This is a genomic window from Labrys sp. WJW, assembly GCF_001676615.1.
Classification (GTDB): domain Bacteria; phylum Pseudomonadota; class Alphaproteobacteria; order Rhizobiales; family Labraceae; genus Labrys; species Labrys sedimenti.
On sequence record NZ_LYXZ01000033.1, the window covers coordinates 57,672 to 114,999 of the forward strand.

54 protein-coding genes (2 of these 54 only partly in view) are annotated in these 57,328 nt (G+C 65.4%); 36 read left to right on the forward strand and 18 right to left on the reverse strand.

Translation table 11 applies throughout. From position 1 onward, the window contains the following. Positions 1-347, forward strand: the final stretch of a protein-coding gene (locus tag BA190_RS19655) for an SDR family oxidoreductase (protein ID WP_068291097.1). Its footprint begins 622 nt before the window's first position; 347 of the gene's 969 nt are visible here — the last part of the coding sequence; its start codon lies beyond the left edge, outside the window; the stop codon is at positions 345-347. Continuing rightward, positions 317-937 carry a class I SAM-dependent methyltransferase gene (locus BA190_RS19660; RefSeq protein WP_156771600.1) on the forward strand — a complete coding sequence of 207 codons (621 nt, stop codon included), beginning with the start codon at positions 317-319 and terminating at the stop codon, positions 935-937. Before BA190_RS19655 ends, BA190_RS19660 begins: the two co-directional genes overlap by 31 nt. 13 nt (positions 938-950) lie before the next feature. Here BA190_RS19660 and BA190_RS19665 read toward each other — a convergent pair whose 3' ends face one another. The 5 genes from BA190_RS19665 to BA190_RS19685 all read right to left on the reverse strand — a co-directional run bounded on the left by BA190_RS19665 (position 951) and on the right by BA190_RS19685 (position 7,525). After that, positions 951-2,975, reverse strand: a complete 2,025-nt coding sequence (locus tag BA190_RS19665; RefSeq protein WP_068291103.1) for a mechanosensitive ion channel domain-containing protein — start codon at positions 2,973-2,975, stop codon at positions 951-953. Beyond that, a complete protein-coding gene (locus BA190_RS19670) occupies positions 2,972-4,138 on the reverse strand; it encodes a 2Fe-2S iron-sulfur cluster-binding protein (protein ID WP_068291105.1) in 1,167 nt (388 codons plus the stop codon). The genes BA190_RS19665 and BA190_RS19670 overlap by 4 nt, the downstream gene beginning before the upstream one ends. 168 nt (positions 4,139-4,306) lie before the next feature. Then, positions 4,307-4,789 (reverse strand): class I SAM-dependent methyltransferase, encoded by a 483-nt coding sequence (locus BA190_RS19675; protein ID WP_068291106.1) that lies wholly within the window; start codon positions 4,787-4,789, stop codon positions 4,307-4,309. Beyond that, positions 4,786-6,084: a glycosyltransferase family 4 protein gene (locus BA190_RS19680; protein ID WP_068291109.1), complete on the reverse strand. Its 1,299-nt coding sequence runs from the start codon at positions 6,082-6,084 to the stop codon at positions 4,786-4,788. Before BA190_RS19680 ends, BA190_RS19675 begins: the two co-directional genes overlap by 4 nt. A gap of 166 nt (positions 6,085-6,250) precedes the next feature. After that, on the reverse strand, positions 6,251-7,525 hold the full coding sequence (locus BA190_RS19685) for a glycosyltransferase family protein (protein WP_156771601.1): 1,275 nt from the start codon (positions 7,523-7,525) through the stop codon (positions 6,251-6,253). Between the two features lie 358 nt (positions 7,526-7,883). Between BA190_RS19685 and BA190_RS19690 the strand changes: the two genes are divergently transcribed. The 17 genes from BA190_RS19690 (at position 7,884) to BA190_RS19775 (ending at position 27,177) form a co-directional block, all read left to right on the forward strand. After that, positions 7,884-10,568, forward strand: a complete 2,685-nt coding sequence (locus tag BA190_RS19690; RefSeq protein ID WP_068291111.1) for an ABC transporter ATP-binding protein — start codon at positions 7,884-7,886, stop codon at positions 10,566-10,568. A gap of 177 nt (positions 10,569-10,745) precedes the next feature. Further along, positions 10,746-11,192 carry a cyclic nucleotide-binding domain-containing protein gene (locus BA190_RS19695; RefSeq protein ID WP_068291113.1) on the forward strand — a complete coding sequence of 149 codons (447 nt, stop codon included), beginning with the start codon at positions 10,746-10,748 and terminating at the stop codon, positions 11,190-11,192. Between the two features lie 241 nt (positions 11,193-11,433). Further along, positions 11,434-12,609: an aminotransferase class V-fold PLP-dependent enzyme gene (locus tag BA190_RS19700; protein ID WP_068291117.1), complete on the forward strand. Its 1,176-nt coding sequence runs from the start codon at positions 11,434-11,436 to the stop codon at positions 12,607-12,609. Between the two features lie 185 nt (positions 12,610-12,794). Then, positions 12,795-14,462, forward strand: coding sequence for an adenylate/guanylate cyclase domain-containing protein (locus BA190_RS19705; protein WP_068291119.1), 1,668 nt, complete (start codon positions 12,795-12,797; stop codon positions 14,460-14,462). A gap of 225 nt (positions 14,463-14,687) precedes the next feature. Then, positions 14,688-15,791, forward strand: coding sequence for a radical SAM protein (locus BA190_RS19710; RefSeq protein ID WP_202908493.1), 1,104 nt, complete (start codon positions 14,688-14,690; stop codon positions 15,789-15,791). Further along, positions 15,788-16,516, forward strand: coding sequence for an FkbM family methyltransferase (locus BA190_RS19715; RefSeq protein ID WP_068291123.1), 729 nt, complete (start codon positions 15,788-15,790; stop codon positions 16,514-16,516). Before BA190_RS19710 ends, BA190_RS19715 begins: the two co-directional genes overlap by 4 nt. A 243-nt stretch (positions 16,517-16,759) precedes the next feature. After that, positions 16,760-18,946: a mechanosensitive ion channel family protein gene (locus tag BA190_RS19720; RefSeq protein ID WP_156771602.1), complete on the forward strand. Its 2,187-nt coding sequence runs from the start codon at positions 16,760-16,762 to the stop codon at positions 18,944-18,946. 88 nt (positions 18,947-19,034) lie between these two features. After that, the gene (locus BA190_RS19725) at positions 19,035-19,676 is read left to right on the forward strand and encodes a LysE family translocator (RefSeq protein WP_068291125.1); all 642 of its coding nucleotides are present in this window, start codon (positions 19,035-19,037) and stop codon (positions 19,674-19,676) included. Positions 19,677-19,801: 125 nt separating this feature from the next. Beyond that, complete coding sequence (locus BA190_RS19730) at positions 19,802-20,554, forward strand: phosphodiester glycosidase family protein (protein ID WP_371260349.1); 753 nt, start codon at positions 19,802-19,804, stop codon at positions 20,552-20,554. Between the two features lie 117 nt (positions 20,555-20,671). Further along, positions 20,672-22,093 (forward strand): 3-isopropylmalate dehydratase large subunit, encoded by a 1,422-nt coding sequence (gene leuC / locus BA190_RS19735; RefSeq protein WP_068291127.1) that lies wholly within the window; start codon positions 20,672-20,674, stop codon positions 22,091-22,093. Between the two features lie 67 nt (positions 22,094-22,160). After that, a complete protein-coding gene (locus BA190_RS19740; RefSeq protein WP_256390539.1) occupies positions 22,161-22,811 on the forward strand; it encodes a nicotinate-nucleotide adenylyltransferase in 651 nt (216 codons plus the stop codon). Between the two features lie 167 nt (positions 22,812-22,978). Then, positions 22,979-23,362 carry a ribosome silencing factor gene (gene rsfS, locus BA190_RS19745; protein WP_371260350.1) on the forward strand — a complete coding sequence of 128 codons (384 nt, stop codon included), beginning with the start codon at positions 22,979-22,981 and terminating at the stop codon, positions 23,360-23,362. 5 nt (positions 23,363-23,367) lie between these two features. Continuing rightward, entirely contained in the window at positions 23,368-23,847 is a 480-nt protein-coding gene (gene rlmH / locus BA190_RS19750) for a 23S rRNA (pseudouridine(1915)-N(3))-methyltransferase RlmH (protein ID WP_068291128.1), read from the forward strand. Between the two features lie 239 nt (positions 23,848-24,086). Further along, positions 24,087-24,413, forward strand: a complete 327-nt coding sequence (locus tag BA190_RS19755) for a PadR family transcriptional regulator (protein WP_068291130.1) — start codon at positions 24,087-24,089, stop codon at positions 24,411-24,413. After that, positions 24,410-24,991, forward strand: a complete 582-nt coding sequence (locus BA190_RS19760) for a DUF1700 domain-containing protein (protein WP_068291132.1) — start codon at positions 24,410-24,412, stop codon at positions 24,989-24,991. Before BA190_RS19755 ends, BA190_RS19760 begins: the two co-directional genes overlap by 4 nt. Positions 24,992-25,027: 36 nt before the next feature. Then, complete coding sequence (locus BA190_RS19765; protein ID WP_068291136.1) at positions 25,028-25,756, forward strand: GIN domain-containing protein; 729 nt, start codon at positions 25,028-25,030, stop codon at positions 25,754-25,756. Between the two features lie 251 nt (positions 25,757-26,007). Continuing rightward, on the forward strand, positions 26,008-27,177 hold the full coding sequence (locus BA190_RS19775) for a serine hydrolase (RefSeq protein ID WP_162275156.1): 1,170 nt from the start codon (positions 26,008-26,010) through the stop codon (positions 27,175-27,177). A 68-nt stretch (positions 27,178-27,245) separates the two neighbouring features. Here the strand turns inward: BA190_RS19775 and BA190_RS19780 are convergent, their stop codons facing one another. Next, on the reverse strand, positions 27,246-27,938 hold the full coding sequence (locus tag BA190_RS19780) for a TlpA family protein disulfide reductase (RefSeq protein WP_371260352.1): 693 nt from the start codon (positions 27,936-27,938) through the stop codon (positions 27,246-27,248). Positions 27,939-27,953: 15 nt separating this feature from the next. Between BA190_RS19780 and argH the strand changes: the two genes are divergently transcribed. From argH to BA190_RS19800, 4 genes are all read left to right on the forward strand, one after another. Continuing rightward, positions 27,954-29,336 (forward strand): argininosuccinate lyase, encoded by a 1,383-nt coding sequence (argH, locus tag BA190_RS19785; RefSeq protein ID WP_068291138.1) that lies wholly within the window; start codon positions 27,954-27,956, stop codon positions 29,334-29,336. A 157-nt stretch (positions 29,337-29,493) separates the two neighbouring features. After that, positions 29,494-29,697, forward strand: coding sequence for a lipoprotein (locus BA190_RS19790; RefSeq protein WP_068291140.1), 204 nt, complete (start codon positions 29,494-29,496; stop codon positions 29,695-29,697). Positions 29,698-29,715: 18 nt separating this feature from the next. After that, positions 29,716-30,981 carry a diaminopimelate decarboxylase gene (gene lysA, locus BA190_RS19795; protein ID WP_068291142.1) on the forward strand — a complete coding sequence of 422 codons (1,266 nt, stop codon included), beginning with the start codon at positions 29,716-29,718 and terminating at the stop codon, positions 30,979-30,981. Positions 30,982-31,086: 105 nt separating this feature from the next. Beyond that, positions 31,087-31,548 (forward strand): hypothetical protein, encoded by a 462-nt coding sequence (locus BA190_RS19800; RefSeq protein WP_068291144.1) that lies wholly within the window; start codon positions 31,087-31,089, stop codon positions 31,546-31,548. Between the two features lie 275 nt (positions 31,549-31,823). Here BA190_RS19800 and BA190_RS19805 read toward each other — a convergent pair whose 3' ends face one another. From BA190_RS19805 to BA190_RS19820, 4 genes are all read right to left on the reverse strand, one after another. Next, positions 31,824-32,318 carry a hypothetical protein gene (locus BA190_RS19805; RefSeq protein ID WP_068291146.1) on the reverse strand — a complete coding sequence of 165 codons (495 nt, stop codon included), beginning with the start codon at positions 32,316-32,318 and terminating at the stop codon, positions 31,824-31,826. Between the two features lie 117 nt (positions 32,319-32,435). Further along, the gene (gene bmt, locus BA190_RS19810; RefSeq protein WP_068291149.1) at positions 32,436-33,428 is read right to left on the reverse strand and encodes a betaine--homocysteine S-methyltransferase; all 993 of its coding nucleotides are present in this window, start codon (positions 33,426-33,428) and stop codon (positions 32,436-32,438) included. 147 nt (positions 33,429-33,575) lie between these two features. Beyond that, positions 33,576-34,910, reverse strand: a complete 1,335-nt coding sequence (locus BA190_RS19815; protein ID WP_245314852.1) for a S41 family peptidase — start codon at positions 34,908-34,910, stop codon at positions 33,576-33,578. Beyond that, positions 34,907-36,340, reverse strand: coding sequence for a murein hydrolase activator EnvC (locus BA190_RS19820; RefSeq protein WP_082979890.1), 1,434 nt, complete (start codon positions 36,338-36,340; stop codon positions 34,907-34,909). The genes BA190_RS19815 and BA190_RS19820 overlap by 4 nt, the downstream gene beginning before the upstream one ends. Before the next feature lie 421 nt (positions 36,341-36,761). On the opposite strand from BA190_RS19820, the gene BA190_RS19825 reads away from it, so the two are divergent. Together BA190_RS19825 and BA190_RS19830 are read left to right on the forward strand one after the other, a co-directional pair. After that, positions 36,762-37,370 carry a YqaA family protein gene (locus tag BA190_RS19825; RefSeq protein WP_068291153.1) on the forward strand — a complete coding sequence of 203 codons (609 nt, stop codon included), beginning with the start codon at positions 36,762-36,764 and terminating at the stop codon, positions 37,368-37,370. After that, the gene (locus BA190_RS19830; protein WP_068291155.1) at positions 37,361-37,867 is read left to right on the forward strand and encodes a disulfide bond formation protein B; all 507 of its coding nucleotides are present in this window, start codon (positions 37,361-37,363) and stop codon (positions 37,865-37,867) included. Before BA190_RS19825 ends, BA190_RS19830 begins: the two co-directional genes overlap by 10 nt. A 204-nt stretch (positions 37,868-38,071) precedes the next feature. On the opposite strand, the gene BA190_RS19835 is transcribed toward BA190_RS19830, so the two are convergent. Continuing rightward, positions 38,072-39,247, reverse strand: coding sequence for an FAD-binding oxidoreductase (locus BA190_RS19835; RefSeq protein WP_082979892.1), 1,176 nt, complete (start codon positions 39,245-39,247; stop codon positions 38,072-38,074). 219 nt (positions 39,248-39,466) lie between these two features. On the opposite strand from BA190_RS19835, the gene BA190_RS19840 reads away from it, so the two are divergent. After that, on the forward strand, positions 39,467-39,922 hold the full coding sequence (locus BA190_RS19840; protein ID WP_082979893.1) for a thiol-disulfide oxidoreductase DCC family protein: 456 nt from the start codon (positions 39,467-39,469) through the stop codon (positions 39,920-39,922). After that, a complete protein-coding gene (gene modC, locus BA190_RS19845; RefSeq protein WP_068291159.1) occupies positions 39,919-41,007 on the forward strand; it encodes a molybdenum ABC transporter ATP-binding protein in 1,089 nt (362 codons plus the stop codon). The genes BA190_RS19840 and modC overlap by 4 nt, the downstream gene beginning before the upstream one ends. 3 nt (positions 41,008-41,010) lie before the next feature. Here modC and BA190_RS19850 read toward each other — a convergent pair whose 3' ends face one another. Beyond that, entirely contained in the window at positions 41,011-41,382 is a 372-nt protein-coding gene (locus tag BA190_RS19850) for a YkvA family protein (RefSeq protein ID WP_068291161.1), read from the reverse strand. A gap of 236 nt (positions 41,383-41,618) precedes the next feature. Here BA190_RS19850 and sdhC point away from each other — a divergent pair, with 236 nt between their 5' ends. From sdhC to BA190_RS19875, 5 genes are all read left to right on the forward strand, one after another. After that, on the forward strand, positions 41,619-42,038 hold the full coding sequence (gene sdhC, locus BA190_RS19855; protein WP_068291163.1) for a succinate dehydrogenase, cytochrome b556 subunit: 420 nt from the start codon (positions 41,619-41,621) through the stop codon (positions 42,036-42,038). A gap of 9 nt (positions 42,039-42,047) precedes the next feature. Continuing rightward, entirely contained in the window at positions 42,048-42,434 is a 387-nt protein-coding gene (gene sdhD / locus BA190_RS19860) for a succinate dehydrogenase, hydrophobic membrane anchor protein (RefSeq protein WP_068291165.1), read from the forward strand. A 19-nt stretch (positions 42,435-42,453) separates the two neighbouring features. Next, positions 42,454-44,280, forward strand: a complete 1,827-nt coding sequence (sdhA, locus tag BA190_RS19865; protein WP_068291167.1) for a succinate dehydrogenase flavoprotein subunit — start codon at positions 42,454-42,456, stop codon at positions 44,278-44,280. Between the two features lie 567 nt (positions 44,281-44,847). Next, the gene (locus BA190_RS19870) at positions 44,848-45,627 is read left to right on the forward strand and encodes a succinate dehydrogenase iron-sulfur subunit (RefSeq protein ID WP_068291169.1); all 780 of its coding nucleotides are present in this window, start codon (positions 44,848-44,850) and stop codon (positions 45,625-45,627) included. 2 nt (positions 45,628-45,629) lie between these two features. Further along, entirely contained in the window at positions 45,630-46,445 is an 816-nt protein-coding gene (locus tag BA190_RS19875; RefSeq protein ID WP_082979894.1) for a nucleotidyltransferase domain-containing protein, read from the forward strand. 43 nt (positions 46,446-46,488) lie between these two features. Here the strand turns inward: BA190_RS19875 and BA190_RS19880 are convergent, their stop codons facing one another. Beyond that, positions 46,489-46,707, reverse strand: a complete 219-nt coding sequence (locus BA190_RS19880; RefSeq protein ID WP_068291173.1) for a hypothetical protein — start codon at positions 46,705-46,707, stop codon at positions 46,489-46,491. Positions 46,708-47,118: 411 nt separating this feature from the next. Between BA190_RS19880 and BA190_RS19885 the strand changes: the two genes are divergently transcribed. Then, the gene (locus tag BA190_RS19885; RefSeq protein WP_068291175.1) at positions 47,119-47,550 is read left to right on the forward strand and encodes an AprI/Inh family metalloprotease inhibitor; all 432 of its coding nucleotides are present in this window, start codon (positions 47,119-47,121) and stop codon (positions 47,548-47,550) included. A 112-nt stretch (positions 47,551-47,662) separates the two neighbouring features. Here BA190_RS19885 and BA190_RS19890 read toward each other — a convergent pair whose 3' ends face one another. Then, positions 47,663-48,595: a fatty acid desaturase gene (locus BA190_RS19890; protein WP_068291179.1), complete on the reverse strand. Its 933-nt coding sequence runs from the start codon at positions 48,593-48,595 to the stop codon at positions 47,663-47,665. Between the two features lie 152 nt (positions 48,596-48,747). Between BA190_RS19890 and BA190_RS19895 the strand changes: the two genes are divergently transcribed. The 3 genes from BA190_RS19895 to BA190_RS19905 all read left to right on the forward strand — a co-directional run bounded on the left by BA190_RS19895 (position 48,748) and on the right by BA190_RS19905 (position 51,439). Then, positions 48,748-49,596, forward strand: coding sequence for a helix-turn-helix domain-containing protein (locus BA190_RS19895; RefSeq protein WP_068291183.1), 849 nt, complete (start codon positions 48,748-48,750; stop codon positions 49,594-49,596). Positions 49,597-49,862: 266 nt separating this feature from the next. Continuing rightward, complete coding sequence (locus BA190_RS19900) at positions 49,863-50,348, forward strand: hypothetical protein (protein ID WP_068291185.1); 486 nt, start codon at positions 49,863-49,865, stop codon at positions 50,346-50,348. Between the two features lie 134 nt (positions 50,349-50,482). Then, positions 50,483-51,439, forward strand: coding sequence for an alpha/beta fold hydrolase (locus BA190_RS19905; RefSeq protein ID WP_068291186.1), 957 nt, complete (start codon positions 50,483-50,485; stop codon positions 51,437-51,439). 194 nt (positions 51,440-51,633) lie between these two features. Here the strand turns inward: BA190_RS19905 and hisN are convergent, their stop codons facing one another. From hisN to BA190_RS19925, 4 genes are all read right to left on the reverse strand, one after another. After that, on the reverse strand, positions 51,634-52,422 hold the full coding sequence (gene hisN / locus BA190_RS19910; protein WP_068291189.1) for a histidinol-phosphatase: 789 nt from the start codon (positions 52,420-52,422) through the stop codon (positions 51,634-51,636). Between the two features lie 370 nt (positions 52,423-52,792). Beyond that, positions 52,793-53,104, reverse strand: coding sequence for a hypothetical protein (locus BA190_RS19915; RefSeq protein WP_156771603.1), 312 nt, complete (start codon positions 53,102-53,104; stop codon positions 52,793-52,795). A gap of 118 nt (positions 53,105-53,222) precedes the next feature. Next, positions 53,223-56,687: a YhaN family protein gene (locus BA190_RS19920; protein WP_068291191.1), complete on the reverse strand. Its 3,465-nt coding sequence runs from the start codon at positions 56,685-56,687 to the stop codon at positions 53,223-53,225. Beyond that, positions 56,684-57,328, reverse strand: partial view of a DNA repair exonuclease gene (locus BA190_RS19925; RefSeq protein ID WP_068291193.1) — the 3' portion only. Its footprint extends 612 nt past the window's final position; only the last 645 of its 1,257 coding nucleotides appear in the window; its start codon lies off the right edge, out of view; the stop codon is at positions 56,684-56,686. Before BA190_RS19925 ends, BA190_RS19920 begins: the two co-directional genes overlap by 4 nt.

Here is a 57,328-nt window from a genome sequence, read left to right on the forward strand (position 1 = left end):
GCAATGCCGCCCATCCCGGCTATGCCGTCACGGATCTGCAGACCAGCGGACCGCGCCTTGGCCGCAGCCGCCCCCATCCGATCGCATGGCTGACAAGGCTGATGCAGCCGCTGATGTCCCAATCCGCCGCCGAGGGGGCATTGCCGACGCTGTTCGCAGCGACGGCGCCCGAGGCCATGCCTTCAGGCTATTACGGCCCTCAGAATATGTTCGAGCTCAAAGGGCCGGTCGGGGACGCCAGGGTCGGCGACAAAGCTCGCGACCCCGCCCTCGCAGCCCGCCTCTGGGCCATTTCCGAAGAACTGACAGGTGTGACATGGCCGAACCATCAGCCCAGCTTCGTTTGACCGATCCCGGCACGTCCTGTGCCGATTTCTCCCGCTTCTTCCGGGCCTGGATCGCCAGCCCGCTGCGCGTGGCAGCCGTGGCGCCCTCCAGCGACGCGCTCGCCCGGGTGATGACCCGCGAGATCACGCCGGCGCACGGCCCCGTACTGGAACTCGGCCCCGGCACCGGCGTGTTCACCCGGGCCCTGCTGGCACGCGGCATCGCCGAAGGCGATCTCACCTTGATCGAATTCGGCGCCGACTTTGCCCGCATGCTGGAACGCCGCTTCCCCCGTGCTCGCATCCTGTCGATGGATGCCGCCCATCTTGCCCGGCATGCGCTTTATCAGGGCCGTCCCGTCGGTGCCGTGGTCAGCGGCCTGCCGCTGCTGTCGATGCCGCCCGACAAGGTGGCGGATATCGTGGCGGGCGCCTTCCACTATCTGCGCCCGGATGGCGCCTTCTACCAGTTCACCTATGGTCCGCGCTGCCCGGTTCCCCGCGCTGTCCTCGCCGATCTCGGCCTGCAGGCAAAACGCATCGGCGGCGCTCTCTGGAACCTGCCGCCTGCCGCGGTCTACCGGATCATCCGAATCGACGGGAACGCCTGAAGAGCGGCAAACGTCAGGCGACAGCCGGCTGCCCGCCCGGGGGCATCTGCGATCCCGGGCTCACCTGTGAGCCGGGGATCACCACGGTCTGTAGGCCGTCCGCGAAGCGGATGCCGGCGGCCTGCAGGGCGACCTCGATGCGCTTATAGGCCTCGGCCCGCACGTCGAACTGCTTGCCCGGCGCGGTCTGGAACTTGCAGCGGAAGATCTTGATGCCAGGGTCGATGCGGTAGAGCTTGGCTTTCAGCGGCTCGCGGATCAGCGGGCCGATATCGGGATCGGCCTGCATTCCTTCGCCCACCTTCTTGATGAGCTTGCGCACCAGTTCGGAATCCACGCCCACCGGCAGCGGCAGGTTGAACTTCTCGATCACCCAATCGCGCGAATTGTTGCGCACGGTGCCGAGCGAGCCATAGGGCACGAAATGCAGGGGCCCGTTGTGGTGGCGCAGCGCGACGGTACGCAGAGTGATGCGCTCCACCGTGCCCTTGGTGCTCGAGCCGCTCTCGATATATTCGCCGATGCGGAAGACGTCCTCGACCAGATAGAAGATGCCGGCGATGATGTCGCGCACCAGGGCCTGGGCCCCGAAGCCGACGGCGAGGCCGAGCACGCCGGCGCCGGCCAGCAGCGGGGTGATCTCGATGCCTAGCGTCCACAGGGCGGAGAGCACTAGCAGCACCAGGAGCACGATGGCGCTGGTCATGCGCAGCAAGGGCAGCAGGGTGCGCAGGCGCGCATTGGGGCCGGGCTCGGCATGCGGGTCGAAGGGCCCGATGGCACGCAGGCGCCGGTCGATCAATTCGCGGATGGCGACCCAGCCGACATTGACCACGAGCGCCAGGCCGGCGACGCCGAGCAGGTGCAGCACGAAGCGCATCAGCGGACTGTCGCTGCCCGCCATGTTGCGCATCGGCGCGTCCAGGGCAAGGAGGGCGGCGGCGATGCCGGTGAGCACCACGACATAGCGCGACAGCGACAGCACGATGTTCGGCAGCAGGCCGGCACCGATGGTGTTGCCGTCCGGCGTCACCTCCTCGGGCCAGAAGAAGAACACCCAACGCCTGAGCCGCATCTGCACCGCCGCGACGATGGCCAGGATCGCCAGCAACGTCGCGAGCGTCGAGCCGGCCGCCAGCCAGACGCCGTAGATACCGAGGATCAGCGCGGCGGCGAGAAAGCCATAGGGAAATCGCGGCAGCAGCCGGCCGCTTGCCCTGGCGACGGCCCGGTTTCGCCTCAACCCGGTCAGAACGCCGGCCAGCACGATCACCGTGATCAGAGTGGCGGCGATCACCCGCACCGTTGAAGCCGCATGCGGCGCGCCGGCGACATATTCCAGGAGTTCGGGCAGGAGATGGCTGAGGGCGAGCAGGAAGCCCATGCCGACAAAGGCGGCCACGAAGCGCTGGGCCCGGGCGGGGTCGATGTCGCCGAGCCGCAATTGCGGATGGCCGGGCGCGGCAATGACGTCCGCCATGAGCCAGGCCAGACGCACAAACACGATGAGCAGGATCGAGGCGATCACGAAGCCGTCGAAACCGGACGGCCAGTCGAAATAAGCGGCGGCACCGACAATGGCCACCACGAACAGGACCAGGCCAAAAGCCCGCAGGCCGAGGCGCCGCATGGCGAGGCTGAAAGCCTCGCGGCGGCTCGTGACGGCAGCCGCCTCCAGCGCGATCACCGCCGGCGTGGCATAGGTCCAGTAAAGCCATTCGGCCCCCGCGCCGACGATGAGCAGGATGAGGCCATAGGTCAGCGTGACGATGCCGTTGCCGGTCGGCATCGCGGTGGAGACGTCCGAGGCAAGGCGGGCGAATTCGCCGGGTGCCAGGGTGAGACTGTTGGCAATGCCGGAGAGACGATGCTTGGCAGCCTGCAGCAGGCTGGCCACGAAGGCCGAAAGCTGCCCCTGCTCGACCGTCTGGTCCTGGATCAGCGCGGCGGCGGCGAGCGTTTCCGCCTGAACCCGCTGCAGGACCAGGCTGGCAGCCGAAGCGCCTGCCAGGATAGAAAGGATGCTGCGTATCCTCATGGCGCGGCCTGCGACGCGATGGGTTGCGATATGGCCCCGCCGGCCGAAGCCGCCGTCCAGCCCGCAGGATCGCGCGCCGCGGTGACGTCGGCATAGGCCGGACGCAGGCGGCTGATCGAAACGGACTCACCCAGCAATCGGGCCTGGCAGGCCAGACGCTGGCCGGCACTGGCGTGAATGCGCGCAAGCGTCGCCCGTTCGTCGACACCGATCGGCGACAGATTGGCCTGCCCTTCGTCGACGGCGACCACGCAGGTCCCGCACCGGCCGCGGCCCCCACAGACATGGGCATGGGGAATGCCGCTGGACAGGCTGATCTCGAGCAGGGAGAGGCCGGGCCGTCCCTGGCCGAGAAGATTGCCGTCATAATGCACGCCGACCACTCGCTGCCGGTTCTTCAGCACACGGCTCAGCATCACACCGCAAGCCAACAGCACCAGGCCGGCATAGGCCAGCAGGGTGACGTCGCGGATAGTGGCGATCTCGGCCTGCGCCGCGCCGAAACGCCCCATGCTGGCAGCGATCGCCGCCTGCCATTCGGGCTCGGCGGCAAGCCTGGCCATGGCATCCTTGCCGCCCTGCACGAAGCCGAGCAGGGCGGCCACCGGCAGGATGAAGAACAGCGGCGTCAGGATCAGGCCGAGGCGCCGCCAGACCGGCTTGAGCACCAGCCAGGTATAGAGCCCCACCGCACCATGCACCCAGACCACCACCACGGCGAGCACCTGCAGCAGGGCATTGGCGGGGGCGAAATGCCAGTACGCCGCCAGTACCAGGCCGAAATCGGGCTTGAAGCCGGCATCGATCAGGCTGAACACCTGTGCGAACAGGATGTGGTTGATCAAGAGGGGCGTGGCGAGCAGGCCCAGCACGATCTGCACCCAGTCCGTGCGCGACAAGGCCAGGCTCCGCCGCTTGGCAATCGCCATGAGACCGAGAACGCCATGCACCGCTGCCGCGGCCGACAGCAGCGCCAGGCCCGGCATGGTGCGCCAGGGCAATTGCAGAAACGGCTTGGCCTGCTCCATAGCTTCGATGGAGATCAGGCCGAGGGCCGCGTTGACGAGGTGCATCGTCACGAAGACGAGCAGTACGAGCCCGGCGATCAGCCGCAGCCGTCGCTGCAGCGAGCGCATGTGCTGGGAAAGGGGAAGCGCCGACAAGGGACCCGCCCGCCGCTTGAGTTCAGTGCCGCCATCATCCTACGAAATCCGTAAGATTCAATCTCGACGATGACGCCTTTTCCTGGGAGCGAGGACGTCCTCGTCCGCTCTTGGAAGCTCTTCGCTTGAGGAGAGAAAGTGGCGGACGAGGACGTCCGCGCTCCCGGGTTAGGCCACGCGCCGATAGAGAAAATAGCGCCCGGACGGCACGCCGGCTGGCAGGTCGAGATGCCGGAGCGCCGAATGCTGCAAAGGAAGGCCGCTGGCGACGATACCGCCGGGCTGCAGCAGGCCGGCCGCCAGCGGCGGCAGCCAGAGTACCGTCTCCGCATCGACCTCCGCATAATTGGTCTCGATGTCGGCATGCACCAGCGCGGCGCCGATACCGGCGAAGCGGGCGGCGGTTTCCCGGATTTCGCCGAGCACCAAGTCTTCCTCGGAGGGGATCGAGCTCCTGTGCGCCCCGAGCGCCCGGTCGAAGGCGACGATGCGGCGGCCGGGCAGTCTTTCTCGCAGATGATCGAAGGTCCGGCCATTGCCGAGCCCGAGTTCGAGCACCGGACCGGGCAGGCCGGCGATCAGGCCGCAGACATGGTCGAGCACGTCGCGCTGGGCGCTGACCCGGCGGATGAAGCTGTCGAGGCGGCTCACGGGCGCTGCCCCGCCAGCACCGGCGCCGGCACGGCGGCCGCGCGAGGCCCGGCCAGCACGCCATCGAACTTGCCGGCCAGTACCGCTATGCCCGCTTCGAAGGAAAAAGCCTCGCGCACGCGCCGATAGGCACCCTCGCCCAGGCGCTGGCGCAAGGCCGGATCCGTGGCCAGGGTCCACAGCCCCCCGGCGAGGGCCGCCGGATCGCCCGGTGGCACCAGCAGCCCTTCCTCGCCTTCCCGCACGAATTCCGGCACCCCTGCGAAACGCGTGGAGAGGATGGGCAGGGCCTGCGTCGATGCTTCCATGATCACGTTGGGCAGCCCGTCGCGGTCACCGCTTTCGCCTTCCTTGCAGGGCAGCACGAACAGGTCGGCGGCACGCAGGGCCTCGATCACCTCGCCTTGCGCCAGCGCCCCGCGCCAGATGATGCGATCGGCCAGGCCCAGCCGCTCGGCCTGGGCCTGCAGCGCCTTGCGCAATTCGCCGCCGCCGATATGGGTGAGGCGCCAGGAGAGGCTCGGAGGCAGCTGCGCCAGGGCCGTGAGCAGATCGTCGAAGCCTTTCTTGGCGACGGCGCGCCCCACGGTGACGAATTCGACCGGCGCTTCGGCATTGCTGCCGTCGCGCCACGGCCGTTCGGCCGGCGGCGCGGGAAAGCGGCCGAGATCGAGGCCGTGATAGACGAGGCTGACGCGATCGGGATCATCCGCCGGCGCGAGGCGCCGCAAGGCCTCGACCCCGCCGCGCGTGCAGGTGACGCCCCATTGGCTGTCGGCGATCTTCTCGCGCTTCTCCCAATCCGTGGTGGTCCAGATGTCCTTGGCGTGCGCGGAGAAAGAGAAGGTCCGCCCGGTCAGCAGGGCGGCATAGCGCGCCACCGAGGCCGGCGTGTGCAGGAAATGCACATGGATATGGCGGATGGCCGGATCGAGCTCCCGCGCCATCACCAGGGCCTGGCCGAGGCGGCGGCCGCGGCTGGCGCTGAAATCGCGCCGGAGATCGCGCAGGAACATCCTCATCAGCTTGAACAGCCTGGGTCGAAGCAGGGCGCCAAGCACTCCCGTCAGCACCCGCAGCGGCGCCTGATGCAGATATTCGGGCAGATAGACAGGCTTGGCCTTGATCTGCCGGTTCAGCATGTGCACGGCCCCGTCCGTCGGCTGGCGCAGTGACCAGATCTCGAAGGCAAAGCCCGCCTGCTCCAGTGCCAGGATCTCCTGGGCGATGAAGGTCTCGGACAGGCGGGGATAGCCTTTGACGACGATGGCAATGGGAGAGCGGGTGGAAGACATCAAGATCCGTTGGGGAGAAGCCGGGTCGGGGACAACCCGCGTCGAGGGGATTTTCCGGGGGCACGGGCATCCTGCCCGTTCTTCCTAATCCTGCAAAAGCTGAGCATCCAGGAACGGACATCGCAACATGCAAGCATGTTGCGATGTCCGTGCACCCGGAGAAAGGTCAGGTCCCGGCAACGCGGCCGAGCGGGACGGTGTTCAGCCTGGCTTCGAACCAGGGCGTCGCCAATTGTTCGATACGATCAAGGCCTTCGAGCAGGTGGGGCAGGAAGGCCTTGGACGGCAAGGGCTGGTCGGGCAGGTTGCGGATCGCCTGCGCCATCTCCAGCGGATCGCGGCGGGCACCGGGATTGAGGTTGTTGCCGTCGAGCATCGAGACCAGCCCGAGGCGGGTCGCATGCTCGGCCCGAATCGTCTGTTCGCGCCGGGGCGTTGTGCGCGGCACGATCAGCGCCCGTTTGTCGAGCGACAGGATCTCGCAGAAGGTGTTGTAGCCGCCCATCGAGACGATGCCCTGAGCCTTCACCATCAGATGCTCGATCTTGGCGTCGAAGGTGATGGCATCGACATTGGGCAGGCGGGCGATGCGTTCCATGAACGGACCGCGCCGGTCGCGGGCGACGAACGGCCCGAATACCAGCAGTGCAGGAGTCGGGATGCCGGGATCTCGCTCATAGGCGGAGAGCACCCAGTCGACCAGCTCATGCCCGTCACCGCCACCGCCGGTGGTGACCAGCACGAAGGGTCCCTTGGTCAGTTTGGGATAGCGGATCAATTGCGGCTGGGGCGGCAGTTCGCGGCGCAGGAAGCCGGTATAGACGATGCGCCGGCGGACATGGTCGGGCAGGTCGAGCCCCGCCAGCGGCTCGTAGATCTCGCTCAGGCCGTAGACCCAGATGTCGTCGTAATAGCGCACGAGCGCGTCGACAGCGCCCTTGCGCTCCCATTCGGGCGCCAGCACCGAGGGTTCGTCCATCACGTCGCGCACGCCGAGCACGATGCGGGCGCCGGCCCGGCGCAGTTCCTCCAGCGCCGGCAGCAATTCACCGCGGAAACCTGTCGGCTCCTTGTCGACGATCACCAGGTCCGGTTTCAGCGTGCGCGCCGTCTGCAGGATGATGCCCTCGCGCATCGCCACCGCTTCGTCGAGCGTGAGGTTGAGGCTGAGCGTGGTGTAGTTGCCGTCGGCATGTTTGACCACGCCGGGTACACGCACATAATCGACCCCGTCGCCGAACTCGAAGCTGCCGATCACCGGCGAACCGGAAATGATGACGATCGAGGCGTCTGGATGGCGCTCGACCAGGCGATTGGCAATGGCGCGCGAGCGCCTGAGATGGCCGAGGCCGAACGTATCGTGGCTGTAGATCATCACGCGCGGACCGCCGGAGCCGCGTTGCGCGCGGCGGGACGGTCCCGGCCCGGGCTGCTGCAACATGACGACTAGCCCCCCGAGCTCTTGCTGGATGCTTTACGCATTAAGACCTGATTCTCGCCTGATCGTTTTTTGCCGGTTCTCGACACAAATGAAGCGGGGCGGCATGGCGCCGATACCCGCTGTGGTTTCATCATAAACATACCGCGTCGCAGCGACAACGGGCAGATAGCTGCTTTCCCAGCCTCCCCAAAGGGAGGCAAAGCCCGAGCATCATTGCCGTATCGCCGCGCGGATGCGGACGCAACCCACAATCTAGTCACGGATTCGTAACAGGCTTTTGTCAGTTCCCGGCGGCCATTGCGTTGACGGACGGCTTGCAAGCTCTTAACTCCACGGGACTGGAAACTGGTGTCACCCGTTGGACCCTAGCCTTTTTCGATATGTCTGGCGGCATTCGCGAGGCGAGCAGATCTTCCTGCTGCTGGTGATTCTTGCGTCCTTGCCCTTCTATTGGATCTCGCTGGAAGTCCCCAAGCACATCGTCAACCAGGCGATCCAGGGCGGCGCCTTCGAGGGCGGCAAGCAGACCGCGCGCCTGTTCGAGATGTCGCTCTCCCTGCCCGATTTCCTGGGCGGCGCCACCTGGCGGATCTTCGACGGCGTCGAGCTCACGCGGGTACCGTTCCTGTTCGCCCTCAGCCTGTGGTTCCTGGTGCTGGTGCTGATCAACGGCGCCTTCAAATATGTCATCAACATCCGCAAGGGCATATTGGGCGAGCGCATGCTGCGGCGCCTGCGCTTCGATCTCTTCTCGATCCTGATGCGCTTCCGGCCCGAGGACATCGCTCCGCTCAAGCCGGCCGAGGTGGCCGGCATGATCAAGGACGAGGTCGATCCGATCGGCGGCTTCATCGGCGATGCCTTCATCCAGCCGATCTTCCTGATCACCCAGGCCGGCACCGCCCTGCTCTTCATCATGATGCAGAGCCCGAGCCTGGGCCTGGCCGCCCTCATCGTGGTGCTGGCCCAGGCGATCATCATCCCGATCCTGCGGCGTGAGCAGATCCGCCTCGGCCGCGAGCGCCAGTTGGCGTCACGCCAGCTCGCGGGACGAATCGGCGAGGCGATCGAAACGGCGCCCGCCTTGCACACTTTCGGCGCCACGCGCTATGTCGAGGCCGAAATCGGTGACCGGCTCGGCGGCCTCTACAGGATCCGTGCCGACCTGTTCCGCCGCAAATTCGCGGTCAAGTTCCTCAACAACCTCCTGGCCCAGCTCACGCCCTTCATCTTTTATGCGGCAGGCGGCTATTTCGCCTTGATCGGCACCGTGAGCATCGGCTCCCTGGTTGCCGTGATCAATGCCTACAAGGATCTTCCTGCCCCCATCAACGACCTCATCACCTGGGACCAGCAGCGCCAGGACGTGCAGGTCAAGTATGAGCAGGTCTCGGCACAGTTCTCGCCGGAACGCCTGCTGCCCCCGGCCAACGGCAAGGCCAAGGAAATTCCGCCCGCCGACACGCCGATCCAGCTCACCTCGGTGAGCGTGCAAGATGCCCGCGGCGTCTCGCTGCTCGACCGCCTCTCCCTCACCCTGGAACGACCGGGCCATATCGCCCTGGTCGGGCCGGCCGGGGCCGGCCGCGACATCCTGGCCCGCATCCTCGGGCGCCAGTTCCTGGCCTATCAGGGCAGCGTGACGATCGGCGAGGCCGAGATCTCGTCCTTCTCCGACCTCGAACTCAGCCAGATCCTGTCCTTCGTCGGCCCCGATCCCCTGCTCTCGCCCGGCTCGATCCGCGACAACATCCTGTTCGCCGCCCAGCGCCGCCCGCCCTCCCTCGGCGACATTTCGGTGCTGGTGTCCGACAATGTGCAATACAAAACCTTCCTGGAGGCTCGCCGCTCCGGCAATCCACTGGTCTCCGCCGACGCCGACTGGACGGACTACCAGGCTCTCGGCGTGGCCGGCCCCCAGGAGGTCGATGCGGCGATTCGCAGGGCACTCGACGCTGCCGGCGCCTTCGCGGACATCAACCGCTTCGGCGTACGTGGCCGCTTCGACGACAGCCACAGCGACGCCTTCCTCGAGCCTTTCGTGCGGGCGCGCCAGGTCGTCCGCGAGCGCCTGGCAAGCAAGGGCATGTCCCATCTGGTCGACCCCTTCGACCCGCAGCTCTACAATGCCGGCGCCTCGGTCGGCGAAAACCTGCTCTTCGGTGTGCCCAAGGGCAAGAAGCTGCATATGGACAGCTTGCAGCGCAACCCGTTCATGCGCTCCATCCTCGAGGCCGAGGCCCTGCTGGAGCCCCTGATCGATTTCGGCCTGCGCGTGGCGGAAATGGCCGTGGAGACCTTCGCCGGCCTGCCGCCCGAGCATCCGGTGTTCGAACGCTATTCGGCGATTCGTCCCGAAGACCTGCCGCGCTTCCAGGAAATCGTGGATTCCGTGCATGCGCGCGGTACCACGCGAGCCCTCTCGTCCTCGGCGCGCACGCGGCTTCTCGGTGCGGGCCTGGCCTATATCGAGCCGCGCCATCGCCTGGGCCTGATCACCGAGGCCTTCACGGCTCGGGCGCTGCGGGCGCGCCACAGCTTCCGCAACCATCTGCCATCGCAATATAGCGACGAGATCGAGTTCTACGATCCCGCGCGCTACATGCGCGCCGCGCCGGTGGGCGACAACATCCTGTTCGGGCGCATCAGCTACGGCATCGCCAATGCGCCGGAACGGGTCTATACGCTGGCGCGCGGCGTGGTCGAGGAACTCGGGCTCGACAAGGATATCTTCGCGCTGGGGCTGAATTTCGAGGTCGGCAAGAATGGCTGGCAGCTGCAGCCGGCCCAGCGCGCCCGCATCGCCATCGCCCGGGCCCTGGTCGCAAATCCCCAGATTCTGGTGATGGAGAATGCGCTTCTGGCCTTTTCCAGCTCGGAGGCGGAGGAGCTTCTCCACGGTGTGCGCAACGCCATGCAGGGGCGCACCCTGATTGCAACCGTCGCGAGCAGCGGCCAGGCCGAGGGATTCGACCGGATCATCGAATTCGATGGGCCAAGAATCGTCACTCGCGATATTGTTACTCTTGCGCAGAGTGCCTAAATGATGCTTGGATTGCATCTGGATTTTGCCTCGATTGCTCAACGAGGGGTTGCTAAGCGTTTTGCGATATGAGGGAGTCACCTCGAATCGCAAAGGCGCGTCGGAACAAGGAGCTAGAGCAAATGGGCGTTCACACTTGGACGCGCTTTGCTCCAGGGTTGAGCGGGGAGAGGGACCTTGGATCTCGATCTGGAAGTCAAAACCATCAGGAACGCGCCGATCTTCACGGGCATCGACCCGTGCAAGATGAGGTTGCTCGCCTGCATGAGCGAGCAGTTGACCTTCGAGAAGGGCGATTATCTTTTCAAGGTCGGCGAGATTCCTGATGCCGCCTACGTCATTCTCAAGGGCGACGTCGAACTGCTCGCCCAGAACGGTGAGAATCTCATCGCCATCGGCACCGAAGGTCCGGGCGCCATGATCGGCGAAGTCGCGGTGCTCTGCGACGCACGCCGCTTCACCTCGGCGCGGGCCCATACCGACATTTCGGTCATGCGTATCAACAAGGACTGCCTGCTGCGCATGATGCAGGACAATCCGCAGTTCTCGATGTCGATCGCCAAGGAACTGGCACGCCGCGTCATGCAGATCGCCACGCAGGATGCCCACATCCTGACGCATTGACTTGCCGCACACGGACGGTACGCCCTGCCGCCACGCTACCGTGGCGGCCATTCGTCGTCTGGCGAGTGCATCCGTAATCGCTTGCATCGCAACAGCTGGGTTCGGGAGCCGGCTGCGCCCATGGCGCCATGCTCTCCCTTGGAACCAGGAGCGCTGACGCGCCGTTTGGTTTCGATTGCATTTCGACGCATCTTTGCGATTCGACGCCTCCATCCGATCGAAAGACGCCCGAGGAGCCATCATGACCCTTGCACTCGACCGCCTTCGTGCCGAAACTCCCGGCGTCGCCAACCGCATCCATCTCAACAATGCCGGCGCGGCCCTCATGCCGGCGCCGGTGGTCGATGCGATGACTTCCTATCTGCGACGCGAGGCCGAGATCGGCGGCTACGAGGCTGCCGAGGAATCGGCAGCCCGCCTCGACAGCATCTATGACAGCTTGGCGCGCCTCGTCGGCGGCGCCCGCGACGAGATCGCCTTGACGGAGAACGCCACCGTCGCCTGGCAGATGGCATTCTACGCCCTCCCCTTCCGGCCCGGTGACCGCATCCTCACCACCACGGCCGAGTATGGCGCCAACTACGTCGCCTTCCTGCAGATCGCCAAGCGGACCGGCGTGGCGATCGATGTCATTCCCGACGATGCCGACGGCGTGCTCGATCCCGCTGCGCTCGAGGCCATGATCGACGACAGGGTCCGCCTGATCGCCATCAACTGGATTCCCACCAATGGCGGACTGGTCAACCCGGCCGCCGCCGTGGGCGCCGTGGCCCGGCGCCATGGCATTCCCTATCTGCTCGATGCCTGCCAGGCGGTGGGGCAGATGCCCGTCGACGTCGAGGCCCTCGGCTGTGACATGCTGTCGGCAACGGGCCGCAAATTCCTGCGCGGGCCGCGCGGCACCGGCTTCCTCTATGTGCGCCGCGAGCTCTGCCTCACGCTCGAGCCGCCGATGATCGACCATTTCGGCGCGACCTGGATCGACAGGGACCACTATCGCCTGCGAGACGATGCCAGGCGCTTCGAGAGCTGGGAGAACAACTACGCCGCCCGGCTCGGGCTCGGCGTCGCCACCGATTACGCCCTCGCCGTCGGCATCGAGGCGATTCGCGATCGCTGCCAGGCGCTGGCGCAACGGCTGCGAGCGGGCTTGCGATCGCTCCCGCGCCTGAGCGTCTTCGATCTCGGCCCGCATCCAGCGGCCATCGTCTCCTTCGCGGTCGACGGCCTGGAGGCGGAAGAGGTCCGCAGGCGTGCCACCGAAGCCGGCATCAATCTCAGCATCTCCAGGCCGGGCAGCACCTTGCTCGACGCGCTCGCCCGCCATCTGCCGATCTTGGTGCGGGCATCGCCGCACTACTACAACAGCGAGGACGAGATCGACGCCCTGCTCGCACTGCTGGAGAAGATGCGCTGACGGCAGGTTCCCACCGGTCTGCGGGTCGGAACGGCGGAGGGTGGTCGCGGATCGCAAAGTCGCGTCGAAACAAAGAGCTAGAGTAAAATTGCGTTTTCGCTAAAACGGGCTTTGCTGCCAGGCCCGCATGGGCCCCCTTTGACCGACTGCCGCATCCCGGCACTCATCTTCACGAGTTCGACCGCATGAGCGACACCGAGAGTGCACCCGGGCAAATCGAGTGGCGATTGCCGCGGGAGCGCGAATTGCGGCTATGGGCCGGCGTCGTGCTGTTCGCCTTCGTGACTACCCATCTGCTCAACCATGCCCTCGGCGTGTTCGGCGTGACGACCATGGAGGCCGTGCAGCGCTGGCGCATCTGGGCCTGGCAGTCCTATGGCGGCACCACGCTCCTCTACGGAGCGCTACTGACCCATGCCACGCTCGCCCTCAAGCGCCTCACCACGCGGCGCATTTCGCGCATGCCGCTCGAGGAACTGGTGCAGATCGCCCTCGGCCTGGCCATTCCCTATTTCCTGATCTCCCATGTGCTGGGCACCCGCATCACCTCGCTCTACGGCTACAGCGAAAGCTATGGCGAGGTGTTGACGCGGATCTGGCAGGGCGGGCCGGCCAAGCAGATCCTGCTGCTGCTCTGTGCCTGGACACATGGCTGCATCGGTATCGGCCAGGTGCTGCGCAGCCGGTCCTTCTATGCGCGCTGGCGCGACCTGCTGATTCTGGGCATGGGCATGCTGCCCACTTTGGCCCTGGCCGGCTTCTTCTCGGCCAGCCGAGAACTGGAGGCAGCCGGACGCACGCCTTCGCCGATCGCGGCCGACCACACCATGGCCCTGCTGGTCGCCGGCCAATGGCTGTTGCTCGGCCTGGCCGCCGTGATCGCCTTCGTCGCGCTGGTGATGATTCTAAGGGTGTTGCTGCGGCTGCGGTCCGGCACGGTCTCCATCCGCTATGTCGGCCACGGCACCTTCAAGATCCCGCGCGGCACCACCGTGCTCGAAGCCAGCCGCGCCAATGCCATCCCCCACCCGGCCCAGTGCGGCGGGCGCGGGCGCTGCTCGACCTGCCGGGTCGCCGTCACCTCGGATGCGAGCACCCTCCCGGCCCCGAGCAAGGCCGAGCGCACCATGCTGGAGCGCATCTCGGCACCCGCCAATGTGCGCCTTGCCTGCCAGCTTCGTCCCGACCACGACATCTCCGTGCAGATCCTGCTGCCGATCGTGCCAACTGGCATGCGCGGGCGCAGCGGCGACGATCTCTATCGCTGGGGGGCCGAGCGCGAGATCACTGCCCTCTTCGTCGACATCCGCGCCTTCAATGCGATGACACGGCTGCAGATTCCCTATGACATCGTGCTGTTGATGAACCGCTTCGTACAGGAAATGACTCAGGCGGCCGAGGCCCATGGCGGGCGGGTCGACGCCTTTGCCGCTGACGGGCTGATCGCGGTTTTCGGCTTGGGAGACGAGCCCTCCCGTGGCGCTGCCGATGCCATCAGAGCGGCCCGGGGCATGCTCAAGAGCGTGGAAGGCCTCAACTCCGAATTCGGGGCGGCCCTTTCGATCCCCCTGAGGGTGGGCATCGGCATCCACTCGGGCCCGGCCATCATTGCCCGCGTCGGCGACAGCGAGCGCGGCATGCGCCTGGTCGCGCTCGGCGACACCGTCACCATCGCCGGCCGGCTGGAGGCGGCCACCAAGGACTATCTCACCGACTGCCTGATTTCCGAAGAAACGATGCAGCGGTCGGGCATGTCGCTGCGGCGCCAGAACGGCAAACATCTGCATATCGTCGGCCGCGACAAGCCGATCACGCTCTATACGCTCGACGAAACACCTGTGCCGGCGGAGTGAGGGGCCGAGGCCCTGCGACCTCCCGCTCCGGGCGGCAATTGCAGGCTGGGCCGTGCCGCCCCCCGGCACAGACCGACAGGCCTTCTTCCGGCATTCGGCACGCCGCATCTCGCCTCAACCGCCATCACTCGAATTTGAGCACGGCCTGTCGCACTCCCGCCAAATCTGCGCTACACACGGGCTCAAGCTACCGGCCTTGACCCGGTGTGCCCAATGGAGAAGACCGTGCTTGACCTGACTGCGATTGGAACCAAGTCCGCCGCCCCCAAGCTGCTGCACCGCGTGCGCGACAGGGTGACGGACCAGATCCAGAAGTCGCCCCTGGCCCGCAAGGCGTTCACCTACGCCGCCAGCCATATTCCGCTTCGGTATTTCAAGAAATTGCCGACGATCATCGTCGTCGACGTCACCAATTCGTGCAATCTGCGCTGCCCGGTCTGTCCGGTCACCTTCGCCATGACGCGCCCGCGCGGCCTGATGAAGATGGAGATCTTCCGGCAGATCGTCGACGATTTCGTCGACGAACCGCTCAAGCCGGCGATGTATTTCAATTTCTCAGGCGAGCCGACCATGAACAAGGCCCTGCCCGAGATGATCGCCTATGCCAACGAGCGTGGGCACGACACCTTCGTCTCGACCAACGCCACCAAACTCTCTTCCGAGCTGATCGAGAAGATGCTCCAGGCCGGGCTCGGCCGCATCAATCTGTGCATCGACGGCTTCGATGCCGAGGCGCAGGAATCCTATCGCGTCGGTTCGAAGTTCGAGCAGGTGAAGGCCAATATCGAGAACTTCCTCGCCATCAAGCAGCGCCTCGGCAACACCAAGACGGTGACCGTGCTGCAGACGCTGCTGACCTCCTATTCGGAGAAGCAGATCGACGCGATGGTCGAATGGGCCGACAATATCGGCTTCGACCAGGTGCGCTTCAAGACCTTCAGCCTCGGCTCCTACACCGACGACGACCAGCAGACGAAATACGGTCACCTCGTACCGAAGAACCACGATCTGCAGCGCCACCAGAACGAGAAGATCAGCCTCCTGTGCGACGTGCCGCTCTACCAGACCGTGGTGTTCTGGGAGGGCGACCTCGGCCTGTGCTGCATCGACTATGACCGCATGATCAAGCTGCCCAATGTCGACAAGGTCGGCTTCAAGCAGGCCTATCTGTCGGACGAGGCCGCCAAGGCCAGGCGCCACGGCTATACCAAGCAGTTCGACATCTGCCAGAGCTGCTCCTATTCCAACGCCGATAATATGGGCTTCAAGATCAAGCTCAACAAATTGCGCCGGCAGAGGGCCGCCGCGCTGCAGAGCAAAGCGGCGTGAACACCCGGTTGCGGAACGTCGCCGGCGCAAGCTTCGCCGTCGCCGACGACAAGGACGGCTTCTGGGACAAGGCCGAGAGCGGCGCCTGGGAGCCCGAAACGCTAGCGAGCGTGCATGCGCTGGCCGGTCCCGGCACGCTGTTCATCGATATCGGCGGCTGGATCGGACCGATCACCCTGACGGCCGCTGCACTCGGGGCCGATGTTCTCGCCTTCGAGCCCGATCCACGCGCCTTCGAACTCATCAGCGCCAATATCGCCGCCAATCCGGTGCTGGCATCGCGTATCCGCCTCCACCATGCCGCGGTATCGCCGACACCGGGACGTGTCAGGCTGGGCTCGCCCAAAAAGCCCGGCGACAGCATGGGCAGCATTCTGGCAGCCGACAGCGGCGCCGCGCTGTGGGACGCGCACGCCATCCTGCCCACCGACATCGCGGCCATGGCGGGCGATGCCGAGCGCATCGTGCTCAAGATGGACGTGGAGGGAGCCGAGTATCAGCTCCTGCCGCATCTGGCTTCGCTCCTCGGCCCGCGCACCGTGGCAGCGCTGATCGCCTTCCATCCCCGCCTGCTTGCCAAATCAGGCCGCACGGCCGATCAGATCGAAGCCTTGACGGCGACAGCCCAGTCGGCACTTGCCGCCTACAGGCTGCAAAGCCTCGATTGCGAGGGGGCGCCAATATCCCGGCAGGTCAATTCCACTGTGCTGGCAACGCGAAAGTAGCGATTTGCCGAGACGGGGCCATTGACCGGCTCCTCCGCCTGTGTCGTGAATTGGTTGCAATCCGGTCGGTAGCACGCGCTATGTGCGACTGCCGCTCGGCCGCCTGGGCAAGGCGCGTTCGCGGCTGAACGCTCATTTGCTCCAGCCTTGTGTTTCCGGCCAATCCAGCGGGATTGGCTATAGCGTCTTTGCGATTCTCGGCGTAACCGGCAAATCGCAAAACGCCTTGAGAGGACGTTCGTCTTGAGACTGCCTGGCGGCTTGCGTTGGCTCTTCATGGTTTTCGCCTTGGCCAGCTGGCCGTGCTGGGCGCAGGGAACGCCTTCTCCTGCCAACCCCGCCCCTCCCGCCATGAGCCAGCAGCAGATGGACACGATGGTGGAGGCCATCAGCCAGTCCGTCATGAAGAAGCTGCAGGCGCAGGGCGCCCAACCCGCCCCGCCCAGCCCCGACGGCAGCGGCATGCAGATGGCCAGTGCCCAGCAGACCGAAATGTTCATGCATGTCGGCGGCCTGGTCACCGGTTTGCCGGCCCTCTGGGCCGAATTCGGCAAGCTGACCACCCGGCTCGACGCCGATTTCAACAATGGCAGGAGCCTCGGCCGCTATTTCCTGCTGCTGATCGGCGCGCTGGCGGCGGCGCTGGCCGCAGAATGGGTGGTCCGGCTGTTGCTGGCGCCATTGCGGCGGCGCCTGGTGATCCGGATGCATGGGCTGCATGGCATCCGGGCCCTGCTCGGCCTCGGCGCCCTTGAACTGCCGCCCCTGATCGCGCTGTGGATCGTCGGCAACGCCAGCGAGGCCGCTCGCTTCATGGGTGATCTCCCGCAGACCCGCTTCTCCATCGCCATGCTCAAGACCATGCTGATCTGGCGTCTGCTCCAGGCCGTGTTCCGCTTTACCCTGCAGCCCCGCCTGCCCCAGGCCCGCCTGCCCGATCTCGGGGATGCCGATGCGCGGGCGATCTATCGGGGCGCTTCCTTCGCGATCCTGCTGCTCCTGTTCAACGCCGTGCTGGCCGATGTGCTGCGCGCCCTGCAATCCCCGCCTCTGGCGGTCGGAACCGCCCAGCTCTACGGTGCAGTGATCATGATGCTGGGCATGGTGGCCGTCTGCATCCGCCTCAACGGCCCGATCGGCCGCTGGTTCATCGGCGTCGCCAATCCCGCCCACGCCAGCCCGGTCAAAACCGCGATCGCCAAGCACTGGTTCATCGGGGCCATGCTGCTCTTCGCCCTGTTCGTCACCGCCGATATCTATGCGGCCGTGGCCGGCCAGTCGCGCATCTCTGGCGCCCTGATGCTGACGCTGGCGATATTGGTGGCGCTGCTGGTCATCGAATCCCTGGTGCACCGCATCCGCATCATGCTCCAGCATCAGGCCGACGGCGTCCACCTGATTCATCCCAGGGGCGCCGAGGCGCTGGCACGCTGCGCCCGCTTCGGTGTCCTGATCCTGGCGATCGGGGCTTTGGGCCGCACCTGGGCCGTCGACGTCAGCGGCGTCATGGCCGGCGACGATTTCAACAGGGTGGCGCGCAACCTCTTCTCCGCCGGACTGACTGCCTTCATCGCCTATTGCGCCTGGGAACTGGTGCGCTACATCACCGACCGGTATTCCGCAGGCCGCAGCGGGCCGGCCCTGCCTGGCGCCGCTGACAGCGAGGATGACGCACCGGTTTCCACCGCCTCGCGTATCGCCACCATGATGCCGGTCTTCCGCATCGGCCTGGCCATCGCCATCGCCATCCTCGCCGTGCTGACCGTCCTGTCCCAGCTCGGCGTCAACGTGACGCCGCTGATCGCGGGCGCCTCGATCTTCGGCCTTGCCATCTCCTTCGGATCGCAGACGCTGGTGAAGGACGTGGTATCGGGCGTCTTCTTCCTCATCGACGACGCCTTCCGGGTCGGCGAATATATCGATGTCGGCAAGGCCAAGGGCACCGTCGAGGGCTTCACCCTGCGCTCCCTGCGCCTGCGCCACCAGAACGGGCCGGTGCACACCATCCCCTATGGCCAGCTCGGCCAGGTCACCAATTACAGCCGCGACTGGGCGACCATCAAATTCCCGCTGCGCTTCGCCCGCGAGACCGATCTGGAAAAGCTGCGCAAGGCGGTCAAGAAGATCGGCCAGGACATGCTCGAGGATCCCGAGATGAAGGAGGAGTTCCTCACCCCGCTGAAGATGCAGGGCGTGTTCGACATCACCGACAACGCCATCGTCGTCCGCTTCAAATTCACGGTCAAACCGAACAAACCGACCTTCATCCAGCGCGAGGCGCTCAAGCGCCTGGTCCGCCTGCTGCCCGAGCAGGGCATCGAGTTCTCCACCGGTACGGTGGCGGTGCGTACGCTCGATGGCGAGGGGCGGGCTGCGCTCGGCGCCGCGGTCAATGCCGCCATGGCCTTGCCTCCCGCCGCGGCCGGATAGGCCCGTCAAGATAGCCACCTAACCCTTTCCCAAAGGCGCGTCCGGGTGTAGCAGACACAGACTCTGCTCGTGCCGACGGATTGTCGCGATGACCTTTCTACCCGATCTCCATACGCTCGCCCTCTATTCGGCTGCCTGCGTATTCCTCTTCATCACGCCCGGCCCCGACATGAGCCTGTGGCTCGCCAAGACCATCTCCGGCGGCCGGCGCGGCGGCACCGCCGCCATGCTGGGCACACAGGTCGGCTGCCTGTTCCACACCTTCTTCGCCGCGGTCGGCCTGTCGGCCGTGCTGGCGGCCTCGGCCACCGCCTTCACCGCCCTGAAGATTGTCGGCGCACTCTATTTGCTCTGGCTCGCCTACGGCGCCATCCGCTCCGGCTCGGCCTTGAACGTGCGCGACGAGGGCAAGCAGGATGCCGGTTTCTGGCCCACTTTCATGGTCGGGCTCGGCATCAACCTCACCAATCCCAAGGTCGTGCTGTTCTTCCTGACCTTCCTGCCTCAATTCGTCGACGCCGCCGACCCGCATGCCTCTCAAAAACTTTTCTTTCTGGGACTCTATTTCATTGCCATCAATCTGCCGTTTGCGTTTCTATTGATTCTCGGGGCTGAGAAGGTGGTGTCGTGGCTGAAGGCACGCCCGCGGGTCTTGCGCGGCATCGACTTCACCTTCGCCGGTGTCTTCGGGCTTTTCGCCTTCAAGATTCTGACCACGCAGACCCGCTGACGGGGTTCGCCTGAGGCGTTTTGCGGTTTGACCGAATCGCTTCGAGTCGCAAAATCGCTTTGAATCAAAGAGTTAAAGTAAAAGCGTTTCTGCTGAAAATGCGCTTAGCTCTGGGGAGTTGTTGCTTGCCCTCGTTCCTGCGCCGGGCCCTGCTGGGCCTGGCAACCATCGCCGCCTTGATCGGTTCGGCCGCTGCGGCCGAGGCTGCTTGCGAGGACATGACCTCGAAGGGGCGCAGCTACATCGTGTGCCGCTTCGATCTGTCGAACGATAGCCTGGCCCTCTATTGGCGCGGCGCCGACGGCACGCCCCTCGGCAGCCCGAGCCGGCTCGCCCAGGAACTGGATACCCAGGGCAAGAAGCTGATCTTCGCCATGAATGCCGGCATGTATGACAAGGCGCTCGGCCCCGTCGGCCTCTATGTCGAGAATGGCCGCATCCTGCACAACGCCAACACCCGCAACGGCTTCGGCAATTTCCATCTCAAGCCCAATGGCGTGTTCTATTTCGGCGACGGCAAGGCCGGCGTGATGGAGACCAGCCGGTTCCTGAAAGCCCGGATCAATGCCCGCTTCGCCACGCAATCGGGCCCGATGCTGGTGATCGACGGCCAGATCCATCCGAAGATCCAGCCGGACGGGCCTTCGGAGAAGATCCGCAACGGCGTGGGCGTGCGTGACGGCAAGATCGTGATCTTCGCCATCTCGGCCGAGCCGGTGAGCTTCCACGATTTCGCCGAGCTGTTCCGCGACCGCCTGGGCACCCAGAACGCCCTCTTCCTCGACGGCTCGATCTCCACCCTCTACGCCCCCCCCATGCCGGCCATCGGCGGCTGGACCACGCTGGGGCCTATGGTGGGGGTGACGGAGGGGCCGTAAGCCCGGCCCGCCGTGCAATTTCAAGCCGCACGAGGCTGTTAGTTTTTACACTCTTTTCCAGACGGGCATTTTTGACTACATCAGCCGTCAAATTGACGTCACACTCTAGGAAAAGCCATGGCTCCCCGCACGCTCTATGACAAGATCTGGGACGATCACGTCGTCGAAACCTCCGCCGACGGGACGAGCCTGCTCTATATCGACCGTCACCTCGTACATGAGGTGACCAGCCCGCAGGCCTTCGAGGGTCTGCGCGTTTCCGGCCGCCAGGTGCATTCGCCGCAGCGCACTTTGGCCGTGGTCGACCACAACGTGCCGACCTCCGACCGCTCCAAGGGCATCGACGATCCCGAAAGCGCCATGCAGGTCAACACGCTGGCCCAGAACGCCAGGGATTTCGGCGTCGAGTACTATTCCGAACTCGACAAGCGCCAGGGCATCGTCCACATCGTCGGCCCCGAGCAGGGCTTCACCCTGCCCGGCACCACCATCGTGTGCGGTGACAGCCACACCTCCACGCATGGCGCCTTCGGCGCTCTCGCCCATGGCATCGGCACCTCCGAGGTCGAACATGTGCTCGCCACGCAGACGCTGATCCAGAAGAAGGCGAAGAACATGCGCGTCACCGTCGACGGCGTGTTGCCGGACGGTGTGACCGCCAAGGACATCATCCTGGCCATCATCGGTGAGATCGGCACGGCGGGTGGTACCGGCCATGTGCTCGAATATGCCGGCGAAGCCGTCCGCGCCCTCTCGATGGAGGGCCGCATGACCATCTGCAACATGTCGATCGAAGGCGGCGCCCGCGCCGGCCTGATCGCGCCCGACGAGAAGACCTACGCCTATCTGAAGGATCGTCCCAAGGCACCGAAGGGCGAGGCCTGGGATCGGGCCTTGGCCTATTGGAACACGCTCTACACCGAGGAAGGCGCGCATTTCGATCGTGAGGTGAAGCTCGACGCTGCGGCCCTGCCGCCGATCGTCACCTGGGGCACCAGCCCCGAGGACGTCGCCTCGATCACCGGTTTCGTGCCGCGTCCCGAGGATGCGCCCAACGAGCACAAGAAGTCCGCGATCGAACGCGCTCTGGCCTATATGGGCCTCCAGGGCGGCGAGCGCATCCAGGACCTCAAGCTCGACCGCGTCTTCATCGGCTCCTGCACCAATGGCCGTATCGAGGATCTCAGGGCCGTCGCCAAGGTCATCGCCGGCCATAGCGTCAATGCCAGTGTCAACGCCATGATCGTGCCGGGTTCGGGCCTGGTGAAGATGCAGGCCGAGGCCGAAGGGCTCGACAAGATCTTCCGGGCCGCCGGCTTTGACTGGCGCGAGCCGGGCTGCTCGATGTGCCTGGCCATGAACGCCGACAAGCTCAAGCCGGGCGAGCGCTGCGCCTCGACCTCGAACCGCAATTTCGAGGGGCGCCAGGGCTATAAGGGGCGGACCCATCTGGTCTCGCCGCAGATGGCCGCCGCTGCTGCCATCGCCGGCCATTTCGTCGACATCCGCGAATGGGAAAAGATCGCGGCCAACGCGTAAGAGGGCAGCGCCCTCGGGCGCTCTTCTCATCTGCGGGAAGAGAGTAAGGGTGAGGGGCGGCGCGACCGTGCACGAACAAGTCCTCATACCCAAACTCTCGCCCGCCGATGCCCGCCGCCTGCCGGCCTTTGCCCCGGGCATGACCATCGGGCTGTTCGGCGGCAGCTTCAATCCGCCCCATGACGGCCATCGCCATGCCAGCCTGGTCGCGCTGACGCGGCTCGGGCTGGACCGGGTCTGGTGGCTGGTGACGCCGGGCAATCCCCTCAAGGACAACCGTGCCTTGCCCCCGCTGGAACTGCGGGTAGCCGCCGCCCGCCGGCTCGCCGACCACCCCCGCATCGAGGTGACCGGCATCGAGGCCGATATCCACACCCGCTACACCTATGACACCATTGCCTGGCTGCAGCGCCGCTGCCCAGGCGTGACCTTCGTCTGGATCATGGGGGCCGACAATCTCGCCGGCTTCCACCGCTGGCAGCAATGGCAGGCTATCGCCTCGCGGGTGGCCATCGCCGTGGTGGCCCGCCCGGGCGCCACCACCAAGGGCCCGCTTGCCAAGGCCGCCCGCGTGCTTGCCGCCTACCGTGTTCCCGAGCATCAGGCCACGACGCTGAAATATCGGCGACCGCCCGCCTGGATCTTCCTGCACGCGCCGCTCGACGCCAATTCCTCCACCGCCTTGCGGGCCAGCGGCCAGGGCTTGCCCACAAGGTAAAAATTAACCACTTATTAACCATGTCGGAGCAGGCTTAATTCTATTGGCGTCATTGAATCGACGCGATGGCTTGCTAATATTGTGGAGCGAGTGGAATTCGCGGAGGTCCGCGAATCAATGAGCAAGAGGGTGTGCCCCTGACCACGTTGGTGAGACGCGAAGCGGACGTGATTCCGCTTCATCCCGTGAGCCGAGCGATCCGCCCGGACGTTGAAGCTACGGTTCGCCTGATCCTCAATGGCCTCGACGACATGAAGGCCGAGGAGATTGTGGAAATCGATCTGCGCGGCAAGAGTGCAATCGCCGATGTCATGATCATCGCGACAGGACGGGTGGCCCGCCATGTCGCTGCGATCGGCGATCGCATCGCCAAGGATCTCAAGGAAAACGGACACGGTAATCCCCGCATCGAAGGCGTCCCGGTCTGCGACTGGGTGCTGATCGATACCGGGGACGTCATCGTGCACGTCTTCCGCCCCGAGGTCCGTGCCTTCTACAATCTCGAGAAGATGTGGTCGTCAGGCCGCCCGAACGAACTGCTTCCGAGCTGACCTGAATGCGCCTGATGATCTGCGCCGTCGGCCGGCTCAAAGCCGGCCCGGAACGCGATCTCGTGGGCCGTTATGCCGAGCGGCTGAACGCCAGCGGCCGAAGCCTGGCCCTCGGGCCGCTCGATATCATCGAAATCGACGAAAGCCGCGCGCGGCGCCCCGAGGACCGCAAGGCCGAAGAGGCCGACAAGCTGCTCGCCGCCGCCGGCCAGGCCGCCATCATTGCCCTCGACGAAACCGGCAATTCGCCCGGCAGCGAGGCCTTTGCCGCGAAGATCGCAGGCTGGCGCGACAGTGGGACCCAAACGCTCGCCTTCCTGATCGGCGGCGCCGATGGCCATGGTGACGCGATCCGGTCGCGCGCGATCCTGTCGCTGTCCTTCGGCAAGATGACCTGGCCGCACCAGATCGTGCGCATCCTCCTGGCAGAGCAGCTCTATCGCGCCGCCACCATCATCGCCGGCCACCCCTACCACCGGGTGTAACACAGGCCGCGAAGCCGTCTTCCCAAAAGACCCATCCTGACCGTGCCGGCATTTCCGAAGCTTGGCGTGAAGGCAGGGGCTTGAGCCCATAACCGTGCCGATTGCGCCACCGCCGTCACGAACACCTCCCCTGCGCATCGTCCCCCTGTCGGCCATCCCTGCGCCTCGAATAAACAATGCAAGGTACCTTGCATTAAAAGATACCTTGCATTATTCTCCCTCTCGAAGATAGGGAGGCCATGACCGATTCCATCGACATCCAGCTGAAGAAGGGCGCGCTCGAACTCTGCGTTCTTGCCTTGCTGCACCGGCGCGAGAGCTATGCCTATGAGATCGCCAGCACGCTCTCCGAAAAAGTCGGCATGGGGGAAGGTACCATCTATCCGCTGATGCGCCGCCTGCAGACCGAAGGACTGGTCAGCACCAGGCTGGAGGAGTCGGCCAGCGGACCTCCTCGCAAATATTACCGCCTGACCGCCGCCGGCCAGGCTTCCTACGCGGCCCGCCAACGCGAATGGCGGGATTTCGTCACCGCCGTCGACCATCTGATGGAAGGCAAGCCATGACTCGCCAGGATTTCCTTGATGCTCTGAGGAACGGTCTTGCCGGCCTGCCGCCGGCCGAGATCGAGGAAGTCCTGGGCGACTACGCCGCCTATTTCACCGACGCGCAGGAGGCCGGGCGCAGCGAGAACGACGTCGTGCAGATGCTAGGCGATCCCGCCCAGCTTGCCCGGGCGCTCAAGGCTGAAAGCGGCCTGCGCCAGTTGCAGGCGCGCCCGAGCCTGTCCACCGTGCTCGGCGCGTTTGCCGCGCTCACGGGCCTCGCCATGCTCGACCTCTTCGTGCTCCTGCCGGTTCTGTCCATCCTCCTGGTGGTCTTTCTTGCCCTTGGCCTGGTCGCCTTCGCGCTGGCCCTCGGTGGGTCGGCGATCGTCCTCCAGGCTGCCTTCATGTGGGACGGCGCACCTCTGCTCGTCCATTTCGGGCGCGCCCTCGTCGGTTTCGGCCTCGTCGCCCTGGCCGTGTGCCTGAGTTGCCTCTTCCTGCTCGGCCTCAATGCCGGGCTGAGGGCAATGGCCGCACATGCCCGGCGCTATACCCGTTTGCTCACTTCCTCACCCCGCTCCGGCGCCACGTCCTGACGACACTTGCGCCGGACTGGCACCATGGGAGGCACCATGCCGTCGAACCTTGGAAAACTGGCCGCCTTCTCCTTCGTGATCGCCCTGGCTTGCCTGTTTCTCGGCACCAGCCTTGCCGGGCCGAACTACGGTTCGCCCTGGCGAGGTTGGCACCGAAGCGTGCTGACGGGATGGGGAAGCTGTCCCGCGGCGCCGCAAAGCAACGATGGCAAGGCCGGTTCGATCACCTTGCCCTGGGACAATGACGGCTCGCTCACCATCGCCGTTCCGGCCAGCGTGAGCTATGCCCCCGGCCCGCAATCCAGCGCCGTGATCAGCGGCGATCCCACCCTGATCGGCCATGTCCGCCTTTCGGAGGGCCGCCTCGGCCTGGACCAGGATTGCGATGTGCCTGATGGCGCCATCGTGGTGCAGCTGACGGGTGGCCCCGTCAGGGACTGGACGGTGAACGGATCCGGCGAACTTCATCTCGCGGCGATCGCGCAGGACCGGCTCGCCCTTCGCCTCCACGGCAGCGCGCAGGCGACCGGCGAAGGGTCGGTGGACCAGTTGAGCCTGCGCATCTCGGGTTCCGGCAGTGCCGATCTGGCCAAACTCTCGGCCAAGGCGGCCGAGATCCGCATCAGCGGCAGCGGCGAGGCCGGCATCGCCGCCAGCGAAAGCGCCGACGTCACCCTGTCCGGCAGCGGCAACATCACGCTGCGCGGCAAGCCCAAACTCACCACGCAGATCCATGGCAGCGGCCGGATCGAGGAAGTTCCCTAAAGCGTCTTAGCACCAGACGGAATCACGTCGAAACAACAAGCTGGAGCAAGCAAACGGCTTCGCCGGAACGTGCTTTGCTCTGGCCGCTACAACTCAAAGCACGGGTTGCCTTCCCGTCGCCTCCGGCGGCGTCGGGGATGGCTGTCCCTTGGTGTCCCTCGTTCATGGACAGGCCCTCTGGTGCTTCGGGCCGATTCCCGTCGAAGTCTCGCTGTTCCCATCTCCCCGTCACATCTTGCAAGGAGGCGCTCATGCGACCCCATAGCCTTTCCATTGCCCTGGCGATCCTTCTGACCGGCATGACCACGGCCGGGCTATCAGGCCCGGCAGCGGCCCAGGCGGCCTGCGGTGCGCCCGGCAGGAGTGCGTCCGGTGCGGGCACGTCCGGCTGGCCGGTCGCCACACCCGATGATGTCGGCCTCGATCCGCAAAGCCTGTGCACGCTCGCCCGGAAGCTCGATGCGGCGAAGGAAGACAATGTCCATGCCGTGCTGATCGCGCGGCACGGCAAACTGGTGTTCGAACGCTATTTCACCGGTTCCGATTCCCATTGGGGCCAGCCCGAAAAGGACGTCGCCTTCGGGCCGGAGGTTCCGCACGATTTGCGTTCGATCACCAAGAGCGTGGTGTCGCTGCTGGTCGGCATCGCCGTGGGCAAGGGCTGGATCACCTCGATCGACCAGCCGGTCCTGGCGCTATTGCCCGCTCATGCCGATCTGAGCACCCCTCAAAAGCAGGGCATCACGTTGCGCCATCTCCTCACCATGTCGCCGGGCCTGGCCTGGAGCGAGCAGCTTCCCTACAGCGACCTTCGCAACAGCGAAAACGGCATGGACATGGCCAGGGATCCCTGCCGCTATGTGCTGGAGCAGCCTGTCGCCCATGATCCCGGCACGGTGTGGACCTATAGCGGCGGCACCACCGGCCTGCTTGCCTGCGTCCTGCATCAGGCAACCGGCAAGCCCCTGGACGAGCTCGCCCGCGAAACCCTGTTCGAGCCCTTGGGCATCAGCAAGGTCGAATGGGCGCGCTATCCGCAGACCGGCGAGCCGGTTGCGGCCTCGGGCCTGCGCCTGCTACCGGCCGACACATTGAAATTCGGCCAGCTCGTGCTCGACAAGGGCGCCTGGAACGGCAGGCAGATCGTGCCGGCGCAATGGATCGAGATGGCGACGGCGCCGCAGATCAATGCCTCCGGCGCCATGTTCTACGGCTTCCAGTTCTGGCTCGGACGCTCCCTGGTCGACCATCGCCCCCTCGAGTGGATCGCGGGCTTCGGCTATGGCGGCCAGCGCCTCTTCATCGTGCCCTCGCTCGACCTCACCATGATGGTGCAGGCGGGGCGCTATGGCGGCCAGGACGAGGGCGGATTCGCCGCCGCCATCCTCAACCGCTACGTGCTGCCGGCTGCCAAGCCGTAAGCACCAAGGCGTTTCCGTCATGACGCGAGAACATCCCTCCCCGAATCCGGGGAAGGATTGGCCGCCCGTCAGGACCCGATCGCCGCCTTGATCAGCGCCTTGGCATCCTCGCTGGCCCATTCGGCCGGGCCCGCCATGGCGCCGATACGGCAGCCCTGCTTGTCGATCAGCACCGAGGTCGGCAGGCCCTGGCCGAGGCCTTCGTTGCGCAGGCTCTGTAGAATGCCGGTCGAGGGATCGGCATAACGGTGCAGCTTGTCGATCTTGGTCTCGTTCAGGAAGGCATCGACCCGCTCGGGGCCCTGCGTGTCGATATTGACGGCCACGACCTCGAAGTCCTTGCCGCCGAGATCCGCCTGCAACTGGTTGAGGGCCGGCATTTCCTTGCGGCAGGGCACGCACCAGGTCGCCCACAGATTGAGCAGCACGGTTTTGCCCTTGAAATCGGCCAGGGTCGTCTTGCTGCCATCCGCCTTCTGGAAGCTGATCGGCACCAGCGGCTGGGGCGCCTTGGAGACGGCGAGGGCGGCCACCTCCCCCTTGGCCAGAGGGTCGACGCGGGCGGCAATCGCCGCGGAAGCGGGGCAGGACGCGCTTTCCTGATTGCCCGAGCCGCCCTTTGTCCCGTATACCGCGCCGACACCCACCACGGCTCCCGCCAGGATTGCCGCGCCGATCAGCCAGCGCCGGTTCGGTCCCAGGGGCGGCTGACTTTTCGGTGGCTGACTCTCGGAATGTTCCTGCCGACTATTCTCGTTCACTGAAAGCCTATCCAGATGAGCAACAAAATGTGGGGCGGCCGGTTCCAGTCGGGACCGGACGCGATCATGGAAGAGATCAACGCCTCGATCGACTTTGACAAGCGCCTGTGGGCCCAGGACATCCGCGGCTCTCTGGCGCATCTCGCCATGCTGGAGAAGCAGGGGATCGTCGCCGCCGCCGATGCCAAGGCCATCGCGGACGGTCTAGAGGTGGTCCGCGGCGAAATCGAGAGCGGTTCGTTCACTTTTTCGCGCGCGCTCGAAGACATCCATATGAACGTCGAATCGCGGCTTGCGGCAATCGCAGGGCCGGCCGCCGGGCGCCTGCATACCGCCCGCTCGCGCAACGACCAGGTCGCCACCGATTTCAAGCTCTGGGTGCGCGACACCATCGACGATCTCGACGCCCAGTTGAAAGACCTGATGACGGCGCTGGCCGAAAGGGCAGCCGCCTTCTCCGGTGCCGTGATGCCGGGCTTCACCCATCTGCAATCGGCCCAGCCGGTGACCTTCGGCCATCACCTGCTCGCCTATGTCGAGATGCTCGGCCGCGACCGCGGCCGTTTCGCCGATGCGCGCAGGCGCCTCAACGAATGCCCGCTCGGCGCCGCGGCACTGGCCGGCACCTCCTTCCCGATCGACCGCCACGCCACCGCCAAGGCGCTTGGCTTCGACCGCCCCACCGCCAATTCGCTCGATTCGGTCTCCGATCGCGACTTCGTATTGGAGGCGCTCGCCGCCGCCTCGATCACCGCCATGCACCTCTCCCGCTTCGCCGAGGAGATCGTGATCTGGACGACGCCGCAATTCGCCTTCGTGGCCCTGTCGGACAAGTTCACCACCGGCTCCTCGATCATGCCGCAGAAGCGCAATCCCGATGCGGCCGAGCTCGTCCGTGGCAAGGCCGGCCGCGTCATCGGGGCGCTGGTCGGCCTCCTCACCATGATGAAGGGCTTGCCGCTCGCCTATGGCAAGGACATGCAGGAGGACAAGGAACCGGCCTTCGACGCGCTGCAGACCCTGTCGCTGTGCACGGCAGCCATGGCCGGTATGGTCAGGGACATGGTGCCCGACCTCAAGCGCATGAAGGCGGCGGCGGGCTCGGGCTATGCCACGGCCACGGACCTCGCCGACTGGCTGGTGCGCGAGCTCAATCTGCCCTTCCGCGAGGCCCATCACGTCACCGGCCGTCTGGTCGGCATCGCCGCCGAGGCCAAGCTGCCGCTGGAGAAGCTGTCGCTGGCGCAAATGCAGGCGGTGGAGCCGCGTATCCATCAGGGCCTGTTCGCCGTGCTCGGCGTGGAGAAGTCGGTCCGCAGCCGCACCTCCTATGGCGGCACGGCGCCGGCAAACGTCAAGGCCCAGGCCAGGAAGTGGCTGAAGGCGCTGGCGAAATAGTCGGAGCGCGGACATCTCAGCGACATGCTTGCAAGTCGCGGTGTCCGCTCTTGGAACCACCATGCCGACAGAATAGGAAGAGCGGACAAGATGTCCGCGCTCCAAAGAACACCAAATCAAAATTCGTGCTACACAGCGTCAAACACTGGAGTTCCCCATGGCTGGTAATGCGTTCCGCATCGCGCTCGCTTTGACGCTGGTGACGACCCTCGGCCTCGCCGGCTGCGGCCGCAAAGGCAAGCTCGAACCGCCGCCCGAGCAGCATGTCACGACTGGCGATGGCAATGGCTACAACAAGAAGAAGGATCCGGGCTATGTGAAACCGGACCGCAAACTGCCGATGGACTTTCTGTTGAACTGATTTCGAACCGAACCGACCATGCATCACTTCACTTATCGCGACGGCGTGCTTCATGCCGAAGATGTCGCACTGCCGGCGATCGCCGCCGCGGTCGGCACCCCCTTCTACTGTTACTCGGCGGCCACGCTGCGGCGGCACTACAAGGTGTTCGCGGGCGCCTTCGCCGACGTGCCCTCCCTGGTCTGCTTTGCGGTCAAGGCCAATTCGAATCTGGCCGTGCTGCGCCTGCTCGCCAAGCTCGGCGCCGGCATGGACGTCGTCTCGGAGGGTGAGCTGCGGCGCGCCCGCGCCGCCGGCGTACCCGCCAGCAAGATCATGTTCTCTGGCGTCGGCAAGCTCGTGCGCGAGATCGACTATGCGCTCGACGAGGACATCCTGTGCTTCAATGTCGAGTCCGAGCCGGAACTGGAGCTCTTGTCGCAACGCGCCAGCGCCAAGGGCCGGATAGCCCGGGTGTCGCTGCGCATCAACCCGGATGTCGACGCCAAGACCCACAAGAAGATCTCCACCGGCAAGTCCGAGAACAAGTTCGGCATTCCGATCGCGCAGGCCCGCACCATCTATGCCCGCGCGGCCAAGCTGCCGGGTATCTTGGTCACCGGCGTCGACATGCATATCGGCAGCCAGATCACCGCGCTCGAACCCTATGACGCCTCGATCGAACGCCTGGTCGGCCTGGTCAGGGACCTCAGGGCCGACGGCCATGTCGTCGACCATATCGATTTCGGCGGCGGCCTCGGCATTCCCTATCGGGACGACAACGAGCCGCCCCCCCATCCCGACGACTATGCCGCGGTGGTCAAGCGCTATGCCAAGGATCTCGGCGCCACCCTGGTGTTCGAACCCGGGCGCCTGATCGCCGGCAATGCCGGCATCCTGGTGAGCGAGGTCGCGTTCGTGAAAGAGGGCGAAGGCAAGACCTTCGTCATCGTCGACGCCGGCATGAACGACCTGATCCGCCCGACGCTTTATGAAGCCTATCATGCGATCTGGCCAATCAAGGAACGTCCCCTCGGCGGTGCCATGGTGACGGCCGACGTCGTCGGCCCGGTCTGCGAGACCGGCGACTATCTGGCCCTCGACCGCGACATCCCGGTGGTGGAGCGCGGCGACCTGGTGGCGGTGATGTCGGCTGGCGCCTATGGCGCCGTGCAGTCCGGCACCTACAACACCCGCCCCCTCATCCCGGAAGTGTTGGTGGACGGGGACAAGTTCGCGGTGATCCGGCCCCGTCCGAGCTATGACGAGTTGCTCGGGCTCGACAAGGTGCCGGACTGGCTGTGATCCCTGGAACAGAATCTGTTACCGGGAACAACGAGTGTTCCCGGTAACAGCCCGCTTCCCGATCCTGTCGTAAGGCCGTCATTCCTTCTGGAACTCCGAGGACCCATGCGCAGTCTCCTTGCACTTTCCCTTCTCGCCAGTGTCGCCGCGGCCACTCCCGCCCTGGCGGATGCCTATCGCTGGCAGGTCCGCCAGTCGCCGGAATCGGTGGTGGTGGCCTATGAAGTGCCCGACACAGACGACCAGCCGCTCGGCCTTTTTTGTGAACCCGAGGGCAAGGCCTTCTCGATCACCTATCGGCCTGGCGCCGACAAGATCCGCAAGGGCTGGAGCGGCGTGGTCAGTTTCAGTTCCGATGGCGGGCAGGTCGATGTGCCCATGCAGGCGGTCGAAGACGAACTGAGCGGGCTCACCTTGGAAGCCAAGGCTGCCTTCGACCCGGATTGGACCGTCGTCCTCGGCAAGGGCCGCACCCTCAAGATCGCCTTCAGCGGCCAGAGCGAGAGGATCAAGCTGGCCGGCGTCGCCAAGGGAGCTGCCGCGCTGGCCAAGGCCTGCGGTCTGTAGGAAGATTGCTTTGTAGCGCAGTGCGGCCCCTCACCCGTCCCCTCTCCCCGTAAGAACGGGGCGAGGGGACACGGGCGTCGCGCTCGATCCTCAGACCCTTCATCTCGCCCGACGGTTGAGCGAGACGATCGGGGTTGTATATGAAATACCCGATCAAAGTCCCCCTCGCCCCCTTCTTACGGGGAGAGGGTACGGGTGAGGGGCTACGCTACCCCGACAATTTCTGCGGGAAATGGTCCCTCGATCAGCCCTTTTGATCCGCGCTTGCTCCGTGCTCACCTGGCAATGCCGAAGCACTTGGCCAGCCTGGCGGCGACGGCATCATAGGTCGCCGCTTCCTTGGCCGGATAGGTCAGGCGGAAGGCGCGGATGGTTTCGACCGCGCCCTTGGCGTCCTTCTCCAGCAGGAGCTTGGCATAGAAGATCTCGCCACCCTTCCGGCCGGAGACCACCACCCCGTTCTTGGCCGCGCTGCGATAGGTGATCTTGCCGTCATCGGCGATACCGGCGACGATCGCATCGATGTCTTCTTCCGCGGCATTGTAGGAACCCCAGACCCGCAGGCTCGCGCCGGAAGGGGCCGAGAAGACGCGCCCGTCGCCATTGTCGGCCTCGGGTTCCGCCGTCATGAGGTCGGTGGGATAGCAGATGCGGTAGCAGAAACGCGCATTGGCGTAGTCGCTCCAGTCACGCGCCGCCGCCGGCCCGGTCGCAATGGTGAGGCTCAGGAGCGGGACGATCAGGGCGCAGAAACGGATCAGGCGGCGCATCGGCCCCTCCTTGCGATATGAACGCCATCGCGGCGGAGAGGCTCCGCGCGATGGCTGTCCTGTCTTAGGTTGCTTGGCCCGGGGCCGGCTGTTCTGCAGGGAACCAGCGCGGCCGGCTCAATGCCGGCGCCGGCGCCGCGCCTCTTCGCCGCCGCCGGCCTTGGGCGGGGCGACCAATGGGCCGATTTCGGCGATCACCTTCGCGGTATCGGGGCGCTCGGCGCGGACATGGCCGTCGATGGCCTGGCGCATGGCGGCGAGATGGGCCGGCGAGGTGCCGCAGCAGCCGCCGATGATGCGGGCACCCGCATCGATGGCGAGCCGCGCATAGTTCGCCATCAGCTCCGGCGTGCCGGAATAATGGATATGGTCGCCATGGAACTGCGGAATGCCGGCATTGGCCTTGGCAATGATCACGGCATCGGGATTGGCCTCGGTCATCGACAGCACCGAGACCAGGAGATCGGAAGCGCCGACGCCGCAATTGGCACCCACTGCGACGGGATTGGGATCGACGCCACCGGCCACCTCCGGCATGGCCGCGGGCGGGATGCCCATCATGGTCTTGCCGGCCGTGTCGAAGCTCGCCGTCACCGTATAGGGCATGCCGGCCTTGACGGCAGCCTTGGCCGCGGCGCGCATCTCCTCGGCAGCCGACATCGTCTCGATCCAGATCACGTCGGCGCCGCCTTCCTTGAGGCCCTCGATCTGCTCGACGAAGATCTCGACAGCCTCGTCCTCGGTCAGCGGTCCGAGCGGCTGGAAGAGGTCGCCCGTCGGGCCGACGGAACCCGCCACCACCACAGGACGCCCGGCGCCGTCGGCGACCTCGCGGGCAACGCGGGCGGCGGCGGCATTGAGCTCCTTCACGCGTCCGTCGAGCTTGTGCAGCGCCAGCCGCCGGCGATTGCCGCCGAAGGAATTGGTGAGGATGATGTCGGCCCCGGCATCGACGAAGGACTGGTGCAGCGCGTAGATGCGGTCGGGATGGTCGAGGTTCCACATCTCCGGCGGATCGCCCGACATCAGGCCCATCTCGAACAGATTGGTCCCTGTGGCCCCGTCTGCGAGCAATACGGGCTTTTGAGCCAGAAGTTCGGTCAGGCGCATGGCGTGTCCTTCATCAAGAAACCATGCTTCCACATAGGCCTTTGCCGCAACGATTCAAGCACGAATGTCCGGGAACGGCCTCGCCCCTAAAACAGCAACGCCGGGACAAGCCCGGCGTTGCAGAAGCGCGGAGTGGACGAGACGGCCTCAGTTCGGCACGCCAGCCTTCGGATCCGGCGGGAAATAGGCGCTCTTCTGCACGCCATGCAGCAGGTCGATCGCCTTGTTGAGCTGGGTGTCGTCCTTCTCATTGGCCGGCACATAGGCCGAGGAGCCGCCCTCCTCGGTCTTGTCCGCATCCGGATTGGCCAGGTGGCCCTTGAGGCCGGACTCGCCCTTGGTCTGGTCCTTGCCCTTGAGGTCGTCGGGCACGTTCTCCTGCACCACGATCTCCGGATCGATGCCCTTGGCCTGGATCGAGCGCCCGGAGGGGGTGTAGTAGCGCGCCGTGGTCAGGCGCAGTGCGCCATTGCCCTGCAGCGGGATGATGGTCTGCACCGAGCCCTTGCCGAAGGAACGCGTGCCCAGGATGGTGGCGCGCTTGTGGTCCTGCAGGGCGCCGGCGACGATTTCCGAGGCCGAGGCCGAACCGCCATTGACCAGCACGATCACCGGCTTGCCATTGGTCAGGTCGCCGCCGCGGGCGGAATAGCGCTGCACGTCATCGGCCTGGCGGCCGCGGGTGGACACGATCTCGCCGCGCTCGAGGAAGGCATCGGAGACCTGGATCGCCTGGTCGAGCAGGCCGCCCGGATTGTTCCTGAGGTCGATGATGTAGCCCTTGAGCTTGTCCGGACCGATTTCCTTGCTCAGCTTGTCGACGTTCTTCTTCAAGCCGTCGAAGGTCTGCTCGTTGAACTGGGTGATGCGGATATAGCCGATGTCATCGCCCATCTTCTTGGCCTTGACCGACTGCACCTTGATGATGTCGCGCACCACCTTGACGTCGATCGGCTCGCCCTTGTTGCGCAGGATCTTCAGGGTGATCGGGGTGTTGACCGGCCCGCGCATCTTGTCGACGGCCTGCTGCAGCGTCATGCCCTGCGTCGCTTCGCCGTCGATGCCGGTGATCAGGTCGCCCGCCAGCACGCCAGCCTTGGAGGCCGGCGAATCATCGATCGGCGAGACCACCTTGATCGCACCGTCCTCCTGGGTCACTTCGATGCCGAGACCACCGAACTCGCCCTTGGTCTGCACCTGCATGTCCTGGAAGCTCTTGGCATCCATGTAGCTCGAATGCGGATCGAGCGAGGTCAGCATGCCGTTGATGGCCGCTTCGACCAGCTTGCCGTCCTCGGGCTGCTCGACATAGTCCGAGCGCACCCGCTCGAACACGTCGCCGAACAGGTTAAGCTGCTTGTAGGTGTCGGTGACGGCGGCATTGGCACCGCCCATCAGCAGCAGGTGGGGCTGCGTTACCGCGATCGTCGCGATCGCGCCCATGGCCACGCCGCAGAACAGAATGGGAAGCTTGCGAATCATCCGCGTGCCTTCTCGCCTTGATTGGCCCACCACGGGGTGGGGTCTATGGAAACACCGTCTTTGCGAAACTCTATATATAGGGCGGGTTGTCCTGCGCTTGAAGCACCGCCAAACGCCGCAGCCGTCGCCTGCATTCCCGTATCTGTCTTACCCAAGCCCGCCTGCGAACCCGGATCGGCATCCGATCCCAGAGACGGACCTGAACCCATGGCGGCAACCGGCTCGCCCGTCAAGACAAACTGGCCCAGCCCCACATTGATCTTATCCATGCCGGCCATCACGACATGATACCCGCCACCGGCATTGATGATCAAGAGTTGGCCGTAGGAGCGGAACTTGCCGGCGAAGACGACCCAGCCATCGCAGGGCGCGGTGACGCTGGCGCCGGGCGTCGCCGTCAGGGTCATGCCCTTGGCCGCGCCGCCATTGCCGTCATCGGCGCCGAAGCCGCGCAGCATCGCCCCGGTTACCGGCAGGCGCAGCAGGCCCTTGGCCTGGTCGAAGGGCATGGCAGGGGTCAGGCGGCTTGGATCCTGCAGGGCGGCAAGGGACGGCCGGGCCTGGCTGGTCGCCGCATCGGCCGAATCAGCGGCACGCTTGGCCGGCGCCACCTCGCGCTCCATGCGGGCGATCAAATCTTTGAGATTGGCCGCCTCCTGCGCCAAGGCGGTGGCATGGGCCTGCTCGGTGGCGAGGGTATTCTGCTCCTGGGCCAGCACCTTCTGGCGTTCCTCGACCAGAAGCTGGGTGCGGGTGCGCTGCTCGGTCAGGGTGATCAGCGCCTGCTTGAGCGTGTCCCGTTCGACGGTGATCTCCCCGCGCACCCGGGCCAGTTCCTTGAGATCGGCCACGAGGGCCTGCATTTCCTGGCGCATTTCCGGCAGCACCGCACCCAGCAGCATCGCCGTGCGCACCGCCTCCAATGCGTCGTCCGGGCTGACCAGCAGGGCCGGCGGCGGATTGCGCCCCATGCGCTGCAGCGACGCCAGCACCTCGATCAGCAGGCCGCGCTTGCTGTCGAGCGAGACGTGGATATTGTCCTCGTTGCTGTCGAGCGAAGCCAACCTCGCCTCCGCCCCCAGCACCTTGGCTTCGGTCTCGTGCGTCTGGTTGCCGGTCTCGACCAGTTGCTGGCGCAGCTTCTCGCTGTCGGCCCCGATGGACTGGATCTCCTTGCGCAGGCGGGCCAGGGTCTCATCGGACAGTTTGATCTCGCCCTGGATGCGCGCGAGGTCCTGACGCATCGAGTCCTGGCGCATCGATTCCTGGCGCTTGGCGGCCGCCTCGTCGGTGGCGGACGGGGCCGCAGCTGGAACAGTCTGGGCCGCTGGCGGCGTCTCGGCTCTTGCCGTCGCCAAGGCCACGCACAGCGCCAGCAACGCCCCGGCAAGGACGGAGCCGATGATCGAGTTTGCGCTGTCGTGGTTCATTCCAGATTGATGCGACCAATATGGTTAACGAAGTTTCAATCGTTAACGATTCTTCATTGTTGTCCAAGCAACCTATCGCTGATCGCGCCTGTGGCTCGATCAGCGATAGGTTGCAAGATTTTAAGCGTTTGCACAGTTTGCCCGCTTCGCCCATTTGTAGGTGAAGTGGACAAACTGTGCATGCGATAGTGGCGTGTCATCCCGTCTTTTCTGGGGCAGGCCGGCGACGCCACCGGGAAATGGCCTGTCGCGATGTCCCGCGAATCGCGATTTTTTCTGAATTTGGCGCCTTGACGCATTTTCTCAACCAAAAATGCTGTAAGGGGCCTCATCCCGCCGCGAACATGCCGCAATCGCACTGCCGTCATGCCCGCCTGCCATTCAACCGTGCGGTCCTTCCGAGGGCCGTTCAGGAAAGATCATGCTGCGCCGCTTCTACGACTGGATGATCCGCATTTCGGAAAGTCCCCGGGCCGTCTGGGCCCTCGGCATCGTTTCCTTTGCCGAAAGCTCCTTCTTCCCGTTTCCACCCGACGTCATGCTGCTGCCGATGGCGGTCGCCAAGCCCAAGAGGGCCTGGTTCTACGCCGCCGTCTGCACCGTCACCTCGGTGCTGGGCGGTATATTCGGCTACATGATCGGCTGGCTGCTCTACGACACCGTCGGCGCCTGGCTGATCCGGGCCTATGGCTATGAGCACGGCGTCGAGCAATTCCGCTGCCTCTATGCCCAATATGGCAGCTGGATCATCCTGATCAAAGGCCTGACGCCGATCCCCTACAAGATCGTCACCATCACCTCGGGCTTTGCCGGCTACAGCCTGTTCTGGTTCGTCCTGCTGTCGCTGCTCACGCGCGGCGCGCGCTTCTTCATCCTGGCCGGGATCCTCAATCTCCTCGGCGAGCGCATCCGAACCTTCATCGAGAAGAACCTGACGCTGGTGGCCATCGCCTTCGTGGTTGTACTGGTGGGCGGGTTCTTCGTCGTCGAACACCTCATGCCGTCGAGTGGAACTGCCACATGCCAATGAATTTGAGCTCCCGCGCCGCATTGGCGGCCGGATTGATCGGCCTCGTCGTCATCGTCAGCGCCCTGGTGCTGCAGCACGGCTTCGGCTACGCCCCCTGCCCGCTCTGCCTGGAGCAGCGCTGGCCCTATTATATCGGCGTGCCCATCGCCTTCATTCTCGCCTTCATCGGCGACAGGCTGCCCGGGAAGGCCATGGCCGCGGCGCTGCTGCTGCTCGCCGTCCTGTTCGCCTATGGCTGCGGCCTCGGCATCTACCAGGCGGGTGCGGAGTGGGAATACTGGCTCGGCCCCGCCAATTGCGCCGCGGGCAATATCGGCGCCAACCCGGCCGATGTCGGCGGGCTGTTCGATGCGATCGACAGCTCCACCGTGGTATCCTGCACCAATCCGAGCCTGCGCATCCTCGGCCTTTCGCTGGCCGGCTGGAACGCCATCGTCATGGCCGTGATGGTGCTGATCTCGTTGAAGGGGGCTTTGAGCGCGGCCAGGTCGCGGTGAGGACACGGCGAGAGCTTATCCGCGTTTGGATTGGCTCGAGCTTTGTCATTGCCGGGCTCGACCCGGCAATCCAGCCTCTGCTGGTGGTGACGAGGCCCCTCTGGATGCCCGGGTCAAGCCCGGGCATGACAAGAGTCCGCGTGTCCAACTCTCGGGTCAGACAGGCCAGAGCTCGCAACGTTGGCGCTTCAAATCGCCCCGCCCTCAAATCACATTCAGCTCGAACACCGGCTTGTTCTCGATCACGCGCTGATAATCGAACACCGAGAGGTCGAGCGTCTGGAAACGGCCCGTCGTGATCAGTTCGGCAACCGCGCGCCCGGCGGCGGGCGCCTGCTGCAGGCCGTGGCCGGAAAAGCCGTTGAGGAAAAAGAAATTAGGCATGGCCGGATGCGGGCCGATCACCGCATTCTGGTCGAGCGTGTTGTATTCGTAATGTCCCGCCCAGGCCCTCACCAGCTTGAGCTCCTCCAGCGCCGGGACCTGGGCGGCGAGCGCCGGCCAGACCGCATCCTCGAACAGGCTGTAGTCGACCTCGAAATCGCCATCGGCCCGCTTCTCGCCGTGTTCGTCCTCGGCGCCGCCGCAGATATAGACGTCGCCTTCCGGCCGAATATAGATGCCGCCCGGCTCGACCAGCAGCGGCATGCGCGGCAGCTCGGTCTTGCAGCGTACCACGAAGACGGAGCGCTTGCGCGGCTCGACCGGCAAGGCGAGGCCGGCGAGGGCGGCAACGTCGCCACCCTGCGGCCCCGCTGCATTGACGAGCGTGCCGCAGGCGATGCGCCCGCCCGATTTCAGCCTGATGGCCTCGGCCTTGCCGCCCCGGTGATCGATGCCGACCACCTCGTCCTTCACATAGACGGCACCCGCATCCCGGGCCGCCTTGCGGAAGAGATCGAGCAGGGAATGGGCGTCGAACCAGCCTTCGCCCCGGCGGCCATAGGCGCCGGCGGCGATGCCCTCGAGATTGAGCCAGGGAAATTCACGGCTGAGCGCCTCGGGGCCGAGCAGTTCGATCGCCGTGCCCTCGGCCTGCTGAACCTGCCAGTTCTGCTCCAGGATCGCCTTGCCGCCCTCGCTTGCCAGCAGGAGGTAGCCGCCCTCATGGAAACCGATATCGGCGCCCGGCCCGAAGCGCTCCTTGAGGCCGCGCATGATCTCCAGCCCGAACAGGCTCATGCGGATGTTCTCGGGCGTGGAGAATTGCTGGCGGATCGAGGCGGCCGAAAGGGTGGTCGAGGAATGGGTATAGGTGGGATCCCGCTCGATCACCGTGACGGTGCCGGCAAAACCGAGCTGGACCTTGAGGAAATAGGCGGTGGCGGAGCCCATGGCGGCGCCGCCGACGATGACGATGTCCGAGGAGGAAGGTGTCACGAGAAACTCGCTGGCAGAAGGGGCGATTGCACCCGGGGGTCGGCCTTTCTATGATCGGAGACGGGATATGTGCAACAGGTCGAAGATTGGTAGATCGATGATGAGGATCTCCTGGGAGCGCGGACGTCCTCGTCCGCCTCTTGCTTTGCCCAAACGCGGTGTTTCCAAGAGCGGACGGGGACGTCCGCGCTCCCAGGAAAATTTTGTGGGAGACTTTTCGTGAACCAATGGCGGCCGCAGCCTGCAAGCGACCTGCCCGACGGACTGATCCTGTTCGACGGGGTCTGCGTGCTGTGTTCGGGCATGGTCGCCTTCGTCATCCCCCGCGATGCCGCCGGCCGTTTTCGTTTCGTCGCCGTCCAGAGCGAGGCAGGCGCCATGCTCGCCCGCCGCTTCGGCATCCGGCCTGACGATCCCGAGGCCGTCGCCGTGGTCAACGACGGCATGGCCTATTTCAAGGCGGACGCAGCCATCGCCATCGGCCGGGGCCTGCCGGGCTGGCGCTGGGTGGTCCTACTGAAGGCCCTCCCCCGGCCTATCAGGGACTTTCTCTATGACCGCATCGCCCGCAACCGCTATCGCCTGTTCGGCAAGCGCGAAAGCTGCCTGATGCCGACCCCGGAGATCCGCTCGCGCTTCATCGCCACCCTGCCCGATCTGGCGAGCGCGGCATGATCGAGGCCGACATCACCGTCCGCCGCGCCGGCTTCACGCTCGAATCGGCCTTCACCTCCGATGGCGGCATCACCGCCTTGTTCGGACGCTCGGGCTCGGGCAAGACCACGCTCCTCAACGCCATGGCCGGGCTGATCCGGCCCGACAGCGGCCACATCCGCCTGGATGGCCAGACGCTGTTCGAGGCCTCCACGCGCATCTTCCTCGCTCCGCATCGGCGCCGAATCGGCCTGGTCTTCCAGGACGCCCAGCTTTTCCCGCACCTGACGGCCCGGCAGAATCTTCTTTATGGCCGCTTCTTCAATCGCAACGCCGGCCCGAAGCTCGATTTCGACGCGGTCGTCGGCGTGCTTGGCATCGAAAAGCTGCTCGAGCGCCGCCCAAATGCCCTGTCGGGCGGCGAGAAGCAGCGCGTCGCCATTGGCCGCGCCCTGCTGGCCTCCCCGCGCCTCCTGCTGATGGACGAGCCGCTCGCCGCCCTCGACACCCCGCGCAAGCTCGAAATCCTGCCGCTGATCGAACGCGTGCGTGACGAGATGAAAGTGCCGATTCTCTATGTCTCGCACGCCGTGGAGGAGGTCGCGCGCCTCGCCGCCCGTGTCGTGGTCCTGGAAGCCGGCAAGGTCAGCCGCATCGGCACGCCGCAGGAAGTGCTGGCGCCGGCGCCGGGTTCGCTCTTTGGCCCGCTCTCCAATCAGCGCTTCGAGACGGTCTCGCTGCTGGAAGCGCGGGTGCGCAGCTATGACGAGCATTACGGCCTCTCGACCCTGGATCATCCCGCCGGCCCGATCAGCATTCCCGGCCGCGCCGGCCCGCCCGGCGCCAAGGTACGGGTGGTGGTGCGCGGCTCCGACGTTTCGCTTGCCATGAAGCGCCCGGGAGCCGTGTCGATCAGGACCATGCTGGGAGCACGGGTGAAGGCGGTCGCAAGCGATGACGGCCCGGTCGCCCGCGTCGATCTCGCTCTGACCGGCGGGGACACGCTGTCCGCCTTCATCACCCGCAACGCCGTGGATGAGCTGGGCCTGGGCCAGGGCGACACCGTGCTGGCCATGATCAAGGCCGCCTCGATCGATGCGCGGTAAGGGCTAGCGCCCCTTCTTCACCTCGTCGAGCCAGCGCCGGGCCGCTTCGTGATGGCGCGGCTGGATGGCACCGGAGACCATGCGGATGGCGGCATAGAGAATGGCGGCATCGTCCGTGAAGCCCAGGCCGACGATGAAATCGGGAACGACGTCGAAGGGCAGCACGAAATAGGCAAGCGCAGCGGCCAGCGTCGCCCTTACCTTGAAGGGCGTGTCGCGATCGAGCACCGCGTAATAGGCGGCCAGAAGATCGGAAGCGAAGGGGACATGGGCGAGCGCGAGCTTCAGCTTGGGCAGGAAATCGGTCTTGAGCTGCTCCTTGCGCCGCTCGAAACGACGGCCGGCATCGTCATACATACGCGACTGTGTGACCATGGTACCCTCCTCAACGCGAAAGCATGTGGCCCCGCCTTCCGCGGTTTCAAGCGCTGCATGCCCCAAACCTTATGAAAATACTTGGCGTCATGAAAATATTTCGATCTGCATGGCTGCTCTGCGCCCAAAATCCGCCAGGATCTCGGGATTCGCGTTCTAATCCATTGCACTGAGCCCGCCGACAGGATATCGCATCGCAGCAAGATTATAACGGGTCGAAACTGGAGGTCCTTCCGATGGCCGATCCAAACGCGTCCGCGGGCAAATCTGGCCTGGCTGATTCGCGTCCCTTGTCGCCGCATCTGCAGATCTATCGCTGGCCGATCACCATGACGATGTCGATCCTGCACCGCGTGACCGGCGGGGCTCTCTATGTCGGTACCCTGCTGCTCGTCTGGTGGCTTCTGGCCGCGGCGACCAGCCCCTCGGCCTTCGCCTGGGTGCAATGGGTGATCGGCAGCCCGATCGGCCTCCTGATCCTCTTCGGCTATACCTGGGCCCTGATGCATCACATGCTCGGCGGCATCCGGCATTTCATCTGGGATTTCGGCCACGGCCTCGGACCGGGCGAACGCGACACCTATGCCTGGGCCAACCTGATCGGGTCGGTGGTACTCACCATCCTGATCTGGATCATCGGCCTGCTGGCCTTCTGAGGATCCGACATGAGCAAGAGCCTCAAGACCCCCCTCGGCCGCGTGCGCGGCCTCGGTTCGGCCAGGTCCGGTACCCATCATTTCTGGCTGCAGCGCCTCACCGGCGCCGCCATGGTGCCGCTCACCATCGCCTTCGTGCTGACGGTGATCTGCCTTGCCGATGCCAGCCAGGCCACGGTGATCGCCACCTTGTCGTCGCCGCTCGTCGCCATCCTGCTGTTCCTGTTCATCATCGCCGGCGTCGTCCATATGCGGGCCGGCATGCAGGTGATCATCGAGGATTACGTCGAGACCGAAAGCCTGAAGATCCTGGCCGTACTCGCCAACACCTTCTTCTCGCTCCTGGTGGGGGCTGCGTGCCTCTACGCTCTGCTGAAATTGAATTTCGGGATGTAACCCAGTCGGGGTATGATTTATGGCCGAAGGCACCCTCACTCAACCCTCCGCCCTGGGCACCGCCTATCCAATCACCGACCACACCTATGACGTCGTGGTGGTCGGCGCCGGCGGTGCGGGCCTGCGCGCCGTGGTCGGCTGTTCCGAGGCCGGACTGCGCACCGCCTGCATCACCAAGGTCTTCCCGACGCGTTCCCACACCGTGGCCGCCCAGGGCGGCATCGCCGCCTCGCTCGGCAATATGGGCCGCGACGACTGGCGCTTCCACATGTACGACACCGTCAAGGGGTCGGACTGGCTGGGCGACCAGGATGCCATCGAATATCTGGTGCGCAACGCGCCGGCCGCCGTCTACGAGCTCGAGCATTGGGGCGTGCCCTTCTCGCGCACCGAGGACGGCCGCATCTACCAGCGCCCGTTCGGCGGCATGACCACCGATTTCGGCAAGGGCATCGCCCAGCGCACCTGCGCCGCCGCCGACCGGACCGGCCACGCCATGCTGCACACGCTCTATGGCGCCGCGCTCAAGCACCAGGCCGAGTTCTTCGTCGAGTATTTTGCCCTCGATCTGATCATGGACGAGGAGGGCCGCTGCCGCGGCATCGTGGCGCTGAAGATGGATGACGGCACCATCCATCGCTTCCGCGCCCACCGCACCATCCTGGCGACCGGCGGCTATGGCCGTGCCTATTTCACCGCAACCTCGGCCCATACCTGTACGGGCGACGGCAATGCCATGGTGCTCAGGGCCGGCCTGCCGCTGCAGGACATGGAATTCGTGCAGTTCCATCCCACCGGCATCTATGGCGCCGGCTGCCTGATCACCGAAGGCGCCCGCGGCGAAGGCGGCTACCTCACCAATTCGGAAGGCGAGCGTTTCATGGAGCGCTACGCCCCCTCGGTGAAGGACCTTGCCCCGCGCGACATGGTCTCGCGCGCCATGACCATGGAAATCCGCGAAGGCCGCGGGGTCGGCAAGCGCAAGGATCACATCTTCCTGCATCTCGACCATCTGGATCCCAAGATCCTGGCCGAGCGCCTGCCCGGCATCTCCGAATCGGCCCGCATCTTCGCCGGCGTCGACCTCACCAAGGAACCGATCCCGGTGCTGCCGACGGTGCACTACAACATGGGCGGTATCCCCACCAATTATCACGGCGAAGTGCTGACCAAGAAGGGCAACGATCCCGATGCGATCGTGCCCGGCCTGATGGCGCTGGGCGAGGCGGCCTGCGTCTCCGTGCATGGCGCCAACCGCCTCGGCTCCAACTCGCTGATCGACCTCGTGGTCTTCGGCCGCGCCGCAGGCCTGCGCTGCGCCGAGATGGTCAAGCCCGGCGAGAAGCATGCCGACCTGCCGGCCGATTCGGCCGAGAAGGCCCTCTCCCGCCTCGATCGCCTGCGTTACGCCAAGGGGTCGACCCCGACAGCGGATCTGCGCCTGTCCATGCAACGTGTGATGCAGAGCGATTGCGCGGTCTACCGTACCAGCGCTTCCCTCTCCGAAGGCAAGGAGAAGATCCACCAGGTCTGGCAAAGCGCCGACGATGTGCGCGTCACCGACCGCTCGCTGATCTGGAACTCGGACCTGATCGAGACGCTGGAATTCGACAATCTGATCGGCCAGGCCGTGGTCACCATGGATGGCGCGGAAAACCGCAAGGAAAGCCGCGGCGCCCACGCCCATGAGGACTTCCCCAACCGCGACGACCAGAACTGGATGAAGCACACTTTGGCCTGGGCCGACACGGAGAAGAAGTCCGTCACCATCGATTACCGGCCGGTGCACACCTACACCATGTCGAACGACGTCCAGTATATCGAGCCGAAGGCGCGCGTGTACTGATGCGATGGTTCTTCGCGATAGGCCTACTTGCGCTTTCTGTCTCGGAGCTAAGAGCTGAAGTACGACATAGTGATCTCGTCGGGTGTTGGCAGCCTAAGCAACAAAACGATCGCTATTTGCGTTCTGCATGCTTTTATCCCAGTGGAGATTTGGAGATAAGCCTAACCCTGACAACGGAGGGTTTTGGTGATTGCGCCCGGTATCAGTTGAAGACACCCGACGTCATGCATGGATCAACTCTAACGCCTGGTGAGGCATTCTACGGAATTTCTAAACATGGATTTAGATTTAGAGGCATATCGAATCCAAAGAAGTTTCAATGCAACGTAAGAAATCACGATGGCATGCTTTCTTTGACAGGAAACAGGTGCCCATTCATCACGGAGTGGGTGCCCACTAAATTCAAACTGCGGGACCCAGACTCTATTTGTAGGTCTGAGGCGAGCAGCAATTGAAGTTGCTGTTGATGTGATTTGCAAATTGGCTGATGTCCTGCTCGGCCAATGGTTAAAAAAACTAGACGTTTGTTACGTTCAAGTTTGAGCTGCCAGACGCGGAGAGGCTAGCATGGTTCAACTCACACTTCCCAAGAACTCCCGCATCGTCGGCGGCAAGGTCTGGCCGAAGCCGGAGAACCAGAAGAATCTGCGCGAGTTCAAGATCTACCGTTACGATCCGGACGGTGAGGCAAACCCGCGCACCGATACTTATTTCGTCGATCTCGACGATTGCGGCCCGATGGTGCTGGACGCCATCATCTGGATCAAGAACACCATCGATCCGACGCTGACCTTCCGCCGCTCCTGCCGCGAAGGCATCTGCGGCTCCTGCGCCATGAACATCGACGGCGCCAACACGCTCGCCTGCACCAAGGCGATGGAAGACATCAAGGGCGTGATCAAGATCTATCCGCTGCCGCATATGCCGGTGGTGAAGGACCTGGTGCCCGATCTCACGCGCTTCTACGCCCAGCATGCCTCGATCGAGCCCTGGCTGAAGACCGATACGCCCCAGCCCGAGAAGGAATGGCGCCAGTCCCATGGCGACCGTGAAAAGCTCGATGGCCTCTACGAGTGCATCCTGTGCGCCTGCTGCTCCACCTCCTGCCCGAGCTACTGGTGGAACGGCGACCGCTATCTCGGCCCGGCTGCCCTCCTGCAGGCCTATCGCTGGCTGATCGACAGCCGCGACGAGCGCACCGGCGATCGCCTGGACGAGCTGGAGGATCCCTTCAAGCTCTATCGCTGCCACACCATCATGAACTGCGCCCAAACCTGCCCGAAGGGTTTGAACCCGGCCAAGGCAATCGCCGAAATCAAGAAGATGATGGTGGCAAGGCAGGTGTAAGCATGGCACTTGCCTCGCAAGAGCCTGTATCGGCACCGATGCGCCGGGCTATCCAGCAAAGGCTCGAGCAGATTCGGGCCGAAGAGAATGCCCGAATTTTGCTGGCAGTCGAGTCGGGCAGCCGTGCTTGGGGGTTCTGGTCTCCCGACAGCGATTACGATGTCCGCTTTGTCTATGTCAGAGACGCCCAGGACTATCTGTCCATCGAGCCACCTCGTGATGTGATTGAACGACCCATTTCCGATGAGCTCGATTTCGCCGGGTGGGATCTCGCCAAGACGCTGAAGCTTATCTTCAAGTCGAATGCAGTGATTCTTGAATGGCTGCAATCGCCCATTCACTATGGGGGCGATGACGCTTTCGCTTCTGCCATCCTCGACTTTGCCAGGCCCCGGCTCGACGAGAAGGCTCTCGCCTATCACTATCTCAATCTGGCACGCAGCCAGATCAATCGGTTCCTGGATGATCCGGCCCTGGTCCGCGGCAAGAAGTATTTCTACGTCATTCGGCCTGCACTGACATTGCGCTGGCTCCGTTTGCACGGTGCGACTGCCGTCCCACCGATGGACTTCGGGAGGCTCACCCGGGAGACGTGCCTGCCGGACGCCATTCTCGAAACCCTGGCAGGACTGCTCGAACAGAAGAAGAAGGAGAGGGAGTTCGGCTTGATCCCCCGGAATCCCGCGTTGGACGCCTTGATCCATGCCGAAGTGCAGGACGGAGAACAACGCGCCCGGCGCCCTGCCCAGCGCAAATCAGCGAACGACATAGAAGCCGCAGACGCCTTTCTTCGCACATGGATTCACAACGCCGCGTAGGTATCACGGCCGAATGCAGGCCGGGGCTCGCGGATGGTTCTCCTTACCGCACCGGGCCGGTGACGTCGACGTCTTCCACCGGCGGCTGCTTGTCGAGTTCGTTGCGGTCGAGCCGCGGCGAGGCAGCGGCCGGCACCGTGGCGGGCGCGTGGAGCGTGAGCTTGGGCAGTTCGAGATTGCTGTCGACGCGGCCGATCGGAGCGGCTGCAGACGTCATCGTCGACAGGGCAACCAGCACTGCAACGGCGCTTGGGGCAGCCATGGGGTCTCTCCGGGACGTGTGACGTTCAGGCCACACCTTGGCGGAATTGATTTAAGCAAGCCTTAAGATCATCCGGCCTATCAAAGAATCGACACAGAACCAGCTCAACAGGGTCGTGCATTCTCGCTATCCGACTTCCCCTACGGTATGCGGGATTGTCCGGCCGATTATCGCATGCGGCATTACGCTTCTTGCTGTCGCCACCTGCCTCGATCTGATATTGGCAGTACCTGTTAACTCTGACTGGGACCGGATGGACCGATGAGATTTTCCGCGCTGGCAATTCTACCCTGTGCCCTGCTGCTGGCGTCGTGTGCGTCATCGACTCGTCTTGGCGACGCCTTCGATTTCGGCAGCTCCCAACGTCCCCCGCCGGATGCCGGCCGGCCTGTACCGGCGCCGGAGCCGCTGATGGCGGCACCGACGGAGGACGTGACCTCCCAGCCCCTGCCGCCCGCCGGCGGGGAGGCGACGCCAGGCGGCACCGCTGCTGCGCCTTCCACTTCGCTTGCCCCGCCGAGCAATCAGGTCGCCGCCCTGCCGACGGCACCGCGCCCGTCCTCTACCAGCAGCATCTCCGGCAGCTGGAAGATCTCCGATGCCGCGCGCGGCAGCTGCAACATCTCGCTGACGCGCCAGGCCCTGCTCGACGTCTACCGCGCCTCCCCCTCGGGCTGCCAGGCCGGTTCGCTCGCCAAGGTCAATGCCTGGCAGCAGCGCGGCCAGGAGATCGACCTGCTCGAGCCGGGTGGCCGCACGGCGGTGCGCCTGTTCCCGACGGGCGACGGCGCCTATGAAGGCGCGGCCACGCTGTCGGGCGCCAAGATCCGGATGACCCGCTAAAGGGCTCTTTTAGCAAGCACATGCCGAAGGGCAGGCCCGAGGCCTGCCCTTTGTCTTTATATCCCGGCGAACAAGGAACGGCAGGCCGGCGGACGAGCCGGCCCTGTCCAACTCATCCCTGCACGGGCGCCCGCCCATAGGGATGGATCAGCGTGTCGTGTTCGGTGATGAAATAGCGCCGGGCTACATCCCAATAGCCGTTATAGACCAGGCCGCCATTCTCGCGAATCACCCGCTCGCGATTGGCGCGGTACCAGGCCGGGATCTCGTACCAGGGCATCATCGGATTGTCGTGATGCACGACATGCAGATTGTTGTAGAGGAAGAGCAGTCCGAAGACCGGCGCGTTCTCGACGATGGCCGTACGCTCTTCCACCTCGTTCTCGGCACGGTGCTCGGCGAAGGAACGCACCAGCATCAGCGCCGTAGCCGGATAGACGATCGCTGCAAAATAGATCAGCGGATTGAGATCGCATATCAGCACCAGCCAGGCCAGCACGACCAAGAGTTGCAGGGCATGGCTGGTCCAGATTCGGCGATGCATCGGCTCGCCATTCCACACGGCGCGGGCTTCGCGCATGAGGAAGGTCGACATCGCCCGCGCCGGACCGATGGTCATCCGGCCGAGGAAGGTGGAATTGGCGCGGATCGCCCAGGCATGGAAGCGGCCGAGCCGGTCCCACTGCTCCTGCGTCCAGTAATGTGATTCGGGATCGTCGAGCGGGTCGGTCAGCCGCTCGTCCCGGTGATGCAGCAGATGGCTGATGCGATAGGATTCATAGGGCAGCCACAAAAGCAGTGGCCAGCAGCCGATCCAGCGGTTGAGGGTGCGGTTCGTGGTCGGATGGCCGTGAATGATCTCATGCTGGAGGGAGGCGTGCCAGGCGACCGTCCAGGCCCCGAGCGGCATCCAGATCCAGAGCGGAATTGCCGCATGGAAATAGGTTAATACCCCCCAAAGACTATAGATTATAGACGCAAGAACGATGGTCGGCCACTCGACCGCCTTCCGTCTCCGCCGCGCCTCAATCTCAGCCTTACGCATTCAAATCACTCCATAATTACAGTGATGATGCGGCGAAAGCCTAAATCACACAAGGATTGTGTTGTCGCATAACATTGACATTTGTCGTCCAATAATCTCTCTTGTAGATAATTTCATTGTTTGTTGACTATTATAAACATCCAGGGCAGAAAATGGCACATCCTACCGCGGCACAGAGCTTTCGCGACCGGCTCGAGCGGGTCATCGCCCAGACGGGCCTCAACCAGGCGGGCTTTGCCCGCCATGTCGGCATCGACCGTTCCACCCTGTCGCAATTGCTGTCGGCGGATAACGACCGCCTGCCCAGGGCCGAGACCCTGGCCGCCATCGCCAAGGGGTGCCGCATCTCGATCGACTGGCTGCTCGGCCTCAGCCAGCGCGAGCAGATCGGCGCCGAACTGGTGGAAGCCGTGCTGACCATCGAGACGCAGGCCCATGCCCCCTTCAACGAGCGCTTCCTGCGCTGGCACGCCGAGGCAGCCGGACGCAAGCTGCGCACCGTGCCGATGAGCTTTCCCGACTTCCTGAAGACGGACGAGGTCATGCAATTCGAATATGCGGCAGCGCTCGGCCTCGATTCCAACCCGGCCCTGGCCGAACGCAGACGGCTGATCATCGCGTCGATCCGCGATGGCGGCGAGATGGAAGCCTGTGTCTCCGTTCAGGCACTGGAACTCTTCGCGCGGGGCCAGGCCCAATGGGAAGGCTTCGACATCGCCGGCCGCCGGGCCCAGTTCAACACCATGGCCGCCTTGGTGGAGGAGCTCTATCCGACACTTCGGCTCAACTTATACGATCTCAGGCAGACCTATTCGGCGCCCTTCACCATCTATGGCAATTCGCGTGCCGCCGTTTATCTCGGGCCGACCTATCTGGTCCTCAATGCCAGCGAGCATATCCGCATGCTGACGCGCCGTTTCGAGGACATCGTGCGTACCGCCACGGTGCAGCCCCATGTCGCGGCCACCTATCTGCGCGACCTCGGCGCCTCTCTCGACTGAGCGGAATTGGCTGGAACGGCAACCGGAGCGAGGGCAGGCCAGGGGGCCAGCGGGGACGAGAGCCGCATGTTTCACGCAAGATGAACGCCACGTGAACGAGGGCTTGCACGATTGTTCACACAAACCCGGTTATGGTCCGCCTCAAGTAAAGGGCATTCGCGACTGAATGCTCGATTGTCCCAACTCTTTGTTTCAAAGCCTCTTTGCGGTTGCTGGTGTTTCCGGCCAGTCATACACCGCTCTAGGATCCGGTCTGGAGAAGCTTCATGCCCTGCCGAGCCCTTTTGGGGGTGATTGCCGGTCTGGCCCTCCTGACTCTGGGCCTTCAGACCGATGTGAATGCCGCCTTCGCGCAAAATTCGCTGAACAATTACGCCCAGACGCCGCAGCAGGTGCCGGCCTTGGGGCGCAATCGAGGCCTTCCCCAGGCTCCCGACGAGGTCGGCCAGGGACCGGACCAAGGACAGAGCCAAGAACCGGACATGGCAGGCAACCCGCGCCTGCTGCCGCCGCGCGCCATCATCTCCAGCCTGGCCGGGCGCGGATACCGCAATGTCGTCATCAAGCGGGTACGCGGCGACAGCTATATCGCGGAGGCGGAGGGTTCGGAAGGCGGGCGCGTGCTCATCGTCATCGACGGCCATACCACCGAAATTACGGGATTGCGGCAATTGGGCTGGGCTCGCCCTCCCCGGCAGTGGGACAATGACAGCTGGGTCCCGCCGCGTCCCTGGAGTGGTCCACGCTGGTAGGCTCGAGCCACGGTTCAGTTCACGGCTCGATAGCTCGGCGTGCTCCGGAGCGGTCCGGCAGCCCGCCTGCGCCCCCGGCGCGGGCGGGCTCGTTATTTGACGCTGCCGAAGCAAAAGATGCTAAGGAGCAAGTCATGCTCCAGCCAACAGGCCCCCGCCTCCACGACAGCCCCGACAATCCTTGCCCGGCCGGCGCCATCGTCGAGGCCCTCACCACCCGGGACGGCATCACGCTGCGTACGGCGCGCTGGCCCTCGCTGTCGCCGCATCCCAGGGGAACGGTCTGCCTGTTCCAGGGGCGCTCCGAATTCATCGAGAAATATTTCGAGCTCATCCGCGACTTGCGGGCGCGGGGCTTTGCCGTAGCAACCCTCGACTGGCGGGGGCAAGGCGGGTCCGACCGCCTGCTGCGCGACGGGCGCCTCGGCCATATCGACGATTTCGGCGATTTCGGGCCGGATCTCGACGCCTTCATGCGCAAGATCGCCTTGCCCGAATGCCCCAGCCCCTTCTATGCGCTGGCCCATTCGATGGGAGGCGCCATCCTGTTCGCCAATCTGCCGCCCGGCTCGATCTGGTTCGACCGGCTCGTCGTTACGGCGCCCATGATCGAGATCGACCGCAAACCGCCCGGTGCGCGCTGGCTCGCCCGTGTCCTCGGCGGGCTCGGGCTGGGACGGCTGATCGTGCCGGGCTGGTCGCCCCGTCCGGTCGGGCTCAAGCCTTTCGACGGCAATCCGGTGACCTCGGACAAGGCCCGCTATGAACGCGCCGCCCGCATCGCCCGCGACGCGCCCGAGCTTGCCATCGGGGGGCCGACGATCGGCTGGGTCCGCGCTGCCTTCCGGGTGATGGACCGGCTGGCCGATCCCCGCTTCGGGGCTGACTGGCGTGTCCCCACCCTGATCCTGCTGGCGGGCGACGATCACGTCGTCTCCTCGCCGGCCGCCCAGCATTTCGCGGCCAAGCTCTATGCCACCCGGACCCTGACCCTGCCCGGCTCGCGCCACGAGATCACCCAGGAACGCGACGCCATCCGCGAGGCCTTCTGGGCCGCCTTCGACGCCTTCATTCCCGGCACGCAGGCGTAATACCAACCCACGGAATGCCTGACTTGTCATCCCCGGCTGAGCGTAGCGAGGGGAATGACAGCGTTCCATCCACACGCAACGGTCAAGATATATGAAGGTTGGTATAAGTCTGGGACTGCAGGTGTCTCGCCTGCCCTTGGCAGCGCAAGGCCGGATGGGAAAAGCAGGCGAGACGCCTGCGGCCCAGAATATCCTCAGCCCTGTGCCTGCAGCAGGGAAAGCGCTGCCGCATGCACGCGCGCATCGCCTGCCGCGACGATGCGGCCGCCGGCCTGGGCGGGACCGCCGTCCCAGGTGGTGATGACGCCGCCGGCGCCTTCCACGATCGGGATCAGAGCGGTGATGTCGTAGGGCTGGAGATTGGCTTCGATCACCAGATCGACCAGGCCCATCGCCAGCATGGCATAGGCATAGCAATCGCCGCCATAGCGCGAGAGCTTCACCTTCTCTTCCACGGCAGAGAAGAGTGCCCGGTCGGGCTCGGCCATCAGGCGGGGGCTGGTGGTGTAGAGCACGGCGTCCGCGAGGCTCGCGCAGGAGCGGGTGCGCATGGCGCGCTCACCGCCGGGGCCGCGATATTTGGCCGAGCCGCCATCGCCCGAAAAACGTTCGCGCGTGAAGGGCTGATGCATCATGCCATAGCAGGGCTGACCGTTGCGCAGGAGGCCGATCAGCGTGCCCCAGCCGACCATGCCGGAGATGAAGGATTTGGTGCCGTCGATCGGATCGAGCACCCAGACGAATTCGGCATCGAGGCGCTCGGAGCCGTATTCCTCGCCCATCACGCCATGGCTGGGAAACATCGCCCGGATCTTCTGGCGGATCACCGCCTCGGCGCCGCGGTCGGCCTCGGTGACGGGATCGAAATTGCCGCCGCCGGACTTGTCTTCCGTGGCCAGGGCCGAACGGAAGAAAGGCAGGATCGTGGTGCCCGAAACATTGGCGAGCTCATCCACGAAGGCTTCGAAATCCACCGGTGCCATCTTTTTCTCCGCGCGGCCAGAGCGCTTCGTCTGCGCCGGTCTCCCCTAGAGCAAAACGCGTTCAGGCGTGAACGCTTTTTCCTCTAGCTCGTTGATCCGACGCGTCTTTGCGATTCTTGGTGATTCCACCAAATCGCAAGACGCTTTAGAGCCTTTTGCGTTCCGGCGAAATCGCCGGGGCACGCAAAGGCATGTCAACGAGGAGTTGGAGCAAAGCGCGTCTCGGTCTGAACGGGCTCTGCTCTAGAGCAGATTCCCGCCGGAGCAAACCGGTTTTTGAAAATGAAAACCCCGCCTCGCGGCGGGGTTCCGGGGCCCGGCTGCCAGCCGCCTGTCGGGGCCGGTGCCGGGACGCTACCGTGAAATTCGATTAGCGGCAGACGCGCACGCGCTCGACATGATAGCCGTAGTCGTACTGGTTCGGCACGCGCTGGCGCTCGAACCAGCAGCGGGGCTGCACATAGACCGGAGCGGGCTCGTAATAGCCGTCATCATAATCATAGCCGCGATCACGGTTTGACAGCGCGCCGCCCAAGAGCAGGCCGCCGACGAGGCCGGCTGCCGCACCGCCGGCGAAGGCGCCGCCACGGCCATAGCGAGCTTCGGCGGTGCCGGTGGTCGCCATCGAGGCACCGGCAACAGTGGCAACAACCAGGGCCGATGCGAGAATTTTCTTCAACATGATCAATTCCTCACGGAGGGGCGCTCCAGAAGCGCCACCATCGGTAGCTGCTTTGTGCCCTTGAACTCATGGGATGCACTTTAGGGGGTACAAGCTGAATGGACTATGAACGCTTCCGTCAGCTTTCGGACGGATTTTGCGGGTCCAGCGCGACGATGTCGACGGCCGGCCCCAGGCGTTCGCGGGCGATCTCCATCACATGGCGGTGGTGGGTGAACAGGATCTTCTGGAGCCCCGATTCCTTGGCCGCCAGTACCTGCAGCGCAGCGGCGACGCGCTCTTCGTCGAAGGTCATCACCAAATCGTCGCCGACGAAAGGCGGTACCTCGCGCCGTGCCGCCATGGCTTCGAGATGGGCGAGGCGGAGCGACAGATAGAGCTGGTCCCGCGTGCCCTCGCTCAGGCCGCCGATGTCGGTGGTGCCCCCATCGGGCCGGCGCGCGGCAAGGCGCAGCCTGTCGGCCTCGTCATAGAGCGTGGCGATGCCGGCAAAGCCGCCAGCCGTGATGGTGGCGAACAGGCCGCCCGCCCGCGCAATCAATGGCCCCTGCTCGGAACGGAGCTGGCGTTCCAGCCCTGCCTCCAGCAGCAGGGAGGCCGTCTTCAGCACCAGATAGTCATGGGTGATGCGGGCAAGGTCGCTGCGGGCATCCTCCAGCGCCTGGGCGGCCCCGGCCGCGCCGGCCTCCCGCTCGATCGCCTCGCGCCGCCGCCGCAAGTCCCCGAGGGTGAGAGCCGCCTGCTTGTCCGCTTCGATCAGGCCGTTGAGCTCGGCCTGCACGGCCTCGCTCTCGCCCGCGGCCTCGTCGATGCCGATCTCGGCCGCCTCGGCCCGCAACGCGCCCTCTTCCAGGCCATCGCCCTGCCCGCCGAGTTCGGCCCGCGCTGCGGCGAGTTCGCGCTCGAGGCCGGCGCGCAGCGTGAGATCGGCGGCAAGCGCGGCAAGCCCTGCGGCCTCGCAGCCAGCCGTAGCGGCCAGTCCGGCAATGGCTTCGTCATGGCCTGTTTGAGCCGCCTCCGCCTTGGCCAGCGCGGCGCGGTAGCGATCCAGGCCCTCCCGTGCGGTGCGCCGCCGGATCGCCGCGTCGCGAGCCGCCGTCAGCGCCGCCATCAGGCCGAAAGCGGTCTCCGCCGGCTCGCCGCTCGCCTCGGAAGGGAGCTTGTCGACCAGGCCGGCGGCCCGCTGCGCGAAGGTTGTGCGATCGTCGAGAATGCTGGCGATCCGGTGCTCCAGGCTGCCGAGCTGGGCCAGCTTGCCCTGCGCGGCGATCCACAGCTCACTCGCCTTGGCGGCTTCCTGGGGGCTCGCCTCCGGTGCCAGCCCGAGAACGGCGAGCGCCGCCACCCAATCCGACTGGGTGGCGGCACGCGCGGCCTCGGCCGCTTCCTGCGATTTTTCGGCCCGGGCAAGCTCGGCCCGGCTCGCTTCGAGTTGATCGGCGAGCGAGCGGGCCTCCCGAGCGCCGAGTTCGAGCGCGGCGAGACCATCCTCGATCAGCCGCGCAAGGCTGGGCAGGCTTTGCGTCGACGCACCGGCAATGCCGATTTCGACGGCAAGCGCCTCGAGGCCGGGCCGCTCCCCGGACAGACGCCGCTGGCCCCGCTCGATCCTGAGTTCCAGATCCCGCAGCGCCTGGCGTTCCTCGCGCAGCCGGGCGAGCTCCGCCAGAAAGCGGCGCATCGCTGCTGGCGTCCCCGCCTGGCAGCCGAGCGGTGCGAACAGGGTCTGCCAGGCCTGACCGACCTGCTCGCTTTCCCGCAAACGCGCCGCGATCCCGGCCTCGGTCTGGGCAAGAGCCGCAGCATCCTTGTCGCGCGTCCGACGAACCACCTCTCGTCGAGCCAGATGCTCGGCCTGCGCCAGCCTGCGGTCGGCAAGGTCGTCCACGGCAGCGACGATCTTGCGATAGGCCTTCGCTGCCGCCGCCGAGGGTTGGCTGAGGACGGCCTCGAACAAAGCATCGCGCTCCGACCGTTCGCGGGCCAGCATGGCATCGTCGATCAGTCCATCCCTGCCCTCGGCCTGGGCCAGGAGCGCGTCGGCTTCTGCCAGGGCCTCCCGCAGCCGCCGGACTTCGGCTTCCTGTTCCCGGGCCGTGCTCTCCAGAGCCGCCAGGGCCCGCTCAGCCTGGGTGATCGCCTCCTCGGACGGCTCGCGCCAGACCCAGAGCTTGTGCTCGTCCGGCACGGCCGGCGACAACCGGGCCAACCTGTCTTGCTGGAGGGCGCGGCGCCGTGCCAACTCGCCTTCCTGCTCCTCGATGGTGCCGGCTTCCGCCAAAACGGGCTGCATGGCTTTCAGGCGCTGGCGCAGGGGACTGGGATCGGCGCTCGCCTGGACGGCAGCCGTCTTGCGGTGCAGTGCCTCGATCGTTTCGCGGGCCCGTTCAGCGGCGCGAGCGCTTTCGCCCGCCTCCCGCTCGATCTCGCGCCGGCGTTCGGCCAGCACGCGGATACGTTCGAGGGCAAGGTCATCCGGGCTCAGGGCCGAAAGGGCGGCCCGATCCTTCTGACCGAGCCGGCGGGCGAGACCGTCGAGGTCATCGGCGATTTCCCGTGCCTCCGCCTCCCGGCGCGGCAGGTCCAGCATCGCCTTGGCCAGGGCGGCGCGCTCCTCGTTGAGGGCCGTGATCGCCTCGCCTGCCGCCAGCACATCGTCATCGACGGTGATCGCAGCCAGGGCCCGCTCGGCATCGTCCACCTCGCGCGCCAGGCGGGCCATGGCCTCGCGGCCGGTCTCGGCCCGGGCCAGCGCCCCCTCGATCTCGGCGGCAAAACCATCGGGCAGATCCGGCCGAGCCTCGAGAGCAGCCAGGGCCGCCTCGGCCTTGCCGATCCGGGCGAGCAGGGGAGCGACGCGGCGGACGCGATCGATGCGGGCACGCCGGATTCCGGCCTGGCGCAGCTGCTCGGCCAGGGCACGCGCCCGCGCTTCCCCGGCCTCGATCTCGGTTTCGAGCGATCGCACGTCGTCGGCTCGCAGCGACTGCTCGCGCAGCGCCCGGCGGGCCTGATCGTAGCGCTCCTGCGCCTCATAGAAGGCGCGCTTGTTCGACCTGCGCGCCCCGAACAACCCGTCCGCCTCGCTCTCCAGCCCGGCGCGGACCGAAACCAGGGTCTTCAGGCCGGAGGCGGCGGCGAACAGGCTTTCGCCCACTTCGCCTTCGGCCGCCAACATCTGGCGGGCGCCCTCGCGCAGGCCGGCCTGGTCGAGCCCGAAGGCGGCCAGGAAGACCTCGCGCGAGATGCCGCTCAGCAGCGGTTCGAGCAGCCCGTCGTCGAGCGGCGCGTCTTCGGCATCGGTGAGGGAATTCTTCAGCCGCTTGCGCCGCCAGAACCGCAAGGCGCTGCCATCGACGTGCTGCAGCTCGGCACCGATCTTCAGATCCTCGTAGCGATGCCTGAAATTGGCGGGGCTGCGCGGCTCGAAGCCATAGAGCAGGTCGGTGATCGCCGACAGTGCCGAGCTCTTGCCGGCCTCGTTCGGGCCATAGACGATGTGCAGATCGGCATCGGGGCGAAACTCGAGACGCGTCCCGGTGAAGGGGCCGTAGCGGTCGAGATCGAGGCGGGTGAGCTTCATGCCGCCTCTCCGGCACCCGCCTTGCCGCCCCGGCGTAGCCTTGCCAGGGCGACGGCGCGCGCCTCGTCCACCAGCCCGGTGCCGATCTCCTCGCCGCGCACGGCCTGGCGGACCTCGTCCGGCAATTTGGCGAGGATGTCCTCGATGATACCGGCCAGGCCCGCTTCGAAATCCGGTTCGGTCTCCAGCCCGGCCAGGAGGCCCTGCGGATCGGCGAAGCCGACGGTTTCGTCCAGCGCGATCTGCGGGGGCGCGGTGGCAAGCTCGATGCGCTCGATATAGAGCCGCTCGCTCACCCGGTCGGCTGCCGCCTGGATCTCGGCCCGCAAATGCTGGGCGTCTGCGGCAAGCCCGTCATGGGCCGGTGTTTCACCCGTCAGCGTCAGGCGCAGGGCGAGCGGGCGCTCGCCCGCCGCATCGATTTCCTGCCGCAAAGCAGTCTCGACCCGGGCCAGCACCTCGGCCAGCGTCGCCGCCTCGCCGATTGCGACGCGGCGATGGCTCCAGCGCGCCTTATCGAGCACCAAGGGCGTCAGCGAGGCGACGGCCCCGTCCTCGACCTCCACCAGCATGGCGCCTTTCGGCCCGCTTTCGCGCACATGCCGCCCCTGGAGATTGCCGGGGAAGACGACATGAGGATC

Coding starts and splice junctions, on each gene's coding strand:
- BA190_RS19805 (WP_068291146.1), bottom strand. CDS start 32,318: ATGCGCCGCCTGATCCGTTTCTGCGCCCTGATCGTCCCGCTCCTGAGC.
- BA190_RS19885 (WP_068291175.1), top strand. CDS start 47,119: ATGGCGGCACCGACGGAGGACGTGACCTCCCAGCCCCTGCCGCCCGCC.
- BA190_RS19665 (WP_068291103.1), bottom strand. CDS start 2,975: ATGAGGATACGCAGCATCCTTTCTATCCTGGCAGGCGCTTCGGCTGCC.
- BA190_RS19680 (WP_068291109.1), bottom strand. CDS start 6,084: ATGTCTTCCACCCGCTCTCCCATTGCCATCGTCGTCAAAGGCTATCCC.
- BA190_RS19875 (WP_082979894.1), top strand. CDS start 45,630: ATGGCACTTGCCTCGCAAGAGCCTGTATCGGCACCGATGCGCCGGGCT.
- BA190_RS19775 (WP_162275156.1), top strand. CDS start 26,008: ATGCGACCCCATAGCCTTTCCATTGCCCTGGCGATCCTTCTGACCGGC.
- rlmH (WP_068291128.1), top strand. CDS start 23,368: ATGCGCCTGATGATCTGCGCCGTCGGCCGGCTCAAAGCCGGCCCGGAA.
- BA190_RS19815 (WP_245314852.1), bottom strand. CDS start 34,910: ATGATTCGCAAGCTTCCCATTCTGTTCTGCGGCGTGGCCATGGGCGCG.
- BA190_RS19755 (WP_068291130.1), top strand. CDS start 24,087: ATGACCGATTCCATCGACATCCAGCTGAAGAAGGGCGCGCTCGAACTC.
- BA190_RS19685 (WP_156771601.1), bottom strand. CDS start 7,525: ATGTTGCAGCAGCCCGGGCCGGGACCGTCCCGCCGCGCGCAACGCGGC.
- BA190_RS19905 (WP_068291186.1), top strand. CDS start 50,483: ATGCTCCAGCCAACAGGCCCCCGCCTCCACGACAGCCCCGACAATCCT.
- sdhD (WP_068291165.1), top strand. CDS start 42,048: ATGAGCAAGAGCCTCAAGACCCCCCTCGGCCGCGTGCGCGGCCTCGGT.
- hisN (WP_068291189.1), bottom strand. CDS start 52,422: ATGGCACCGGTGGATTTCGAAGCCTTCGTGGATGAGCTCGCCAATGTT.
- BA190_RS19725 (WP_068291125.1), top strand. CDS start 19,035: ATGACCTTTCTACCCGATCTCCATACGCTCGCCCTCTATTCGGCTGCC.
- BA190_RS19890 (WP_068291179.1), bottom strand. CDS start 48,595: ATGCGTAAGGCTGAGATTGAGGCGCGGCGGAGACGGAAGGCGGTCGAG.
- BA190_RS19820 (WP_082979890.1), bottom strand. CDS start 36,340: ATGAACCACGACAGCGCAAACTCGATCATCGGCTCCGTCCTTGCCGGG.
- BA190_RS19900 (WP_068291185.1), top strand. CDS start 49,863: ATGCCCTGCCGAGCCCTTTTGGGGGTGATTGCCGGTCTGGCCCTCCTG.
- BA190_RS19765 (WP_068291136.1), top strand. CDS start 25,028: ATGCCGTCGAACCTTGGAAAACTGGCCGCCTTCTCCTTCGTGATCGCC.
- bmt (WP_068291149.1), bottom strand. CDS start 33,428: ATGCGCCTGACCGAACTTCTGGCTCAAAAGCCCGTATTGCTCGCAGAC.
- sdhC (WP_068291163.1), top strand. CDS start 41,619: ATGGCCGATCCAAACGCGTCCGCGGGCAAATCTGGCCTGGCTGATTCG.
- BA190_RS19825 (WP_068291153.1), top strand. CDS start 36,762: ATGCTGCGCCGCTTCTACGACTGGATGATCCGCATTTCGGAAAGTCCC.
- BA190_RS19760 (WP_068291132.1), top strand. CDS start 24,410: ATGACTCGCCAGGATTTCCTTGATGCTCTGAGGAACGGTCTTGCCGGC.
- BA190_RS19790 (WP_068291140.1), top strand. CDS start 29,494: ATGGCTGGTAATGCGTTCCGCATCGCGCTCGCTTTGACGCTGGTGACG.
- BA190_RS19700 (WP_068291117.1), top strand. CDS start 11,434: ATGACCCTTGCACTCGACCGCCTTCGTGCCGAAACTCCCGGCGTCGCC.
- BA190_RS19895 (WP_068291183.1), top strand. CDS start 48,748: ATGGCACATCCTACCGCGGCACAGAGCTTTCGCGACCGGCTCGAGCGG.
- BA190_RS19830 (WP_068291155.1), top strand. CDS start 37,361: ATGCCAATGAATTTGAGCTCCCGCGCCGCATTGGCGGCCGGATTGATC.
- argH (WP_068291138.1), top strand. CDS start 27,954: ATGAGCAACAAAATGTGGGGCGGCCGGTTCCAGTCGGGACCGGACGCG.
- BA190_RS19800 (WP_068291144.1), top strand. CDS start 31,087: ATGCGCAGTCTCCTTGCACTTTCCCTTCTCGCCAGTGTCGCCGCGGCC.
- lysA (WP_068291142.1), top strand. CDS start 29,716: ATGCATCACTTCACTTATCGCGACGGCGTGCTTCATGCCGAAGATGTC.
- modC (WP_068291159.1), top strand. CDS start 39,919: ATGATCGAGGCCGACATCACCGTCCGCCGCGCCGGCTTCACGCTCGAA.
- BA190_RS19920 (WP_068291191.1), bottom strand. CDS start 56,687: ATGAAGCTCACCCGCCTCGATCTCGACCGCTACGGCCCCTTCACCGGG.
- leuC (WP_068291127.1), top strand. CDS start 20,672: ATGGCTCCCCGCACGCTCTATGACAAGATCTGGGACGATCACGTCGTC.
- BA190_RS19705 (WP_068291119.1), top strand. CDS start 12,795: ATGAGCGACACCGAGAGTGCACCCGGGCAAATCGAGTGGCGATTGCCG.
- BA190_RS19660 (WP_156771600.1), top strand. CDS start 317: ATGGCCGAACCATCAGCCCAGCTTCGTTTGACCGATCCCGGCACGTCC.
- BA190_RS19880 (WP_068291173.1), bottom strand. CDS start 46,707: ATGGCTGCCCCAAGCGCCGTTGCAGTGCTGGTTGCCCTGTCGACGATG.
- BA190_RS19915 (WP_156771603.1), bottom strand. CDS start 53,104: ATGTTGAAGAAAATTCTCGCATCGGCCCTGGTTGTTGCCACTGTTGCC.
- BA190_RS19850 (WP_068291161.1), bottom strand. CDS start 41,382: ATGGTCACACAGTCGCGTATGTATGACGATGCCGGCCGTCGTTTCGAG.
- sdhA (WP_068291167.1), top strand. CDS start 42,454: ATGGCCGAAGGCACCCTCACTCAACCCTCCGCCCTGGGCACCGCCTAT.
- BA190_RS19870 (WP_068291169.1), top strand. CDS start 44,848: ATGGTTCAACTCACACTTCCCAAGAACTCCCGCATCGTCGGCGGCAAG.